Raw genomic sequence first — 56,249 nt, forward strand, 5'->3', positions numbered from 1 at the left:
GGCGTCGACGGCGGCGCGCGAAGCACCCATGGCGGCGCCCAGCTTGTCGGCCAGCGGTTCCAGGATGTGGAAGTTCTCGGCCGAACCCATGCCACGGCCGCCCGACACGATGATTTTCGCGGCGGTCAGTTCAGGACGGTCGGACTTGGCCAGTTCGCGGCCCACGAAGGCCGATTTGCCGGCATCGGCAACGGCGACGACGGTTTCGGTGGCAGCCGAACCGCCGGTGGCGGCAGCGGCGTCGAAACCGGTCGTGCGCACGGTGATGACCTTGATCTTGTCGCCAGATTGCACGGTAGCAATCGCGTTACCGGCGTAGATCGGGCGCTCGAAGGTGTCAGGGGAATCGACCTTGGTGATTTCCGAGATTTGCGCCACGTCCAGCTTGGCGGCCACGCGCGGCAGGATGTTCTTGCCGTAGGCGGTGGCTGGCGCCAGGATGTGGCTGTAGTTGCCGGCGATGGCCAGCACTTGCTCGGCCACGTTTTCGGCCAGGCCGTCGGCAAAGTATGGCGCGTCGGCCACGATGACTTTCGTCACGCCGGCGATTTGCGCGGCGGCAGCGGCGGCAGCCGATGCGTTCGAACCTGCGACCAGCACGTGCACGTCGCCGCCGCACTGGGCAGCCGCGGTCACGGTGTGGTGGGTGCTGCCCTTTAAGGTAGCGTTGTCGTGTTCAGCAATAACTAATGCGACCATGATATGTCCTGTAATTGTTCTGGATAGACGGCAAAGCCGCTTAGATGACTTTGGCTTCGGTACGCAGCTTGGCGACCAGGGTAGCGACGTCCGGGACCTTGATGCCGGCCGAACGCTTGGCTGGCTCGACGACTTTCAAGGTCTTCAGGCGTGGCGCAACGTCGACGCCCAGGTCTTCCGGCTTGACGGTCTCGAGCGGCTTTTTCTTTGCCTTCATGATGTTCGGCAGGGTCACATAGCGTGGCTCGTTCAAACGCAGGTCGGTGGTGATGATCGCTGGCAAGGTCAATGCCAGGGTTTCCAGGCCGCCGTCGACTTCGCGGGTGACGGTGACTTTGCCGTCTTCCAGCACGACTTTCGAAGCGAACGTGGCTTGCGGCCAACCCAGCAGGGCTGCCAGCATCTGACCGGTCTGGTTGCTGTCGTCATCGATCGCCTGCTTGCCCAGGATGATCAGTTGCGGCTGTTCTTTCTCGGCCAGGGATTTCACCAGCTTGGCCACGGCCAGCGGTTCCAGTTCGGTCGTCGTTTCCACCAGGATGCCGCGGTCGGCGCCGATGGCCATGGCCGTGCGCAGGGTTTCCTGGCACTGCGTCACGCCGCAGGAGATGGCGACCACTTCAGTGACCTTGCCGGCTTCTTTCAGGCGCATCGCTTCTTCCAGCGCGATCTCATCGAAAGGGTTCATCGACATTTTGACGTTGGCGGTATCGACGCCAGTGCCGTCACTCTTGACGCGGACTTTGACGTTATAGTCGACCACGCGTTTGACGGGTACCAAGACTTTCATAGCTATGCCTTTGGGAAATTATAAAAATGACGGATCAAGTGCTGATTGTGCGTTCGATTATAAGAGAAATTTGAATCTTGAACCGAATTTAAGCACGATCGTGCGATTTTTTGTTAGAGCAATCCATCTAAACTGTCCAGCTTCGGGGATTTCAGGGGTATCCGCCGCTACGCTGCAGGGCAGCAAAAGGGCTGGCTCGGGAAGGAAAACCAGGCCGCGCCACGGCGGCCCCGGCTGGCAGAATTATTTGCGTTGCATCAGGAAGACGAATTCGGTACCCGTCTGCACATGCGACAGCAGGGCATTGCCCGTTTGCTTGGCGAAAGCCTGGAAGTCGCGCACGGAACCGGGATCGGTTGCCATGATGCGCAGCACTTCCCCGCTATGCAGCTCTGACAAAGCCTTTTTCGCCTTCAGAATCGGCAACGGGCAATTCAAGCCCCGCGCGTCGAGTTCTTTGTGAAATTCCATAATCTCGGTATCAAGTAGTGTGTCGCTCATCATCAATATCCCACCATTGTTTTGTTGTACTGATTTTCGACATACTACTCTAAATCAGGGGCATTGACGCGCTGCACCAAAATAGTTCATCGGCTGTTGTGGTGTCACAACGAGATTCCACACGGCAAAACGGCCCGCAAACACCGTCTGCGGGCCGTTTTCAAGGGGCTGTGGGACGAAAACCCCGCATGCCTGCTAGCTTACGCTTTATTTCACGCGCTCGCCGACCCAGGCCGTCACGCCGGCAAGGGCGTTCGCCAGACCGCTCGGATCGGTACCGCCAGCCTGCGCCATATCGGGGCGTCCGCCGCCTTTTCCGCCCACTTGCTGTGCAACGAAGTTCACCAGCTCGCCCGCTTTGACCTTGGAAGTCGCGTCCGCCGTCACGCCGGCGATCAGGCTGACCTTGCCGTCCGCCACGCTGGCCAGCACGATGGCGGCCGTTTTCAGCTTGTCCTTCAGCTTGTCCATGGTTTCGCGCAAACGGGCTACGTCGGCGCCGTCCAGCACGGCCGCCAGCACCTTGATGCCGTTGACGTCGACGGCTTGCGTGACCAGTTCATCGCCCTGGCCCGAGGCCAGTTTCGATTTCAGCGCGGCCAGCTCCTTCTCCAGCGCCTTCACGTGGTCCTGCACCTGGCCGATGCGGGCAGTCAGTTCTTCCGGCTGCGCCTTCAGGGCGTTGGCCGCTTCGACCAGGCGGCGGTTGATGGTTTGCACCAGCGCCAGCGCGCCCTCGCCCGTCACGGCTTCCACGCGGCGGATACCGGCGGCAACACCGCTTTCGCCGATGATCTTGAACAGGCCGATGTCGCCCGTGCGCTGCACGTGGACGCCGCCGCACAGCTCTTTCGAGCTGCCGATGTCGAGCACGCGCACTTCATCGCCGTATTTCTCGCCGAACAGGGCCATCGCGCCATGCTTGACGGCATCGTCAAACGACATCAAGTGCGCCTGCGTGGCGCGGTTTTCCAGGATCTCTTTATTGACGATGGTTTCCACGGCGGCGATCTGCTCGGCCGTCATCGGCGCATTGTGGCTGAAGTCGAAGCGGGTTTTGTCCGGATCGACCAGCGAACCCTTTTGCGCCACGTGGCCGCCCAGCACTTCGCGCAAGGCCTTGTGCATCAAGTGCGTGGCCGAGTGGTTGCGGATCGTGCGCGCGCGCTTGGCCGTATCGACTTGCGCCGAGACGGCATCGCCCACCTTCAGCACGCCGGACTCGAGCACGCCATGGTGGCCGAACACGTCCGCCTGGATTTTCAGCGTGTCGCTGACGGCAAAGCTGCCCGCGCCCGAGGCGATCACGCCCTGGTCGCCCACCTGGCCGCCCGATTCCGCGTAGAACGGCGTCGTGTCGAGCACGACGATGCCTTCCTGGCCCGCTTTCAGTTCAGCTACCTGCGTGCCGGCCGCGTACAGCGCGACGACCTTGCCGCTGAACGTCAATTGATCGTAGCCGACGAAGGTGTTTTTCTCGCCCGTGTACTCGACCTTGCTGTCCTTGTGCGTCTTGCCGCCCTTGCGCGACAGTTCCTGGCTTTCTTTCAGGGCCGCGTCATAGCCGGCCTGGTCGAACGTGATATTGCGTTCGCGGCAGATGTCGGCCGTCAGGTCCGGCGGGAAGCCGTAGGTTTCATACAAGGTAAAAGCGGTGGCGCCGTCGATGCCCGTGGCATCCTTGGCCAGCTGCGCTTCCAGCACTTTCATGCCCGTTTCCAGGGTTTCGCCGAAACGCTCTTCCTCGGCCTTCAGCATGTTGGCGACGTTGTCTTTCGCTTCTTCCAGCTCCGGATAGGCGCCGCCCATCTCGATGGCGAGATCCGCCACCAGCTTGTAGAAGAACGGTTTCGTCTGGCCCAGCTTGTGGCCATGGCGCAAGGCACGGCGGATGATGCGGCGCAGAACATACGCGCGGCCTTCACTGCCCGGGATGATGCCGTCGACGATCATGAAGGCGGCGGCGCGGATGTGGTCGGCGATCACGCGCAGCGACTTGTTTTCCAGGTCCGTGGCGCCCGTTTCGCGCGCGGCGGCGCGGATCAGATGCTGGAACAGGTCGATTTCATAGTTCGAATGCACGTGCTGCAGCACGGCGGCCAGGCGCTCCATGCCCATGCCCGTGTCGACGCACGGCTTCGGCAGCTTGTGCATGACACCCGCTTCGTCGCGGTTGAACTGCATGAACACGAGGTTCCAGATTTCAATGAAGCGGTCGCCGTCTTCGTCAGGCGAGCCCGGTGGGCCGCCAGGAATGTCGGCGCCATGGTCGTAGAAGATTTCCGTGCAAGGACCGCATGGGCCCGTGTCCGCCATCTGCCAGAAATTGTCCGATGCGTAGCGCGAGCCCTTGTTGTCGCCGATGCGGATGATGCGCTCGGTCGGCACGCCAATTTCTTTCGCCCAGATATCGTAGGCTTCGTCATCTTCGATGTAGACGGTGACGGTCAGCTTGTCAGCCGGCAAGCCATAGACTTTGGTCAGCAGTTCCCACGCGTATTGAATCGCGTCGCGCTTGAAATAGTCGCCGAAGCTGAAGTTGCCCAGCATTTCAAAGAAAGTATGGTGGCGCGCCGTGTAGCCGACGTTTTCCAGATCGTTGTGCTTGCCGCCGGCGCGCACGCAGCGCTGCACCGAGGTGGCGCGCGTGTAGGGACGGCTGTCCGTGCCCGTAAACACATCCTTGAATTGCACCATGCCGCTGTTCGTCAACAGCAAGGTCGGATCGTTGCCTGGCACCAGGGAGCTGGAACGGACGATGGAATGGCCCTTGGACTCGAAAAATTTGAGGAACTTGTCGCGGATTTCAGTTGATTTCATGTTTTTTTGGCAAAGAGTGGCGGCAGCTTTAAAGGGAAGATTATACGTGATATGGGGTGCGGCAATGACGGCTGGCCAGGGCATTGTTGCGCCCGTGCCAACATCGACGGCCTGCCCGCTCAGGCCGGGTCGTGGTGGCTGGCGCAGGCGTGCGGTGCAGCCGTGGCCTTGGCCGCAGCAACAGATACCTTGGCGCCGGCGGCGGCATTGCAGTCGGCGCAGCGGCCGTACAGGGTCAGTTCGTGGCGCTCGACAACAAAGCCTTGCGGCGCCATGCGCTTCAAGTCGCCCGGGCAATCATGGACGTCGAACACGCGCTGGCACGTGGTGCACTGGAAATGGTGGTGGTGGTGATTGGCCGCCGTGTTCGACTCGTAGCGCGGGTTTTCGCCCGGCAAGGTCACCACGTGCACCTTTTCTTCCAGCACCAGGGACTTCAAGTTGCGGTAAACGGTGGCGATGCCCAGCTGCGTCACTTGCAAGCTGGCCTGTTCGAGGATTTCCTGCGCCGACAAGGGGCGCTGGGCCGACTCGATGGCGGCTTGAATAGCGGTTTTTTGACGTGTTGTGCGTTCCATAGCCGACAGAATACACCATCCACCTGTATCTACTGTCCGGAAAAACTGTCACACGGTAATGATAATGGGTTATCATTATCAACTTAGGGCAGGCTATTTCCTTTTCACGCGCTGCCCCAACCCTGCCAATACCGATAGCCGATAAGGAACTTTTACCCATGTCCGTCCGTCCTCACCAACCCACTCCCCTCGCGCTGGCCATCATGCTGGCCTTTGCCGCTCCCGCCAGCGCACTGGCGCAGCAGGCGACAACCTTGCCCGCCGTCACCGTCTCGGCCAGCGCCCTGGCCCTGGGCAGCGACGACATGAGCACGCCCGTTACCGTACTCGAAGGCGACGCACTGGTGCGCGCCCGCGAAGCGACCCTCGGCGAAACCCTGGCCGGCCAGCCCGGCATCACGTCCAGCCATTTCGGCGCCGGCGCCAGCCGTCCCATCATCCGCGGCATGGATGGCCCGCGCGTCAAGGTGCTGTCCGATGGCGCCGAAGTGCAGGATGCGTCGACCATCAGCCCCGACCATGCTGTCGCGGCCGAGCCGATGCTGTCGGAACAGATTGAAGTCTTGCGCGGCCCATCCGCGCTGGCCTATGGCGGCGGCGCCGTCGGTGGCGTCGTCAATGTGATCGACAAGAAAATCCCCACGCGCGTGCCGGCGAAAGGCTTTGAAGGCAGCGCGGAAGCGCGCGCCAACTCGGCAGCGCGCGAAAAGGCCGGCGCCTTTGAAGTGACCGGCGGCTCCGGCAACATCGCCTTCCACGCGGAAGGCGTCAAGCGCGACGCAAAAGAATACAAGGTCGGCAGCGGCTGGGAAGGCGGCTCGAAAGTAGGCGGCAGCTACAACAAGACGGACACGGGCAGCGTGGGCGTGTCGTGGGTGGGCGAGCGGGGCTTCCTGGGCCTGGCCTTCACCAGCCAGAACGCGGAATATGGCTTGCCCGGCCACAACCACGAATTCGAAAGCTGCCACCCGCACGGCACGCACCTGCATTGCGGCGGCCACGAAGGCCACGACCACGGTGATGAAGAGGAACATGACCACGACCACGAAGATGGTGCCGTTCCCTACGTGAAACTGAAGAGCGAACGCTGGGACGTGCGCGGCGAATTGCGCGATCCCGTGCCCGGCTTCGCCAAGCTGCGCCTGCGCGCCTCGTTCACCGATTACAAGCACGATGAAATCGAAGGCACGGAAATCGCCACCACCTTCAAGAACAAGGGCCACGATGCGCGCCTGGAAATGGAACACCATCCCGTCTTCGGCTGGCGCGGCGTGGTCGGCCTGCAAACGTCGAAGCGCGATTTCTCCGCCCTGGGCGAGGAAGCGTACGTGGCGCCGACGGTAACGAAGAAACACGCGGCTTTCCTGGTCGAGGAATACAAGCTCGACCAATGGCGCTTCGAGGCGGGCTTGCGCCACGAATGGCAAGACATCACGGTCGACAGCGCCACCCTGCAAGACCGCAGCGCCAAGGGCACGTCGGTCTCGCTGGGCGCCGTGTGGAAATTTGCGCCCCAGTATTCGCTCGGTTCGACCATTTCCCGCACGCACCGTTTGCCCAGCGCCGAGGAACTGTATGCGCACGGCGTGCACATGGCCACGGCCACGTATGAGCTGGGCAATGAAAACCTGGGCAAGGAAACGTCGAACAATATCGACTTGACCTTGCGCAAATATGCGGGTGCCACGACGTTCTCGGCCAGCGCCTACCGCAACAAGGTCGATAACTACATCTTCGGCTCCACCCTGGACAGCCACGAAGGCTTCCAGCTGATCCAGTACGCCCAGCGCGACGCCACGTTCACGGGCGTGGAAGGGCAGATCCGCCAGCAACTGAACCCCATGTTCGGCGCCAGCGTGTTTGGCGACTATGTACGGGCCAAGCTAGCCGACGGCGGTGGCAATTTGCCGCGCATTCCTGCCCAGCGCGTCGGCGTGAAGTTCGACGCCAACTGGCAGGCGTGGAGCGGCGTGGCCGAGTTCTACCGCGTGGGCAAGCAGGATAAAGTGGCAGCGTTCGAGACGGCAACGCCGGGCTACAACATGCTGAACCTGTCCGCCAACTACGACACGCGCATCGGCACCACGCCAGCCCAGTTTTACATCAAGGCCAATAATTTGACGAATGAACTGGCGTACAGCCATACCTCGTTCATCAAGAATGCGGCGCCGTTGATGGGGCGTAACTTGACGGTAGGAATGCGTGTAACGTTCTAAACGCTAAACCCAACGGCAAAGGCTGAGGTCGTACCCTGCAGGGTACGACCTCAGATGTTGCTTTGGGTTACGTTCAGACCGGCTTGATCAAATCTATCCTGTCCGTGCAAAACCCATCCACGCCCCAGGCCAGCAATTCGCTGGCCCGCTCCGGCCTGTTGACGGTGTAGCAGAACAGCCCGTATCCCGCTTCCTTGACCTCGCGCGCCAGTTCCGGCGTCAGCTGCCGGTGGTCGCAATGGATGGCCACGACGTCCAGTTCCTTTGCCTTTTTCTCCCAATCAGCAGGTATTTCTTCGACCAGCCAGCCGCGCGACAGTTCCGGGGCCGCCTGGCGCGCCGCCTGCAAGGCTTCGATGCTGAACGACGACAGCAGCGGCAGCAATTCGCCAGCCGCGATTTCCTCTGCAAAGTAGCCGCGCGTGGCGCACGCCACCATCGTCCCTGTCTGCGCGTCGAAACCGGGCGCCGGCTTGATTTCGATATTCATCCAGATGCGTTGCGCCTTGCAATACGCCACCACGGCGTCAAAGGTAGGTACGCCTTCGCCCGCGAATGCGGGGCCGAACCAGGCGCCCGCCTCCATCGTTCCCAGCTGCGCGGCCGTGTAATCGCTGACATGGCCGCTGCCGGCCACCGTGCGGCCCAGCTCGGGGTCGTGCACGACGACGGGCACGCCGTCGGACGCCAGCATGACGTCGAATTCCACGGCGCGGTAGCCGTAGGCCAGGCCGCAGCGCAGGGCGGCCACGGTGTTTTCAGGCGCCAGGGTGCCGCCGCCGCGGTGCGCGAGGGTGCGTGGGTAAGGCCACATGGTATTCCTTTATCATGAGGAGGTTGTCGGTCAAGACATCTTGCCATCATCGCGTGCAAGCGCCGCCATGTAAAGGACGCGATCAGGCGATTCGCGCCGTCCGCTCCCAGTTTCGTCGCATCGGCGTTGCGCCCGCATGCAGAGCCGCCCATAATTGCCGCATTGCCAACCCGAACGCCCACCCGAAAGCGGTCCCGCATGCACACTACCGACACCGCCCCCCGCAAGACGGGCTTTCCCTACCGGCGCCTGCTGGGCGACGCCCGTTATGCGCTGCTGCTCAATGTCCTGTGCGCCCTCTTCATCACCTTCGTGATGAGCGGCGGACAAAGCTTCTGGCTCAACCTGCTTGCATCCATGTGCATCGGCGGCATCGCCTTCCTGCTCATCGACGGCATCCGCCTGGCATGGTGGGGAGAGGGACGCCGCCCCCCAAGGCTGCCCTTCACTGCCCTCATCATCGTCAGTGCCGCCGTGGCGCAAGTCGGCGGCACCATGCTGTTCGGCTGGCTGGCCAATATCGACGTTCCCGCGCCCGTGTCCATGTCGCCACGCAATGTCGGCATGACGGTTTTCACCTTGGCGGCGGCGGGGGCGGCCATCCTGTTCTTTGGCAGCCGCGAAAAAATTGCGCGCCTGCAAATGGAAGCAGCCGAGGAAAAAGCCCGCGCCGAATCCGTGGCGCGCCAGGCCATGCAGGCCCAGCTGCAGTTGCTGCAGGCGCAAATCGAGCCGCACATGCTGTTCAATACCCTGGCCAACCTGCAGGGCCTGATCAGCTTTGACCCGGACCGTGCCCAGTTGCTGCTCGACCAGCTGATCCAGTACTTGCGCGCCACCCTCTCTTCCTCGCGCGCCGAATCCACCACCCTGGAACAGGAATTTTCCCTGATGCAAGCCTACCTGGGCCTGATGTCGATACGCATGGGCGCGCGCCTGCGCTTTACCCTGGACTTGCCCGCAGCCTTGTGCCAGATCAAGGTGCCGCCCATGCTGCTGCAGCCGCTGGTGGAAAACGCCATTCAGCACGGCCTGGAACCAAAGATCGAAGGCGGCCACATCCACGTGCAGGCATCCACGGACGGTGGCGTGCTGCTGCTCACCGTCAGCGACGATGGCCTGGGCCTCGACCATCCGGGCCAGACCAAAGGCACGCAGCTGGGCGTGGCGAATATCCGCGAGCGCCTGCGCGGCATGCATGGCGATGCCGCCAGCCTGTCATTGGACGCCAATCCGCCGGCGGGCGCCGTCGCCCGCCTTCAATTACCGATTCACTCCACCACCGCGAGCCCCACGCCATGACCAGCCCCACCCCGCGCGCCCTGATCGCCGAAGACGAACCCATACTCGCCGCCGCCCTCGCGCACGCCCTGCAGCGACTGTGGCCGGAACTCGACATTGTCGCCACCTGCCCCAACGGCGTGGAAGCCTTGCGGCAAGGCCTGGCGTTGCAGCCAGACATCCTCTTTCTCGACATCAAGATGCCAGGCAAGACGGGACTGGAAGCGGCCGAGGAGCTGGCGGAACAGTGGCCGGACGGCAGCGCGTTCCCCCACATCGTGTTCGTTACCGCCTACGATGAATATGCGCTGGCCGCCTTCGAGCACGCGGCCGCCGATTACGTCTTGAAACCCGTCAACGATGCGCGCCTGGGCAAGACGGTGGAACGCTTGCAGCAGCGCTTGCGCGACAGCGCCGGCACCAGCGGGACAGCAACGCCAGCAGCGGCAACCGTCACAGCAGCCCCCAGCGACGACAACCTGGCTCGCCTGCTGGCCCAGCTGCAAGCCATGCTGCCGCCCGCGCCGCGCCTGCAAATGATACGGGCGGCCGTGGGCAACAGCGTGCGCATGATCGCCTTGGCCGACGTCGTGTATTTCGAAGCGCTGGACAAATACATCAACGTCGTGTGCCAGGACAGCGAAGCGCTGATACGCACGAGCCTGAAGGAACTCTTGCCCCAGCTGGACCCGCAACAATTCTGGCAAATCCACCGGGGCACCATCGTCAACGCCAGCGCCATCGCCACGGCCGTGCGCGACGAGGCGGGCAAGCTGTCGCTGACCCTGCGCCAGCACCCGGCGCAACTGCGCGTCAGCCCTTTATATGCTCATCTATTTCGCCAGATGTAAGATGCGCAAGAGCCAAGGCCTAGTGCATCTGGTGCTTCAGGTCCGACAACTCATCGTGGACCTTGAGCACGACGCTCTTCATTTCAGGCGTCACGCTGCTCGCCGCACCGCACGCCCGCTTGGCGCGGTCGCCCAGCGATTCCATCTGGTCGACGGCTTGCCGGATGCGCGCATCGTCTTGCGTGTCGATGGCTTGCCGCACGGCGCTCTTTTGCTGCTCCAGCTGGTTGATGCAATCCTTCAAGTCCATCGGCATGCCCTGCTGCTTGCCGCACAGCTGGGCCGCCTGGCCGATCGCGTGTTCGATGGCGCCAAAGCGCCGTGCCACTTCCTTAACCTGCATCATGATGTGTCCTCCCACAGTGTCTGTAGTTGGATCGTCAAGCCGGCACAGGGTTCCCCGCCAGCGGCCATCGCGTCGAAATGGTATGAGGCGTCAAAGATCGAGGAGATCGGCGCGAACGAGGCCAAGGGCAGCCGCACCGACAAGATCACCAGCGCGCTGGGCACCGTGTGCGTGACCACGCGCGCCGGCGAGAACGGGGAAACGATGATCGCAAACTGTCCAAAATAACTGGGCTCAGCCCACCGCTTCGCGCGCGCCCAGCGGCTGCAGATGGCGCAGGCGCAAGGCGATCAGCACGCCGCCACCGAGGCACAGGCCCAGCATGATGACCACGCCCGTCCAGCCGTCGAAGCCCCACATCATGCCCGAGGCGGAACCGATCAGGCTCGAACCCAGGTAATAGAACAGCAGGTAGAAGGCCGAAGCCAGCGCCTGCGGCGCGCGGGCGCGGCGGCTGACCCAGCTGCTGGCGATCGAGTGCGAGGCGAAGAAGCCGAAGGTGGCCAGCGCCATGCCGATGACGATCAGCGGCAGCGAATCGAACAGGGTCAATAAAATGCCGGACAGCATCAGCGACAGCATGATCCACAGCACGCCCCGGCGCCCCAGGCGGTCCACCAGGCGGCCCGCCCAGACGGAGCTGAAGATGCCGATCAGGTACAAAAAGGCCAGCAAGCCGACCGTGCTCTGGCGCAAGCCGAATGGCGCAGCCAGCAGGCGGTAGCCGATGTAGTTATACAGGCTGACGAAACAGCCCATCAGCACGAACGCGAGGCAGAACAGCCACGGCAAGCCCCGGTCGGAAAAATGCTGGCGGATGGCGTGCGGCAAGGCGTTCCAACCCTTTGTACTGGGTACGAAATTTTTCGACGCGGGCAGGCTGCGCCAGAACTCCGCCGCCGCCAGCACGCCGGCCACGCCCAGCACGCCCAAGGCCCAGCGCCACGACAGGAAATCGCTGAGCATGGACGCGACCAGCCGTCCCGACATGCCGCCAAACGCGCTGCCGGCAATATACAGTCCCATCGACAGGCCCAGGGACGGGCCCTCGATTTCCTCGCCCAGGTAAGCCATGGCTACGGCCGGCATGCCGCCCAGGGCAATGCCGAGCGCCGCGCGAATCGCCAGCAACTGCGCATAATCCTGGGCGAACGCGGACAATATGGTCAGTATCGCGGCGGAAAACATCGACGCCACCATCAAGGGCTTGCGGCCGACCCGGTCCGACACGGCGCTGAGCAGTACCAGCGAGATGGCCAGCAAGCCGCTCGACACGGAGAGCGACCAGCTGCTTTGCGCCGGCGTCAGATGGAACTGGTGCGACAGCAGCGGAAACAGTGGCTGGATGCAGTACAGCAAGCTGAAGGTGGAAAAGCCGCCGAAGAACAGGGCGCGGTTGCTGCGCTTGAATTCCGCCGTACCTTTGGCGATGGCCGTGCGGGGCGCGGGAGCGGCGGGGGCAACAGGAGACAGCGCCGGGGTGGCGGCAGAGGCGTAAGCAAGCGATGAATCAGACATGGCCATGTTTCAAAGAGGAGCGAGTCTTCATCTTAGGATTGCCAACTCATATCGTCCAATATATATTCAAGGCCCAACTCATACTTTAAAACGATTACTGGACAAATATGGAACTGCGCCACCTCCGTTACTTTGTCGCCGTCGCCGAGGAGCTGCACTTCACGCGCGCGGCCGAGCGCCTGCACATCGGCCAGCCACCGCTGAGCCAGCAAATCCAGGCGCTGGAAGCGGAATTGGGCGCGCAGTTGTTCGAGCGCAACAAGCGCTCCGTGCGGCTGACGGAAGCGGGCCGCCTCTTTCTCGACGATGCGCGGCGCATCCTGGCCCTGTCGGAACAGGCGGCCGTCACGGCGCGCCGGGCCCAGCGGGGTGAAGCGGGCGAATTGCGCATCGGCTTTACCTTTTCCACGCCGTTCACGCCCTACTTCGCCACCGTCATCAACCGCTACCGCCAGCAATTTCCGCACGTCACCTTGACCCTGCATGAAATGGCGACATTGCATCAACTGGTAGCGATCTCGGGCAGGACAATGGACCTGGGTTTCGTGCGTCCGCCGGAAACGACGTATCCATCCGATATCAAGCTGACGCAACTGCGCCAGGACCCGCTGTTCCTCGTGCTGCCCGTCGCCCACGCGCTGGCGGCCAAGGACGCGATCGCCATTGCCGACATGGCGGGCGAAGGCTTTGTCATGTACCCCAAGGATGCGGGCACGGGGATTTATCCGCAGATCTTTCGCCTGTGCAAGGCGGCCGGCTTCGTGCCCCAGGTGGCGCAGGAAGCGGGCGAAGCATCGACCATCATCGGCCTGGTGGCCGCCGGCTGCGGCATTTCCGTGCTGCCCGCATCGTTCGACCGCATCCGCATGGATGGCGTGTGCTACCGCCCGATCGCCGACCCGCAGGCGACGACCAGTCTGTTATTGGCGCAAAGGGAGGAAGAGACGTCGCCGCTGGTGGCGGCGTTTGTGGAACTGGCCGAGGAAGCGGCCATGGAAGAGAAAGAATAGGCCGATGAGGCCGGCGCAGGCCGGCGCAGGTCGGCTTAGCCCAAAGGGCGTAAGCCGACAATTGCTCGCATCACGAATAATCGGCGTCCAGCTCCGAACCCGCATAATTTTCCAAGTCCTCGAACAGGCTCTTCATGCTGGCCCGCGTGAGGATTTTCTGCACCACGGTGCAGCTGCGGCGGTACGAATCGATGCGGTCGAGCAACACGGGATGATGCTGCACGGGCACCTTGGCCACCAGGGCGGCCCAGCCTTCCTCGAAGTCGGGCTTGTTCTTGCGCACGGAACGCACGAAGCGTTCAAACTCCTTTTGCCCCGTGCGCGCCACGATGCGCCCGCCGCCTTCGATGGCGAAGATGATGGCCAGGGCGATGACGCCCTCGGCATTCAGGTCGCTGTCGCTGACGGGGCCGTTGTCGTGGTGGCGGCGCAGCCAGCCGGCCAGGCGCACGACGGCTTGCACTTCCTTGCGCTGTTGCAATTGCAGCGCATACTTTTCATAGCCGGCCCAGTTCTGGTTCGGGTCGGCCTGGCAAATATCGATGAACAGCTCGCGCAGGCGGCGCTGCAAATACACGGGGTCCTGGTCGTATTCGCCGACGAGGGCGTCTTCGGGCAGCTGCGACAGGTCCTTGATCAGGCGGAATCCCACCTGGAACGCGTGCTCGGCGCCGTGCTCGACGAGGAAGTCGAGCGCGGCCTGGTCGCCTTCATGCGTGACGGCCTGCTCCAGGCCCAAGGACACGCCGCCCACCGTCAGGTACAGCGCTTTCTGGATGCCGTCGGCCGTGCGTTCATTCGTGAACTTCTCGGCCACCATGGCCGTGATGCCCGTCAATTCGTCGGCCAGGTTCAGCGCCGCGTCTTCGCGCGGGTCGCCCGGCAACAGCTTGATGGCGCGCACGAGGCGCGGGAGATTCTCTACAACAATTGCTGGCAGCATTAGACGTTCCCTGCTTTCATTACGAGAAAATGCCCGTGCCCAGGCTGCGGCGCGTGCTGGAACGCGGCGCGCTGCGCGTGCTCGGCACTTGCTTGCGCAGACGGTACAGCAATTCCTTGGTGCTCCGCTGCAACATGGTCGGCTCTTCGTCCGGATCGTCCGAGTATTCCGCGTCGGCCAGGTCGGCGCTGTGGCGGAAGTCGGGGAACAGTTCGAACAACGAGCGGTCCCAGCCGTCTTCATTCGCTTGCGCCAGCTCGATGGCCAGCGGCACGACGTCGTTATCGGACGACGTCACGCCCGTCACGTACGGTCCCTTGATGACGATTTCGCCCGCCACTTCGAGGATTTCCTTCGGCGCCATCGAGAACAGGATGGCGAACGCCGTGGCGCCCCAGTCGGTGGCGGACGCTTCGAGCAGCAGCTCGCGGCGGCGCTCGGCGTCGTCGGTGGAAAACACCACGCCGTGGATGTGCGCGAACAGGGCTTCGGCGATGCGTTCCGGATCATCCTCGATCTGGTCGTCGCTCCAGGTGGCGGCGATGAAGGCCAGACTGTCGGCCCACGCTTTCGGCGGCACCAGCAAGGTTGCCAGCGACATCTTGCCGCCGTCAAAGCCGGCCAGATGCAAGGCCGTCACTTGCGGCGGGATCGCGCTCAGCACTTCCACCACGGCCAGGTCGCCATACTGGTCGGCCGCGTCGGCAAACGCCTGCTCGGCGTGGCCCAGCGAACCGGACAGCACCAATTCCGTGACCTGTTTCGTCAGCGCGGGCAGGTTACTTTTTTGTTCATTATCGGCCATGGTCATCTCCATCCTGGTCAAACATCTGGGCGAAATCGTCGGTGGCTTCGTCTTCGTCGTGATCGTCGTCGCCGTCGTCATTGGCGGCCAGCTGGTCGAGCGACTGGTCGTCGTCGTCCCACAGGCGCGGGTTCTTGTGCAGGAAAGCCGTGATGATGGCCTGGCGCGCCAGGTCGGGGAAGCTCTCTTCGATGGCGGCGTACATCTTCGCCGCTTCCGGCGCGGCGCACGCGGCCATGGAAAACACGCGGGCCGGGTCGCCGAACTCGTAGTCTTCGCTTTCGGCCAGCAAACCTTTCGGGTCGCTGAAAGTGATGTGATCGACCAGCGCAAACGCCAGCATGTTCACGTCTTCGATGCCGCCGCCGCTGGCGTATTCGCCGACCAATGCATCGACCATGCTTTTGTAGTTCTTGCGGTTCGGCGGATCGCCGAGGATGCCTTCGATCTGGCCTTCCAGCTCGCGCGACTGATACGCGAATTCAGGGTGTACTCTTCTCATGCTGTGCTTTCCAATGTAATGCGCGGCGCTGATAAAAGCGCCGTTGTTGTTGTTTTCAAGTAATTCGGGCCGGCTGAAGCGGGCCGCGCGGCTTAGTCGGCAGGTAATACTGTGCCATGTAAACGAAACACGCCGCACCACAGCGCATACGCTTCCGCTTCCGGGTCGATGATGATGCGGTGATTCACGCTCTGGTCGTATTCGGCGCGCTTGGCCGGGTCGGCCAGGATTTCATAGGCCTTGGTGACGCTCTTGAAGCGCGCCTCGGCACCGGGGGCCTGGTTGCGGTCGGGGTGGAAGCGCATGGCCAGCGAACGGTAAACCTTCTTGATTTCATCGTCGCTGGCATTGGGCGCGACACCGAGGACGTTATATAAATTTTCCATAAAAGGCTCCGGGGTCACGTTTTTCTACTAATTAAAGGCGAATTATCCTATAGAACGGCGTCGGCGTCGCTTGCATGCTGGGATATGGGGCCAAATACGTGCTTATAAAGCGCTTGCGGTACGGTAAAATGCTCTTTACTGTCACTCTTCCGCATTGATCAATGAGCAACGATAAACCGAATACCGCCGCGCCAGCGCTGGCGCCCAATTTCTTGCGTAACATCATCGAAGCCGACCTGGCTGCCGGCGCCCACGTGCGTCCCGGCCTGCCCCAGGTGATCACGCGTTTCCCGCCGGAGCCGAACGGCTACCTGCACGTGGGCCACGCCAAGTCGATCTGCGTCAACTTCGGCCTGGCACGCGATTACGCCGGCCAGTGCAACCTGCGCTTCGACGACACCAATCCGGCCAAGGAAGAGCAGGAATACGTCGACACCATCATGGACAGCGTGAAATGGCTGGGCTTTGACTGGGAACCGAAGCATGCCGATGGCCAGAGCCACCTGCACTACGCGAGCGACTATTTCGACCAGCTGTACGCGATGGCCGAATATCTGATCACGGCCGGCTTTGCCTACGTCGACAGCCAGAGCGCCGAAGACATGGCCGCCAACCGCGGCAATTTCGGCCAGGCCGGCAAGAATTCGCCGTTCCGCGACCGTCCACGCGACGAATCGCTGGCCCTGTTCCGCGCCATGAAGGCGGGCCAGTTCAAGGATGGCGAACACATCCTGCGCGCGAAGATGAGCGAAGATGCCATGAGTTCGCCGAACATGAACTTGCGCGACCCGGCCATCTACCGCATCCGCCACGCGCATCACCACCGCACGGGCGACGCCTGGTGCATCTATCCGATGTACGACTACACGCACCCGATTTCGGACGCGCTGGAAAACATCACGCATTCCATCTGCACGCTGGAATTCCAGGATCACCGCCCGTTCTACGACTGGCTGCTGGAAACGCTGTCGGCCGGCGGCTTCTTCGCCAAGCCCGTGCCGCACCAGTACGAATTCTCGCGCCTGAACCTGACCTACATCGTGACCAGCAAGCGCAAGCTGCGCCAGCTGGTGGAAGAAAAAATCGTCGACGGCTGGGACGACCCGCGCATGCCGACCCTGGTGGGCATGCGCCGCCGCGGCTACACGCCGGAAGCCATTCAGCTGATGTGCGAACGCACGGGCGTGACGAAATCGGACGGCTGGATCGACTACAGCGTGCTCGAAGGCTGTTTGCGCGAAGACCTGGACCCGAAAGCGCCCCGTACGGTGGCCGTGCTGCGTCCATTGAAACTGATCATCGACAATTTCCCCGAAGGCGAAAGCGTGGAATGCACGGCGCCCGTGCACCCGCACTTTCCCGAGCGCGGCTTGCGCACCTTCCCCATCTCGCGCGAGCTGTGGATCGAGGAAGACGACTTCATGGAAGTGCCGAACAAGGGCTATTTCCGTCTGTATCCGCCGATCGACGACAAGCCGGGCAGCCGCGTGCGCCTGCGCTACGGCTACGTGATCGAATGCACGGGCTACGACAAGGATGACAACGGCAAGGTCATCGCCGTGCATTGCACCTACTTCCCGGACAGCAAGTCGGGCACGGACGGCAGCGCCAATTACAAGGTCAAGGGCAATATGCACTGGGTCAGCGCGCCGACGGCGATTCCCGCGGAAGTGCGCCTGTACGACCGCCTGTTTACGGACCCGCAGCCGGACGCGGGCGGCAAGGACTTCAAGCTGGCCTTGAATCCGCTGGCCAAGGAAGTGGTGCAAGCGTGGCTGGAACCGGGTGCGGAACTGGCCCAGCCGGAAGAGCGCTTCCAGTTCGAGCGCCACGGTTATTTTGCGGCCGACCGTGTCGACAGCCAGCCGGGCAAGCCCGTCTTCAACCGCATCGTCACCCTGAAAGACAGCTGGCAGCCCGCCAAATAAGGGCTGACGGCACACGAAAAAAACCGCTTCGGCGGTTTTTTTCGTTTCAACGAGAAATATTGCTTGTTGACTATAATAACGATAATTTTGTATATTAGGCAGCTATTGAGCAATTTACAATTTTAATAGTGCTTGTACAACGCAGCCTAGCCTCCGTCGCCCAGGCGGCACCCGATTCCTCTTCCTGATGCGGATGGCGATGTCTTCTACTGCCGGCGAACACCCCTTATCTGCTGAAAAAAGGCCGCAGTGGCTGCTCGGCTTCGTGATGTCGACGATGGTGGGCCTGCTGTTCTATATGGCCGCCTCGCTGTCGATCGAAAACGATGCCAGCGAGCTATTCAACAATCTGGCCCGCAATACCCAGAAAAACATCGAATCGCGCGTCAAGTCGTATGCCAACCTGCTGCGCGGCACGGCCAGCCTGTTCCATGCCAACGAACACGTGAGCCGCGAGCAATTCCACCGCTACGTGGCGAACATCGCGCTGCAACAGAACTATCCGGGCGTGATGAACCTCAATTACAGCCAGGAACTGGGCGAGACGCAGCGCGCCGCTTTCGAAGCGGCCATGCAGCGCGACTATCCGCCCGGGCGCGACGGCTATCCGGCGTTTGCCATCCATCCGCCCGCCCCGCGCGCGCACTATTCCGTGCTGATGTATATCGAACCGATTGCCAGCGCCCCTGAAAAATATGGCTATGACATCGCCTCGCGCCCCCTGATCGCCGAAATGCTGGCGCAGTCGCGCGATTCCGGCAACATCAGCAATTCCGGCGTGCCCGTGCCGATGCAAGGCCGTCCCCAATTGACGGGCATGGCCATGCGCCTGCCCGTGTACCGTTCCGGCATGCCGGTCGATACGGTGGAGCAGCGGCGCGAGGCGTACCAGGGTTCCGTCGGCATCGGCTACGACCTGGTGACGATGATGCGCAGCGCGCTGGCCGACATGCCGGTGCGCAACGTCCGCCTGACCCTGTTCGATATCGGCCCACAGGCGCGCGCACCGCTAGACTTACCGCACGACATGCGCCCCATCTTCGACAGCACGACGGCTGGCATGCATGCGCCATGGTGGTTGCCCGGCAATTCCGGCCGCTACCTGAGCAGCACGATGCTGATCGAACACAATAGCCGCGTGTGGCAAGCGCTGTTCAGCGTGCGCAAGAGCGACCTGTATACGCGCTTCGACGTCTTTTTGCCATGGCTGGCCCTGCTGATAGGCTTTGCCAGTACCATGCTGCTATACATGCTGTTCCACACCCTGGCGTCGTCGCGTCGGCGCGCCATCCAGATGGCGAACGGCATGACGGAAGAATTGCGCGCCAGCCAGATCCGTCTGCAGCTGTCGCACCAGAAACTGCGCCGCCTGGCGGCCCATGCCGACCAGATCAAGGAAGAAGAGCGCAAGCGCATCGCGCGCGAAATCCACGACGACCTGGGGCAGAACCTGCTGGTGCTGCGCATCGACGCCGACATGCTGGCCTCGCGCACGCATCGCCGCCACCCGCGCCTGAACGCCCGCGCCCGCTCGACCCTGGAGCAGATCGACGCCACCATCAAGAGCGTGCGGCAGATCATCAACGATTTGCGCCCTACCGTGCTGGACCTGGGCGTGAATGCGGCCGTCGAATGGCAGGTGGCGCAGTTTCGCCAGCGCACGGGCATCGCTTGCGAAGTGAGCGAAAGCCATGACGACATTTGCCTCAGCGACCAGTGCGCGACGGCCCTGTTCCGCATCCTGCAAGAGTCGCTCAGCAACATTTCCCAGCATGCCCATGCCAGCCGCGTGCAAGTCAAGCTGGAAAAGTGCCGCGATACGGTGTCGATGAGCATCAGCGACAACGGCGTGGGCGCCGCCATCGACGGGCGCAACAAGCTGGGCTCGTTTGGCCTGGTGGGCATCGAGGAGCGCATAAAATTGCTAGGCGGCACTTTTTACATCGAAAGCAGCCCCGGCGCCGGCATGAGCGTGCACGTCAGCGTACCGCTGGGCGCGGACGCCACCGCGTTTCCCTACCAGGAAGAAAGCCGGGCCAGCAGTTGACGGGCGCGCGTCCGCATGGAGCAAGCTCAGCTTGCATATTTCGTAATTAGATGCAATATTGATGTAGAACAATTCCGCGCCCGCCCGCCATGGGCCAGGCATTCCTCGACCATTTGCCAGGAGTACATCCCACCGCTTTCCCTTGTTTCACCGTATTTCCCACAACGCTCTTTACAAAAGGACATTCATGGATACGAACGACAGTTTCAAGGCAATTACCGATTTGAATTTGGACGCGATCAAGGTCAAGCTGATGCACCGGGAGTCAGGCGAAGGATGGAGCCTGGAAAAGGCAAATGCGGTGGAATTCGAATACCGCCGCTTCCTGATCCTGATGAAACAGTTTCCGGAAGAAGAAACCGCGCCGCTGATGGACGTCGATACCTTCTGGCACTACCACATTCTCGACACCCTGAAATATGCGGCCGACTGCGAACAGGTGTTCGGTTACTTCCTCCATCACTTCCCCTACATCGGCTTGCGCGGCGAAGACGACGAAGCGGCGCACCATCGCGTGGGCGAGCGCATGAAGCAGCTGTATGAGCAAACGTTCGGGGAGGATTATATCCGCGCGGAGACGGCGTATTCGGGGCGCGCCGTACAGGCGGCGTATTCGGGACGGGCAGTGCAGGCGGCGTATTCAGGACGGGCTGTCCAAACAGCATTTTCCAGTGCGGCGGTACAGGCAACGGCATACTCGGGCCGTGCCGTGCAAACGGCGTTTTCCAGTGCGGCCGTGCAGGCGACGGCATATTCGGGCCGCGCGACCGGGGCTGCCAGCACCGCATTTTCCAGCGCGCCTGCCTCACTTACCGCAGCGGTGGTCAAATCGTCTTCGACTGGCCTGGAAATGGGGCGTTTCTATGTCGATCGTCCGGTATTGAACCGCGACCCGCAATAGAAAAGCGGAAAACAGATGTGGCTGCCGCACGCGGCAAGCCTGACTTACCCAGACGGCACCTCTCAGTTTGCCGTCTGTCAGGCGCTCTTAGGCAGCCATCAACTCGCGCAGTTCACGAATGCTGAAATCGCTGATTTCATGCATGCGGATGAGGATCGTGGCGCCGATCGGCAAGGTGTTGTGACGAATCTTGCTGATGACAGGTGGCGCCACTTCCAGAGCTCGCGACAAGGCGGCATCGTTTTTCAGTTGCAGCTTGTCGATGATCGCATCGAGGACGCGATTCGGGTTGTAGGTAGGCAAAGAGGTAATTTGTTTGAGAGACATGATCAAAAATCCGTACTTGTTGTATTAGAGCAAGAAAAAACAGAATGTCTCTTCTGCACTAATTCAGGGTAAACACACTAAAAAGCGCCATCACTTATGCGGCTTTTACGCCACAAACAATATAATACACGCTATTGTTGATTTTTGCGTAACTTAGCGCAAAATTGTGATAATTGAAGAGAATTGACGCACTTGGAATGTGCTAGAGGATAACTCAAATCGGAAAAATTTGCTGCACGTCATCAATTTTTACGATGAGCAACACCGCTATGCATGAGCCAGGCTATGGTCATGAGGGTGCCCAGGCGGGCCATTTCTGCAGATAAATGCCAGCCTTGCGCGGCCACGCCGGCCGGGGTGGCAAGCGGGCAAGTGCATGGGGAATCGTCCGCGCGGCACCAGGCCAGTTGCCGGCGAATTTCATCGGGCGGTGGTGGGGGTTGCAGCGCATGTTCGCGCCGGCGCATATAAGCGCGCACTTGCTCCTTGCTGGGGTGACTCGTTGCTCGCATGGCTCGCTCCTACTGACGGGAAACAACGTCACGCTGGTTGTAGATGCAGAGCCCGCCACAAGAGCCCAGACGCGTGACGACATTGCTCACCATATCGCCAGCGCGCCATGGCGCGTTTGCGGTGCATCAAATGGCACGGCCCCGGTGTTGCGCCGGAACCCGTACTGCCCCACGGCCTGCTTCCGTCTTATTTCTTTTGCTGGCGCACGCGCTGCTGCTGTTTTTCCTGCGTTTGCTGGCGGTTCTGCTTGCGCTCGAACAGGGTCACCGCATCTTTCTTGGCTTGCTCGACGGTACGCATTTCTTCATGCGCATCGTGCGGGACGAAAAATTCGGCGTCCTGCGCCGCCACGACCAGCTTGATGGCAGCCTCGTCGTCGAGGTCGTACAGTTCCGTCAGGACGGTGGTGACCTCGTCCAGGTATGCTTCGTAAGTGAGGGTGCTCATGCTGTCTTCCTTAAGTGAGTGGCGCAGCGCGGGAACGGCGCGCTGCGCGCCGGCCCAGCAAAGTGCGCAGATAACCGGCCATTTTACCCGATGCCGGCGCCATCGGCGGACAGCGGCCGCAAGGCATCGGCCACGCGCGCGTAGCGCAGGCGCACGCCCAGCTCGCGCTTGATGCGCGTATTGTGCAATCGGCGCGATTCGGACATGAACGACAGCAGCATCGGCGTGACCACCTGCCGCAGCTCGGCACGGGGCAGGCGCGGCGGGCGCGGCAGGCCGAAGGTGTCGGCCACGGCATCGAAATACTCGGCCATTTTGAGTTCGCTGTCATCGCTGGCGTGATACACGCGTCCCGGTTTGCCGCGCCACAGGGCCCGCTCGATGATGCGCGCCAGGTCGTCGGCATGGATATGGTTGGTGTACACATCGTCATCCGCGGCCAGGGCCGGCGTGCCTTCGCGCAAGCGCTTCAAGGGCAGGCGGTCGTCGGCATAGATACCGGGCACGCGCAGGATGGCCACCTTGGCGCCGCGGCGCACGCCCCAGCCGCGCAAGACCTGTTCGGCGTCCACCCTCCGCTTCGCGCGCGCATTGGCCGGCGCCGTCGTGCGCGTTTCATCGACCCAGGCGCCAGCGCAATCGCCATACACGCCGCTGGTGCTCACATACACCATGCGTGCATGCTCGGGTAAAATGGCGGCCAGATTGCGCGTGCGCCGGTCCAGCAAGCCCGACGACAAGGGCGGCGCCAGGTGCACGATCATCGTCGCCAGCCCCGCCAGCCGTTTCAGGCTGGCGCGGTCGTCGAGGTTGGCCACGATGGGCACGGCGCCGGCTTCCCGCAACTGCGCGCGGCGCGCCGGCTGGCTGGTGACGGCAAAGACGCGAAAGCGCGCGCGCAGCAGGGGCAGCAAGCGCATGCCGACGTCGCCACAGCCCAGGATCAGCAGGCGCGGCAAGCCTGACGGCTTGCGCAAAGAGTGCATTAACATATTTTTCATCTCAAGGATTGTATGACTTTTCAAATTACTGTTCAGCCCAGCGGCCACCAATTCAGCTGTGAAGCGGACGAAACCGTCCTGTCGGCGGCGATACGCGCCGGCGTCGGCCTGCCATACAGCTGCAAGAGCGGCGCCTGCAGCTCCTGCAAGGGCAAGATTGTGTCCGGCAATGTACAGCATAAGCCATACCAGACCCGCTCCCTGACGGAAGATGAAGCGGCAGCCGGCTACTCGCTGCTGTGCTGCGCCGTGCCCCAGGGCGACCTCGTGGTGCAGGCGCGCGAAGTGGCGGGCAGCAGCGACTACCCGATCAAGAAAATGCCGTCGCGCGTGACCACCATCGAAAAAGTCGCGCCCGACGTCGTCGTACTGACCCTGCAATTGCCGGCCAGCGAGCGCCTCAACTACCGCGCCGGACAGTATATCGAAATCATGCTGCGCGACAACAAGCGCCGCAGCTACAGCATGGCCAGCGCGCCCGTCGAAGGCGGTCCCGTCAGCTTGCACATCCGCCACATGCCGGGTGGCCTGTTCACCGACCAGGTGTTCGGCACCATGAAAGAGCGCGACATCCTGCGCTTCGAAGGCCCGATGGGCACCTTCTTCCTGCGCGAAGATTCCGACAAGCCCGTCGTGCTGCTGGCCTCGGGCACGGGCTTTGCCCCGTTGAAAGCCATCGTCGAGCACATGATCAACGAGCAATCCCCGCGCCCGATCACCCTGTACTGGGGCGCGCGCCGTCCGCACGACCTGTACATGGATGCGCTGTGCCGCCAGTGGGCCGCCGACTTGCCGCAGTTCACCTATGTGCCTGTCGTGTCGGATGCCTTGCCGGAAGACGGCTGGAGCGGCCGCACGGGCTTCGTGCACCAGGCCGTCATCGCCGACTTGCCCGACCTGTCCGCGTATCAGGTGTATGCCTGCGGCGCGCCGATCGTCGTCGAGTCGGCCAACCGCGATTTCGTGCAGCTGTGCCAGCTGCCAGCCGACGAGTTCTACGCGGACGCCTTCACCACGGAAGCCGACCTGGCCAAGTAAGCATCCAGACAGCGGGGTGCTGCTGACGCGGCATCCGCTGCCGTCACCCGCCCCACCCCGCTGTTTCCTGGAAATTTCATGTCTCTCGCCATCCTGCGCCACCGCAACTTCGCCTTTTATCTTTCCGCCCGCGTGCTGGGCACGGTGGCCGTGCAGATGCAAAGCGTGGCCATCGGCTGGCAGGTGTACCAGATCACGGGCAGCCTGTTCGACCTGGGCTTGATCGGCCTGGCGCAATTCGCGCCCTTCCTCGTCTTGATTTTGCCGGCAGGCCATGTGGCCGACCGCTACAACCGCCGCAACATCATCGCCTGGTGCCTGGCGGCGCAGCTCGCTTGCGCGCTGGCCCTGCTGGCGTTCACCCTGAGCGGACTCTCCATCGTCTGGCCCGTGTTTGCCGTGCTGGTGCTGTTCGGCAGCGCACGCGCCTTCATGATGCCGGCTACGCAAGCCGTGCTCGTCAACATGGTGCCCACGCAACACTTCAGCCGTGCCGTCGCGCTCAGCTCGTCGAGCTCGCACGTGGCCATCATCCTGGGGCCTACCCTGGGCGGCTTGCTGTATTACTTCGGCCCCAAGGTCGTGTATTTGATCTCCTCCGCGCTGCTGGTCGTGTCCGTCCTGCTGATGTGCGCCACCACGCCGGCGCCGCAGGTGGTCAGGCGCGAACCCGTCAGCTGGCATACCCTGCTCGAAGGCTTGCGCTTCGTCTGGTCGAAACCCATCGTGCTGGGCGCCATTTCGCTCGACCTGTTTGCCGTGCTGTTCGGCGGCGCCACGGCGCTGCTGCCGGCGCTCGCGCACGACGTGCTGCATATCGGCCCCAGCGGCCTGGGCCTGCTGCGCACGGCGCCCGGCGCTGGCGCGGCCCTGTGCTCGATCGCGCTGGCCATCTTCCCCATCACGCGCCGCGTGGGACCGTGGATGTTCGGCGGCGTGGCCGTCTTCGGCCTGGGTACCCTGGTGCTCGGCAGCACAAGCTATTTCCCGCTGGCGCTGGCGGCGCTGTTCCTGATGGGCGCCGGCGACATGGTCAGCGTCTACATCCGCCACCTGCTGGTGCAGTTCGAGACGCCCGACGAAATCCGCGGCCGGGTCAGCGCCGTGAATGCCGTCTTCATCGGCGCCTCGAACGAGCTGGGCGAATTCGAGTCGGGCTTGACGGCCGGCTGGTTCGGCCTCGTGCGCGCCGTGCTCTTCGGCGGCGCCGCCACCCTGGCCGTGACGGGCATCTGGGCCGTGCTGTTCCCCGTGCTGTCGCGCATGGACCGCTTCCCCCACCACGAGAAGGAAGCGGCCGCCAGGATGGCTACCACGGCAGGCGCATAAGGCCTAAGATGCGCTATCGCCACTGACGAACCCGCACCATGAAAATCACGCTTCCGTTCCGCAGCTTCATCCGCAGCCGCCCCCACCTGAGCATGGCCACGGTCATCGGCGTGGCGGCCGGCCTGCTGCTGCCCGCAGCGTGGCAACAGATGACGCGTTTGCTGACGGCGTGGAACGTGGCCGTCTGGTTCTACCTGGCGTCGATGGCCTGGATGATGATGCGCGCCAACCATCACAAGGTCAAAGCCATGGCCGCGCGCCAGGACGAACGGGCGGCAACAGTCTTGTCGGCCCTGTCCGTCGCTTCCGTGATGAGCCTGGTGGCCATCGTCTCGCAGCTGTCTTCGATGAAAGACCTGGCGCCGGACGAGCGCGCGCTGCACTACAGCTTGACGATCGTCACCCTGGTCGGTTCCTGGTTCCTCGTCGGCACCCTGTTCTGCTTCCACTACGCCCACCTGTATTACCAGGCCGACCCCGCGCTGCGCCCCCTGAAGTTTCCCGACGACGAGCAAAACCCCGATTACTGGGATTTTCTGTATTTCGCCTTCACCATCGCCGTGGCCGTGCAAACGTCGGACGTTTCCGTGCAGACGCGGCTGATGCGGCAGATCGTGCTGGGACAATCCGTGCTGAGCTTTTTCTTCAACCTGGTCGTGCTGGGGCTGTCGATCAATATCGCGGCAGGCCTCATCAATGGATAAGGCTGACGGCGAACCGAAAAAATTCCACAAGGAAACTTGACCTGGCTGAAGGGTTAAGCTCATCTTAATCGTGCGCACCCTCTTGAAATACTGGAAAGAGGAGTAAGATAAGTTCCATGCACAGAGGTCATGTGCATGGGGCAGCAACCAGGCCGCAACACGCCTGAGATGGGTTTTTTTTGAATTGACAGGAGTAAGCATATGCAAATCAATATTCATACCGACAGCACCATCGCCAACACCGCTGGACTGAACGAACATGTGCAATCCGTACTTGAAAGCGCACTGAACCGCTTCCGCGACAATCTGACCCGCATCGAAGTCCACATCAGCGATACGAATGGCCCGAAAGGCGGCGCCGACGATATCCGCTGCGTCATGGAAGCACGCGTTGCTGGCTATCAACCGATTGCCGTGACCGAACAGAACGCCACCGTGCATCAATCCGTTGCCGGCGCCACCGACAAACTGAAACGCGCCATCGATAGCGCCCTGGGCCGCCTGCAAGACAGCAAGCGCCACGCCACCGGCAAGAATGCCGTGATCGATACGGCCGAAGCGGAAGAAACCGCCGAGTAACTCGCCACCCGCAGGATTTCCAGAGACTGAGGCAGCCGTTCAAGGCTGCCTTTGCACATCTGGACCCGTCTTCCTGCGCGACAATATCAATAATAAAAAAGCAAGCATTCCGGCGTATTAACACGCTAATGAAATAATTGTCGTATTTCTCACAGTAAGTGACATCAAGCAAGCCTTTGCCGTTACAGCCAAGGCCGCTTTACGCTATCATGAAGCTACCGGCCCCCTGCTCGCGCGCGCCGGCTTTTTGAAAGTGTGATTGTGGAACAGATCGGCAACTTCGGCGCTTCAGGCTGCAACATCGGCGATTTACAGTTATTTCGCGATGGGGCGGATAGCCAGACGGCCGCCATGCTGGCGCCCTGCCCCGTCATGCGCCTCGAAGCGGGCGAAGCCATTGCCGACACACAAGGCACCTGCCTGTACATCGTCCTGCGCGGTTCGCTGGCCGTGGCCGCCGACATCCACACGGGCATGGATGACGGCACCGTCAGCAAGGTCTTGCCCGGCGAAAGCGTGGGCGAACAATCGGTGCTCGATGAAGCGAGCAATCTGGCCGCCATTTCCGCCCTGGAAGAAACCGACTTGCTGGTGATCGACGCGGCCGTCGTCTGGGAATTGATCGAGCAATCGAACGGCCTGGCGCGCAACCTGCTGCGGCTGCTGTCCTTCCGCATCCGCGCCGCCAATGCCCTGCTGCGCCGCCGCCAGAAACTGGGCGAATTCTACCGCCAGCTGTCGATGGTCGACAGCCTGACGGGCTTGTACAACCGCGCCTGGCTGACGGATTTACTGCCGAACATGATCGTCACGGCCCACGCCAGTGGCTCGCCGCTGTCGCTGGTGATGATAGATCTCGACCATTTCAAGCGTTTCAACGACACGCACGGCCACCAGGCGGGCGACCAGGCGCTGCGCATCGCCGCGCAAGTGCTGGGCGCGGCCCTGCGGCCGACGGATTTTGCCGTACGCTATGGTGGCGAGGAAATGATGGTGATCTTGCCCGATACCAACGAACACGTGGCTCTGCGGGTGGCCGAACGCCTGTGCGAACGGATGCAGCAAGCCGTCATCTTCGCCGACATGCGCAGCGCGCTGCCGCACATCACGGGCTCCTTCGGCGTGTCCAGCCTGGCGGCCGAACAGGACGACCATGCGCTGATCGCCTCAGCGGACGCGGCCCTTTACAGGGCCAAGGCCAACGGGCGCAACCGGGTCATGCTGTAGCTCAGGCAGCCTTGCCGTCGGCAGGCTTGGTCGCATCCGGCTTGGCGGCCTCATCCTTCTTGCCGCTGTGCGCGGCGATGAAATCCGCGTAGCCCTTCTGCACCAGTTCATACGTCTTGTCGATATTGCCGGCGATATCGCCACCCAGCACTTTCAAGCCTTCCAGGATATCGCGTGCTTCCTTGAAGCCTTTTTCCATGCCGCCGCTGATGGTATCCATGAACTTGCTCAGGGCCGTATCGTCGTCCATGTCCGGATTCTGTTTCTTGAAGGCGTCAAAAAAACCCGTCGACAGCGAGACGATGCGGCTCGCCGTCGCTTCGGCGCTATTGTCCTGCGAGGCCGCGTTCTGGATCGCATCCTCGCCGTACTGGCCCTTCAGCGCTTCATTGATATTCGTGATGGCCGTCTTGTACAGCAGCGCCAGCGGCTCGTTCTCGGAACCGATGGACACGTTCAGCGAAGCCTGCATGATGGACGCGTTCAGTTGCAGCTTCGTGCGGTCGTTCACGCTCATTTCAGCGTTGACGCCATCCTTTTGTTGGACTTTATCGTCCTTGCCGGCAACGCCCGTACTGACGGAAGTCACGGAAGGGGTGGAATTGCCGCCTGCGGCGATGGGAATTGACACGATAGACCTCCTTGAACGGGCAATGTATGCCACCATGCGGGAAACGCGATGATGACCATCCTCTCGTGTAGTATCGGCAGGTTTTCAGAAAACTGTAGCAGCGGCGCGTTTACGGCCCGGATAACCAATCAAGCAACCAAGTAATGACCATCAATGACTAACCAGACCTTTCTTTGGCACGACTACGAAACCTTTGGCGCCCAGCCGCGCCGCGACCGCCCGGCCCAGTTCGCCGCCATCCGCACGGATGCCGAGCTCAACGAGATCGGCGAGCCGATCATGCTGTATTGCCAGCCTGCCAATGATTTCCTGCCCGACCCGCAATCGTGCCTGATCACGGGCATCACGCCACAGCAGTGTCTGCAGCTGGGCGTGCCCGAACACCAGTTCGCCGCCACCATCGAAGCGGCCTTTTCGGAGCCGGGCACCATCGGCGTGGGCTACAACACCATCCGTTTCGACGATGAAGTCACGCGTTTCCTGTTCTGGCGCAACCTGATCGACCCGTACGCGCGCGAATGGAAAAACCATTGCGGCCGCTGGGACATCCTCGACGTGATGCGCATGACGCATGCGCTGCGCCCGGAAGGCATCGAATGGCCGAAACGCGACGATGGCCAGACCAGTTTCAAGCTGGAACACTTGAGCAAGGCCAACGGCCTGGCCCACGAAGCGGCGCACGATGCGTTGTCCGACGTGCGCGCCACCATCGCCCTGGCGCGCCTGATCAAGCAGAAACAGCCGAAACTGTTCGAATTCTGCCTGGCGCTGCACAAGAAGGACCGGGTCGCCAGCGAAATGGGCATGCACCTGGCCGCCGGCGAGCGCCAGCCTTTCCTGCACGTGTCGGGCATGTTCCCTGCCGAGCGGGGCTGCGTGGGCGTCGTCTGGCCACTGGCCACGCACCCGAGCAACAAGAACGAGATCCTCGTCTGGGATTGCGCCTACGACCCGCGCGAACTGTTCCAGCTGGACGCCGACACCATCCGCACGCGGCTGTTCACGCGCAAGGAAGCCATGCCCGAAGGCATGACGCGCCTGCCCGTGAAAAGCGTGCACCTGAATAAGTCGCCCATGCTGGTCGGCAACCTGAAAACCCTGTCGCCGGCCATGGCCGCGCAATGGGGCATCGACGTGGACGCGGCGAAGGTCAACGCGCAATTCGCCGCCACAGCGCCGAACATGGACGCGATCTGGGCCGAAGTGTTCCAGCGCCCTGGCGCGAATGCGGCGCTGGACGTGGATGAGGATTTGTATAACGGTTTTGTCAGCAACGACGACCGCCGCCTGCTCGAATCCTTGCGCCGCGAAACGCCGGCCAAGCTGGCCACGGCCCGCCCCTCGTTTGCCGACGAGCGCCTGCAGGAGCTGCTGTTCCGCTACCGCGCGCGCAATTTCCCGCAAACCCTGAGCGAAGCGGAAAGCCTGCGCTGGGAACAGCACCGCGCCGCCCGCCTGTTCGACGGCGACGGCGGCGCCCGCACGATCGAGATGCTGTTTACGGAGATCGACGTGCTGTCGGAATCGGTCGATGAGCGGGGAGAGGAAATTCTGGGAGAGTTGTACGATTACGCGGAGATGGTGGCGCCCATGCGCGACTGAAAGAGGGCGCGAGTCGGGTAGGTCGGATTAGCGGGCCGAAGGCCCGCGCAATCCGACAACATTGTTGACGTTACCGGTGTTGTCGGGTTACGGCCGCTGGCCTAACCCGACCTACATTTTTATGGATGATGTTTATACCGAACGATGCGCATTGATCGCATCGCGCGTTTCAATGGCCACGCGGCGCGCTGCGTCGGCCCAGTCTTCGCCGTCCTGCGGCTTGGCGTAGATGATGGCGCGCGACGAGCTGATCATCATGCCCATGCCCTTGGCCGTCTGGCCCGCGCCGACGGTGGCGGCGATGTCGCCGCCCTGGGCGCCGATGCCGGGCACCAGCAGCGGCATGTCGCCGACGATGGCGCGCACCTGCGCCAGTTCTTCAGGGAAGGTGGCGCCGACGACGAGCGCGCACTGGCCGTTCTTGTTCCATTTTTCGGCCACCAGACGCGCCACGCGCTGGTACAGCGGTTCGCCGTCCGTATTCAGGAATTGCAGGTCCGAGCCGCCCGGGTTCGAGGTGCGGCACAGGATGATCACGCCGCGGTCTTTCCACGCCAGGTAGGGATCGAGCGAATCCTCACCCATGTAGGGGTTCACGGTGACGGCGTCGGCGCCGTAGCGCTCGAACGCTTCGCGCGCGTATTGCGTGGCTGTCGCGCCGATGTCGCCCCGTTTCGCGTCGAGGATCAGCGGGATGTGCGGGTAATTCTCACGCACGTAGCGGCAGATGTCTTCCAGCTGCTTTTCCGCGCCCAGCGCGGCAAAATACGCGATCTGCGGCTTGAAGGCGCAGGCCAGGTCGGCCGTCGCGTCGATGATGCGCGTGCAAAAGGTGGTGATTCCATCAGGCAAGTCGCGCAGTTCGGCCGGCAGTTTCGCCAGGTCCGGGTCCAGGCCCACGCACAGCAGGGAATTATTGGCCGTCCACGCGGCGGATAATTTATTGATGAAATTCACGGCACACCTTCTCTATATTCAGTTGCAAACCCCGTATTGTAACGCGGCATGGACGTGGGAAGGCAGCCAGGGGCCGCGGCCGGCGCTTATTAAACCGACATTGCGGGCCGTTTCAGGTATATTTGCCTCACCTCCTTTACTCCGCACGGAACCCATCATGCAAATCATCAATCAATTCACCAAATGGCTGCGCCTGGCCCTGAGCGTCACCGTCCTGGCCGGCATCCTGACGGGCTGCGGCTACAACGAATTCCAGAGCAAGGACGAAGCCACCAAGGCCGCCTGGGGCGAAGTGGTCAACCAGTACCAGCGGCGCGCCGACCTGATTCCCAACCTGGTCAACACCGTCAAGGGCTATGCCACGCACGAACGCGAAACCCTGGAAGCGGTGACCAAGGCGCGCGCCGCCGCCACCAGTTTCCAGATCACGCCCGAAGTGCTGAACGATCCGGCCGCGTTCGAGAAATTCCAGCAAGTACAAGGCCAGCTGTCGTCGGCCCTGTCGCGCCTGATGGTGGTGTCCGAGAAATACCCTGACCTGAAGGCTGACACGAGCTTCCGCGATTTGCAGTCGCAACTCGAAGGCACGGAAAACCGCATCACCGTGGCGCGCCAGCGTTACATCACCGCCGTGCAGGATTACAACGTGCATGCGCGCAGCTTCCCGAACAACCTGACGGCCATGGTCTTCGGCTACAAGGTCAAGCCATCGTTCACGGTGGAAAACGAAAAAGCCATCTCGACCGCGCCGACCGTCAACTTTGGCAAATAAGATGACAGCCTGGTCTTATCTGGCGGCGCTGGCGACGGCGCTGCTGCTGTGGACGATGCCGCCAGCCGGCGCGCAGGGCTTGCAGCCCGTGCCGCCGCTGGCGGCGCGCGTGACGGACAACGCCGGCATGCTGGACGCCAAGCAGAAAGCGGCGCTGGAAGGCGTGCTGGCCGATTACGAAGCCAAGACGGGCAGCCAGATCGCCGTGCTGCTGGTCAAGAGCACGGAACCGGAAGCCATCGAGCAATACAGCATCCGCGTGACGGATGCCTGGAAGCTGGGCCGCAAGGGCGTCGATGACGGCGTGCTGCTGATGGTGGCGAAGGACAATCCATCGTCGCTGCGCCGCCTGCGCATCGAGGCGGGCCGCGGCGTGCAGGGCGTGCTGACGGATGCGCAATCGAAACGCATTCTGCAGGACGTGATCGCCCCGCATTTCAAGCAAAACGACTATTACGGCGGCCTGGTCGCCGGCGTGGGGTCGATTGCCACCCTGCTGAACCAGGAGCAGTTCCCCGCTGCGGCCCGGCAGAAAGCGCCGGCCACGGTGGACGCGGGCGGCATGACCTTCTGGCTGCCGCTGCTGTTCTTCGGCTTCCTCGTCATGCTGACCCTGTTCCGTTCGCGCGGCGGACCTAACCGCCTGCAGCGCGGCAGCAACTGGTCCAGCGGCGCCACCGGCGTCGTGCTGGGCAGCATTCTCAGCCAGGCGCTGAACAACCGGGGCGGCGGTGGCGGCTTCGGCGGCGGTGGTGGTTTTGGTGGTGGCGGTGGTTTCGGTGGCGGCGGCGGAGGATTTGACGGCGGCGGCGCCTCGGGAGATTGGTAATGACGAAACAACTGACATTCGGACAGCGCTGCAGACGCGCCTTGAAACATTTGCGGGGCACGCCCGCGACGGCGCGCCAGGCGTTTCCGGAGCGCACCTTGAAAGCCATCGAGACGGCCATCGCCGACGGTGAAACGATGCACCGGGCGGAAGTGCGCCTGATCGTCGAAGCGGCCCTGACGCCAGGCATGGCCTACCAGGGCGTGAGCAACCGCGAGCGGGCGCGCGAACTGTTCGCCCAGTATGGCGTGTGGGATACGGAAGACAACGTTGGCGTGCTGATCTATATCAATCTGGCCGAACACCAGGTCGATATCGTTGCCGACCGAAACGTGGGCCGCCGCATCACGCCGGAACAGTGGCAAGCCGTGTGCCGCACCATGACCAAGGGTTTCAAGGACGGCAATTACCACGACAGCACGCTTGATGCCTTGCAGCAGTTGAATACCTTGCTGCAAAGCCACTTCCCCGCTGACGGTACGCGCGGCAACCAGTTGCCCAACGAACCTATCCTCCTCTGATTCCTGCCCAGGGATTAAAATCTGCCCATTGCCGCGCAAGCCCGTGGCCTGGGCAGCACCCCTATTACTCGCCGAGGAGCACACATGAAACTGATCAATAAAACCGCCATCGTCACGGGCGCCACGCAAGGCATCGGCCTGGCTTGCGCCACCCGCCTGATCGCCGAAGGGGCGCAAGTGATGCTGGTCGACATCAAGGAAGAAGGCGCGCAGGCGGCCGCGGCCCTCGGTCCGCAGGCGCGCTTCTTTTGCGCCGACGTCAGCCAGAAGGCGGACGTCGATGCCATGCTGAAGGAAACGTTGGCCCGGTTCGGCCACATCGATATCCTCGTCAACAATGCGGGCGTCACGCACGCGGCCGATTTCCTCGACGTGTGCGAAGACGATTTCGACCGGGTCATGCGCATCAACCTGAAATCGATGTTCCTGTGCGGCCAGGCCGTGGCGCGCGAGATGGTCAAACGCAACAGCGGCTGCATCATCAATATGTCCAGCGTGAATGCGGAACTGGCGATCCCGAACCAGGTGCCATACGTGGTGTCGAAAGGCGCCATCAACCAGCTGACCAAGGTCATGGCCCTGAACCTGGCCCCGCACGGCGTACGCGTGAACGGCATCGGACCGGGCACCATCCTGACGGAACTGGCCAAGCAAGCGGTGCTGTCGAGCCCGGAGGCGCGCCACACGATATTGTCGCGCACGCCGCTGGGCCGCTGCGGCGAACCGGAAGAAGTGGCCGGCATCGCCGCCTTCCTGGCCAGCGACGACGCCACCTACATGACGGGCCAGACCATCTATGTCGATGGCGGACGCATGGCGCTCAACTACACGGTGGCCGTGAAAGAGTGACGCAAGCGAGTTATATAAAAAAAGAATAATGCATATCTAAAAAGATCATTAGACACATATCGTGCGACGCAGCATAATGCACCTGTCTCCACTATTCTCCTCCAAGAAAATAGTTTTAAGCCCGCTTTCACCAGCGGGCTTTTTTTTTGCTATCAGTCCTGAAACATGGCCTTTCTTGCCATGAAGAACAATCTTCCCGGTCATTCTGCCTGCCGCAAAAAAATGTTGCGGCGTGTCATCAGCCCGTCATTTTCGCCACCTATACTTGCTTCATCTGCTGTACAGGCAACCGATATGCCTGACTACAGACAGGTGTGCCGCGATGGCACACCACTCCCCTTTCATGACCATGGCGGGCGCTGGCAAGGCGCGCGAGATGGTGAGTACCGAGCAACTCTCAACTCTTGACCCATTTCATTTGGGTTTTTGGCCCGCGCCCCCGCGGGCCTTTTTTTGCCCGCACAGCAAGCTCTTGCGCAAAAACACGGTGGTCCGCCACGCACATGATATTGTGACTGCCTTTCCAACCGTCCTCAGGCATCATGGCCGCACCCTTGCTCGAACTCTGTTTTTCCGACCGCTATGAACGCTTGCGCTACCGCACCGCGCTAGTGCTGTATGCCCTGGTGATCCTGATCGGCGACATCCCCGGCGTGCGCGCGGACGTGGGCCAATATGCGTCGGGCGGCGTGCTGCATTCCTTCGGCTATGGCGTGCTGGCACTGATCCTGTTCAGCGGCACGGCCGGCGGCATGGCGCGCCGGGCGCTGCTGTCGGTACTGATGGTGGCGGCCATGGGCGCGCTGGACGAATTCATCCAGAGTTTCCTGCCGTACCGCCGTGGCGCCGTCAGCGACTGGGTGGTCGATATCACGGCCGCCGTGGCTGTGGTGCTGCCACTGGCTTTCATCTGGCCCGGCATGGCCGCCGCCGCGCTGAAAAAACAGCAGGGCTGATCACGGCGCGGCGTCATCGCCGGCGCCGAGCGCCAGCGGCAACTGGCCCTGGCCCGCTGCCGCCCGGCCGGCGATGCGGCGCAGCACCGTGCGCATCTCGCGCCGGCTGGCCGCTCCCGCCGCACGCGTCGCATCGCGCTGCATCTCCATCAACTGTTCCGACCGTGACAGCCTCGTCAAGGCATGCAGGGCCTGGGTCAGCGCATAGCGGGCGCGCGCCCCGTTCGCTGCGCCCGGGGCGCCGTACACGGCAATCACCAGCTCATTGATCAGCTTGACGCTATGGGAATCGGCAGACATTTATTCTCCTGAGATAAGCAACGGGGAACAAGGCAATGGGGGAACAAGGGAATGCGCGAACGCCGTGCCCGCCCTGCGCAAGAATGTCTTTTATACCAAGCTCGACAATTGAAGCACTTGATGTACCTCAATGTGAAATAACAAGTACCGAACATCTCAGCCCTCCTGCTCTCTTACTAGCAGCAGTTGCGGCCATGCCTGGCATGCGCCATTGACGCTGACCTCCGCCCCCCCCCTGGAAACCGGGTTAACACTTTGTCAGACCAAGAGGAGAACAAGATGAGAGTAAAAAAAACCATGGCGCTGGCTGGCCTGCTGTGTACGCTGGCCGCCTGCAGTTCGGATCCGAACCGCACCAGCATGAGCAGCACGAACGGCCGCAGCGGTGAAAGCTACAGCAATACGGCCGGGACGGGCAGCACTGCGGCCGGCAGCAGCACCAGCAGTGGCACCGGTAGCACCAGCAGCACCATGAGCGACACCAGCACGGGTAGCAGCGGCACCGCAGGCACCGGCAGCGCCGACGCGCGCACCTCCACGGCCAACAATCCCATGAACATGGACGGCAGCCAGACCGGTGTGAGCATCGCCTCCGCCACAGTGCAATCGATCGAGCCGGTACCGCGCGGCATGGATCAGGGCAGCAGCGACATGCAATCGGGCAGTTCCGGCACGGCGGGCACCACCTCGGGCAACACGCAGTACCGGGTCACCCTGCGCCTGGACGACGGCAGCACGCGGGCCATCATGCAAAACTCCCAGCCCAGCTACCAGATCGGCGATAGGGTCAAGGTAGTCAACGGCTTGCTGCAGCGCTATTGACGTTATCCGGGATCAGCGCAGGGGATCAACGCGGCATGCACTGATTACGCCTGGTCACTGGCGTTCGGGGTACTGAACGCCAGTGGCCAGGTACATTCACTGCAGTCAGGTCTGCGAGGTATGCTGCGAGGTATGGCAAGACAGGCAAAGACAGGCATCTTGCTTGCCTGCCTTGTTTTGTCTTGCCTTTTCCTTACCTTGGCCTTGCCATCTCTCCTGCTAGCTAAGCCCTGCAGCTTGCTATGCCTTCTGCCTTGCCATGCCTTCACGTGCCATGATCTTAAGCAGTTCCTTGCCTCTTGCCTCTTGCCTCGCTTGCCGCCTGCCTCTTGCCGACTTCCTTGCAGAATCCACGCCGGGAGCGCCATTCCTGTGCTCCCGGCACAAGCACCTACTCCACCATGCCCATCTTGCGCTGGCTTGCCGCCAGCCCGGTGAGCAGTTCCGCCGCTTTTTTCCCGGCCAGGAAGGCGTGGTCGGAATTGTAGTATTCCCACTCGCTGTAACGTCCCGCCAGCACGATATCCTGCGTGGAAAGCCATGCCTTCACCAGCGCCACGTTGGCGGCCCGCGCGTGGTCGTACACCACATAGGCGTAGGGCATGTCCACCTGGTTGGCGGCCAGCAGGCGGTCATCGTCGCGCAGCAAGCCCACCGCGATGCAATCGGCCACGCAGCGGTCAATCAGGGCCTGTCCATCGAGCGGCAGCGGTTTCCAGGGCGAATAACTGATCTCGCACGTGAGGCCGAAACCGCCCGGCGCATTGCAATGGGGGCTGGCATTACCTTGCAGGAAGATACGGTGGAATATCGTCTCTTCCGGATAGTAAATCCAGTGTTTCTCGCTGATGTTTTCGCGCGCCACACCCAGGTTGACGCAGCGCACGGAAATATGCCGCAAGGCGCGCGCCGCCGCCTGTACCTGCGGCGGCGCCTGCTCGCCGATCAGGCGCACCAGCTGCGGCAGGGGCATGGTGCTGAGCAAGTGCTGGTAGCGGAAGCGGCGGCCATCACCCAGCACGACCACGTGCTGGCGCGGCAAGACCTGCACCACATCGGCATTAAGCTCCAGTTTGCCTTGCAGGTGCGGCAGGAAACCCGACATCAATGCCTGGAAGCCACCGCGCAAGGGATAGCCGAAGCGCGCATTCGGGCCCATCGGCTTGGCCACCGGTTCCAGCGCGCCCTCGATGATTTCTTCCAGGTTCGGCAAGGGCACCCGCCCGCCCAGCCACGACGTTTCCATCTCGGATAGGGGAACGGTCCACAATTTCTTGTTGTAGGGAATGGCGAAATGGCGGGCGATCCCGCTGCCCCACACTTGATGGATGAATTGCTCGAAATTGGGCGCGGTCTGGGCTTGGGCTTGGGCTTGGGCTTGGGCCGGCGCCGCCACGGCATCGTGCACCTGTTCCAGCCCCGTGCCGCCGTCGGCGCAGCAGTCTTCCACGGCGCAAGCCGCAGCCGCCGCATGGCCCGGGGCCGTCGGCGCGTTGCCGTAGCGCGCCTCGACGGCGCCGATGATGCATTCCTTGATGACGGCCGGCGGCAGGCCGTACAACGCTCCCTGGAAAGGATAGCGCGTATAGACCTGCTTGCTGTAGACCCAGGCTTCGCGGTTTTGCCAGTGCAGGTTGGCGCCCAGCAAGGTCCGGTACATATCGAGCACATAGTCATCGTTGGAAAACATGATGTGGCCAGCGTGATCGAAGGTAAAACCCCGGTCCTGGATGGAGCGGCACCAGCCGCCCACGGCGGCATTTTTATCCAGCAGCAAGGTATCGGCGCCCAGGTGATAGGCGGCGCTCAGGCCCGTCGGGCCGGCGCCGATGATGGCGCAGGCCACGGCTTGCGGCGCACCGGGGGGATGCAGGAGGTTGACGCCGGCGCCCGGTGTGGCGGCCTGTGCCCTGCCGGCGGCGGGCACCGCCTGGCGTGCGCCCTGTCCCGGCGGCGTCGTGTCGAGCAAGGTGCGCATCTGCTCCACCGTGGCATCCCAGGAGGTAGCCTCGGCGATGGCGCGCATGCTGGCGGCCATCGCCGCACGCTGTTCCGGCGTTGCGGCCAGCGCCGCCTCGCAAGCGGCAACAAAGGCTTCCGGCGTATCGGCAATGGCCACGATGTCGCCATACGGCACGGCCACATCGGTGATCGACGTGCTGACGATGGGCAGCTGCGCCGCCATGTATTCGAGCACTTTGGTCGGACTGATGAAACGGGTCGCTTCATTTCTGGCGAAGGGCAGCAGGCACACGTCCCAGCCGGCCAGGAAGTGCGGCAACGCCTGGTACGGCTGCTGGCCCAGGTAATGGATATTCTGCCGCTGCGGCAAGCTGGCCGGGTCGATCTTGAGGATGGGGCCGACCAGCACGATTTGCCACTCGGGATGGGCGTCGGCCAGCGCCGCCACCAGGGCAGGCTCGAAACGCTCGTCGATCACGCCGTAATAGCCGAGCCTGGGCCGGCCGATCTCCGCTTGCGCGGGATGGCCATTGTGGCGGTCCAGCGCCTGTTCGAAGTGCACGGTATCGACGCTGCTGGCGAAGCAATGGACGTTCGCGTGGCGCGTGCGCTTCGCCTCGAACAGGCTGGGGCCGCCGGCAAACACGAGGTCGGCGCGCGCCAGCAAGGCCGTTTCGCGCTGCAGCAGTTGCCGAGGCGCACTCTTGAATGCGGCCAGTTCATCCATGCAGTCATACACGACCAGATCCGCGTGCAAGGCCGGCAGCAGCGGCAGCGCCATCGGCGTATAGAACCACACGATGGGATCGTCGGCTGGCGTGATCTGGCTCAGCAAGGGTTGCAGCACGGCCAGCTGGTCGTCGTGAAAACCGGGCGCCTGCACGGCCGTGCGGGGCTGGCATACGGTCACGTTCGGCGCTGGCGTGGACAGTTCCAAGGTACCTGGCCCGTCGTGCCAGACAGGTTCCTCGACGAAGACCACGCGGTAGAACTGCGCCAGCCGCGACAGCAGCTGTTGCGGACGCTGATACACGAAATTCCAGCGTAAATGGGAAAAAACGATGATGGTTCGCATGCCAGTTCCTTTCTGCCCCGCCAGGGCAAACGTTGAACAAAGTTGTCCGGTCAGGCGCTGTGCCTGCCGTAGTGCCGCCGCGTAAGGGGGCACGAGGATGCGCCGCAGCCGCTCTCCCCCCTCGCCTTCCAGGCCGACATCCCACAGGCCGCTGCGGTGCCAGTGGCTGGCATCGTCCCAGTCGGGCCGGTCGATGATGGGATAGATGCAGACGCCGCGCAGCTCGGCGCCATGCTGGACGGCCAGCGCCGCCTCGACGGCCACGTCGCGTATCCAGGCGCCGCGCCCGCTGCCCACGTGGCTCGTTTCCGCCAGCAGCAGCGGCCGCTGATAGCGCGCCTGCACTTCCAGCAGCAGCTGGTGCAGGGGCATGCGGCGCGGTTCGCCCAGGTGCCACCACAGGCGCAAATTGCTGCCGCTTTCCCACTGGTTGCTGTGGTAATAGTTCAGGCCGATCAAGTCCAGGTAGCGCGGCGCGCCGCCCAGTTCCGGCGCTTGCCGGCCACACAGCATGTCCCACGCCTCGAACTGCGAGGCGCGCCAGGCGGCCGCCTGCGCAACCCAGTCCGTGCGTCCGGGCGGCGCGGTCACGTGGATCAGGGGATCGCATTGCAGGAAGCGCGCCTGCGGACTGACGGCGCGGATGGCGTCGCAGCCGGCCACGGTGGCGCGCACCAGCTGCCGCTTGCCTTCGTGGCCCGCATCGGGCCGGTACATGTTCAGGCACTGGAACATGTGCACCGACAAGCCCCAGCTGGTAAACGAGATTTCATTGACGGGCGAATACATGGGCGCGCGACCCGCATACGGCGCGAGAAACTGCGCTGCCGCCCGGCAATAACGGGCAAAGCGCGGCACGAAGTCCGGTGAAAACAGGTCGAGTTCGGGCGGCCAGCCGTAGTGGCAGAAGGTCCAGTTGATCTGCAGTCCCAGCTCCTGCGCCACGGCGGCGCGCTCCTCGATGAAGGAAAAATCGAACTGGCCATCGCGCTCGGCCAGGCGCCAGCCTATGCTTTCGCGCACGCTGCGGATGCCGAACTGGCGCAGCAGCAGATAGTCTTCGCGCACCCGATCCAGGTGGCCCGTGACGCGGTTCATGTCCAGCGCCTGGCCGCCATGGGTGACGTGGTCGGCGCCTTCGTAGCCCCCCTGCCAGTAAGTCAGGAACGGCGCTGCCGCGCCATCGGTATCGGCCATGCCTGCTCCTCTTGATGTGATGAACCAGATGAAACTTGCCGGGCCCGGCTCGCGGTCAATTGAGCCGGATATTGCGGGTGGCCGCGCTGAGCAGCTCCAGCGCGGCCTTCGGCGTTCGGTCCGCCGTCAGCAGACCATTGGTTTCCTGGAAGGTGTCGGCAAACTGCGTGTAGCAAAAACCGCTGAACATCTGCGCCGTATTGACGACGTTCATCAGGCGCCGGTAAATATCGAGAAAAGCCGCCTCGTTGCCCACGCGCGCATAGCCCCAGGTTTCCGCCGATTCGCTCTGCTCCCGGTCAAAGGCGATGCCGCCAAATTCCGTGAGTACGATGGGCTGGCCCCGGTGCGGAAAGCCGTCGAGCGTGAGAATGCGTCCGCCCGGGCGGCGCTGGTCGAACAAGGTGGTGCGGGCCGAATCGCTGATCGCATAGCGCGCCTGCAGTCGTTCCGGATCGCAGTCGTAATCGTGGATGCCGAGGATGTCCGTGGCCGACGCCTCCCAGCCGTCGTTGCCGATCACGGGTCGCGTGGGGTCGAGCGTGCGCGTCAGGTGGTACAGCGCTTCGACGGCGTTGCGGTGGGCCTGGATGGCCGTCAGGTTGGGCACGCCCCACGATTCGTTGAACGGCACCCAGACGAGAATGCAAGGATGGCTGTAGTCGCGTTCGATCACGTCCGTCCATTCGCGCACCATGCGCGTGATGGCCTTGCTGGAAAAGCGGTACGTCGATGGCATTTCTTCCCACACCAGCAAGCCCAGGCGGTCGGCCCAGTACAGGTAGCGCGGGTCCTCGATCTTCTGGTGCTTGCGCACGCCGTTGAAACCCATGGCCTTGGCCAGCTCCACGTCGTGCCGCAAGGCCGCATCGGAAGGCGCCGCCAGCAGGGTGTCGGGCCAGTAGCCCTGGTCGAGCACGAGGCGCAGCGGATACGGCCGGCCATTGAGCATGAAGCGGTCGCGGTTGATGGCCACCGAGCGCAGCGCCGTGTACGACTTGACGGTATCGAGCAGCGCGTCGCCATGCCACAAGGTCACTTCCGCATCGAGCAGAATTGGCCGTTCCGGACTCCACAGCAGTTCGTTGCGCGAATCGTCGATGCCGGGGTCGGACAGGGCGATCTTGCGGCTCGCTTCGTTTTCGATCAGCTTGTACTGGTCGTCGGCCAGCAGGTTGTCGCCATGCCAGATGCGCACGGCCACCGTGAGGTCGTCCTGCAAGTCGCCCGTGGCGAACACGTCGCAGCCGATCTCGTAGCCCTCGAACACGGGCGTCCAGCGCAGCTTGCCGACATAGGTGGCCGCCACGCGCTCGATCCACACGCTTTGCCAGATGCCCGTGGTGCGCGGATACCAGATGGAATGGGGCAGCAGCTGCCAGTCCTGCTTGCCGCGCGGCTTGGCCAGGTCGTGCGGATCGTCCTCGACGCGCACCGTCAGCACTTGCGGCCCGTCGGACAGCAGCGCATGGCTGATGTTGGCGACAAACGGCGTATGCCCGCCTTCGTGGTCGGCCACCACGTGTCCGTTCAGCCATACCTTCGCATGGTAGTCGACGGCGCCGAAATGCAGCAGCACGCACGGGCCGCCCGGCTGCAGCAAAAATTCGCGCTGGTACCAGCAGACGCGGTGAAAACCACGGTCGCCCACACCACTGGCCTGCGATTCCGGCGGAAACGGCACGATGATGTCGTGCGTCCAGTCGATGCCGCCATCGGGCAGCCGGTAGCGCCGCTCATTGTCGAAGGTGAAACGCCAGGCGCCGTTCAACGATTGCCAGTTTTCGCGCACCATCTGCGGGCGGGGATACGCGAAGCCGCCCGCGTCAGGCAGGGCGGTCCCGGCCTGGCCATCATCGGTATCGGATGGGGAAATATGGTCATTGAGCATGCCTGTTGGAGGCATGCGGCACTGAGCAAGTTCCAAAGAAAGAGGCTTGCTTTGTCACGCATGAGCAAGATCAAACCACGCTCAATTCAAGGGAACCACCATGCGTGCGCTGTGTCCATCGGCGTTAAAGCGCTGCACCACGGTGCGCCCCGTACTGGCCGCGCACTGCTTGCGGCACAGGGCCACACAGGCGCCGCCAAAACCGGCGCCCGTCAGGCGCGCGCCATACACGGCGGACTGCGCCGACAGCAGCGCCGCCAGCGTATCGAGCACCGGCAGCGACACCTCGTAGTCGTCGCGCAGGCTGGCGTGCGACTGCGCCATCAGTTGGCCGAAAAGCACGGGACCATGCTGGCCGCACGCTTGCAGCACGCGCAAGTTTTCGCTGACCACGTGGCGCGCGCGGCGGCGGTACGGCTCGGGCAAGCCTTCCACCACGGACGGCTCGCGCACGTCGCGCAGCGCCGCCACGCCCAGCAGGCGCGCCGCCTGTTCGCACTCGGCGCGCCGCACGTTGTACGCGCTGCCGGCCAGGGTGCGCGGCACGCCGCTGTCGATGACCAGCACCTCGCTGTCGTGGGGCAGCGCCAGCAGTTCATGGCGCAGGGTGCGCGCATCGAGCAGCAGCATGTGGCGCTCGTCGGCCAGGCTCGACGCCATCTGGTCCATCACGCCGCAATTGACTTGCGCGTAGCGGATTTCCGCCTGCTGCCCCATCAGGGCCAGCGACACGTCGTCAATCTGCAACCCCAGCAACTGGCGCAGCGCGCGCAGCATGGCGATCTCCAGCGCCGCGCTGCTCGACAGGCCGGCGCCCGGCGGCACGTCCGAATCGATATGGCCGCGCACGGCCGGCACGACGACGCCGCGCTCCTCAAGCAGGCGGATGCAGCCTTCCAGGTAGCGGCCGAAACCGGGCGGCGCGGCGCACTGGCGCTCGAAACGCACGAGTTCGTCAAGGGTCGCGGAATAGAACTGATGGTGGCCGTCGGCGGCCAGCGCCAGCATCACGCGCGTGCGCTGCGGCGTGGCGCACGGCAGCATGTAGCCATCGTTGTAGTCCGTGTGCTCGCCCAGCAGGTTGACCCTCCCGGGCGCCGAGGCCGCCACCACGGGGACGGTGCCGAAATACGCGTCGGGGGTGATCATGGCAACTCCAGGGTCAGCGGACGCAGCCGTCCCTCCACGGAAGTGACCGGCCAGTCCGGGTCGCAAGTCAGGTTGTGCAGGCGCCCGCCGCTGAGCAGGAAAGTGTCTTCCACCATGCTGCCGGGCAAACTGGGATGGAAAGCCAGGGCCATGCCGTCCTTCAGGGCAATTTCCGTGTGCGCGCCGGCGGCCACCTCAGGCGCGCGGTAGCCGGCGATGCCGCCCTGCCGGAATTCCTGCACCGTATCGGGCTGGCCCGCATACGCATAGGCGCTGTCGAGCGCGTGATACACCATGCTCAGCGCATGCCCCGCCACGCAGGCGTCGAGCGCCACCGCTTCCAGCGCCAGGATGGCCGCGTCCGCTTCACCGATGCCGTCGCGCGCGGGGCGGAAGCGGCGCTGGCGGCTCAGGCTGGCACACAGGCCGTAAGCTTGCGCGCACAACGCCAGCACGGCACGCTCGCCCAGCGGCGACGCGGCCGGTGGCGCGCGCCGGTAGCGCTCGAAGCGCTCGGCGCCCGCCGCCAGCACGTACACGGCGTGCAGGCCGCGCGACCACAAGGCACGGGCGCAGGCGCCAGCCAGGTCCTGCTCGCTCCAGTCGGGACGCGCGGCGCGCAGCGCTTCGCTGGCGGCTGCGGCGGCCAGCCGCCCCACTTCGCGGTAGCGCGCCTGTTCCGGCGCCAGCAGGGGCAGGCGCTCCTCGCGCAGGGCAACGGGCAAGCAGCGTTCTTGCAGGCCGGGCCGGTCGCACAGCACGGGCCGCCCACCCGCCGCATGCTGCACGAAATGCTCGCGCAATTCGGCCAGCCGCGGCTGCATCCACGGCGTCACCTGCCAAGTCCAACTGCCGCGCACTTCTTCCTGACGCAGCCGCTGCGCCTCGGCCACATCCGTCAGGATGTAGGCCGCGTCGCGCGTGACGAGCACTTCGGCACAGCCGTACTCGGCCGTCTGGCAGGGGCTGCCCGCCCCGCCTGCCGTGGCCCAGGCGAACCAGTCCACGCCCCGCAAGCGCACCGCGCCGGCCCGCTCCTGTTCCAGCCAGCCGCGCATCTGCGCCAGCTTATGTGCAATTTCCAGTTCGACATTCCAGTTCATGCGATTTCCTCTGCCCTCTCCCATGCCACGGCGACCTGCTGCAGCTGCCGCGCCGACTCTTCGGGCAAGGCATCCATGGCGTACATGCCGGCGGCCAGCTCGGTGCCGGCCAGGTATTTGAGCCGTTCGCGCGTGCGGTACGGCGGATAAAACTGTGCGTGCAGCTGGGTTTCCGGATGCGCGCGGCCGTCTGGCGGCGCCTGGTACCAGGCCATCAGGTAAGGCATGGCGCGCTGCCACAGGCCGTCGTATTTCAGCAGGACTGTTTTCAGGGCGCGCGCCAGGTCCTCGCGCTGCTCCACCGACAAGGCCGCAAAGCTGTCCGTCTGCCGCCGCGGCATCACCCACGCTTCATACGGGTAGCGGGCGCAGGCGGGAACAAAAGCGATGGCTTCCGGCCCCAGGTACAGCAGACGCGCGCCGCCATCGGCTTCGCGCCGCGCCATGTCCACCAGCAGGGCCTGGCCATGGCCGGCAAGATAGGCGCGTTCCTGCTCCAGCATGCGCGCCGGCACGGGCGGAATAAACGGATAGGCGTAGATCTGCCCGTGCGGATGGTGCAGGGTCACGCCCACTTCCGCGCCACGGTTTTCGAACGGCAGCACGTAGGCGATGCCGGGCCGCTTGGCAAGTTCTTGCGTGCGCCCGGCCCACGCTTGCAGCAGCAAGACGATGTGACTGACGGGCAAGGTGCCCAGCGAGGCGCCGGCATCCTGGGCGAACACCACCACTTCGCACTGGCCGCTGGCGGGCGCCGTGGCGACCGTCAGGTCGGGCGGGTCGTGGGCACTCAGCGCCAGGGTGGGAAAGCGGTTGTCAAAGACGGCGATATCGTAGTCGCCGGCAGGCAACTCCGTCGGATGCGCGGGATCGCGCGTGGGCGCCAGCGGGTTGTACTCCGCCGGAGGGAGAAAGGTGCGGCCCTGGCGATAGGCCGCGTACGCGACCCACTCGCCGCGCAAAGGATGCCAGCGCAGGTGCGGATTGGCTTCCTGCGGCAAGGGGAAAGGGCTCGGTGCAACGCCAGCGACAACGATGGGACGCCTACTGTAAAGGGTCAGCTGGCGCCCGTCGGGTTTGACGAGTTGCTCGCAATACATGATGTTTCACAATCTTAAGGCACGAATTCTTAAGACTGGGGCTGGCAAGGAAAGTTCCAGAGTTTGCGGCGACTCCGCCAGTTCAAGCATTACCGATCCCGACCGGCACGAGTTTTTTACCGATCAGTACGCAAATTCCCGATTCGCATTATCATGTGCACAGCCTGTCACCCCAGCCGCTTTCAAGGCCGACCCTATTGTCGTCAGGGGATAGACAAATCGTCCATTGTGATTTTCCACCACGTCCCGATATCGCTACCATGATTCCATTTTCCATACTCGACCTGGCCCCCATCGCCGAAGGCAGCGACGCCAGCCAGTCGTTCAAGAACACGCTCGACCTGGCGCAGCACGGCGAACGCTGGGGCTACAACCGCTACTGGCTGGCCGAACACCACGGCATGCCCGGCATCGCCAGCGCCGCCACGGCCGTCGTCATCGCCCATGTGGCGGCCGGCACGACAACCATCCGCGTGGGCGCGGGCGGCGTGATGCTGCCGAACCACTCGCCGCTCGTCATCGCGGAACAGTTCGGCACCCTGGAAGCGCTGCATCCGGGCCGCATCGACCTGGGCCTGGGCCGCGCGCCCGGCTCCGACCAGACGACGGCGCGCGCCCTGCGCCGCGACCTGCAGTCCGATGCGGAACAATTCCCGCAGGACGTGCTGGAATTGATCGACTATATGTCCGACGAGCCGCGCCAGCGCGTGCTGGCCGTGCCCGGCAAGGGCGCGAAAGTGCCCGTGTGGATACTCGGCTCGAGCCTGTTCGGCGCCCAGCTGGCCGCCCACCTGGGCTTGCCGTATGCATTCGCCTCGCACTTCGCGCCGCAAATGATGCTGCAAGCCGTGGCCTATTACCGCGAACATTTCAAGCCGTCAAAACAATTGGCGAAACCGTACGTGATGCTGGGCTTTAACGTCTTTGCCGCCGATACGGATGCCGAGGCGCACTTGCGCGCCACGTCGATGCAGCAAGCGTTCGTCAACCTGCGCACGGGCCGCCCGTCGCGTCTGCAACCGCCCGTGCCCGGCTACCTGGAGCAATTGGGTCCGCAGGAACGCGCCATGCTCGACTCCGTCCTGTCCTGCACGGCCATCGGCGCGCCGGACACCGTCAAGGCGAAAATGGCCGCCTTCATTGCCGAAACGGGTGCCGACGAACTGATGATCACTTCGCAGATCTTCGAGCACCAGCACCGGCTGCGCTCGTATGAAATCACGGCGCAGGTGCATGCGGAGCTTGCGCAGCAGTAAACTTTCCTCCCTCGGTATATCCCCATATACCCTTTTCCCGGCCGTCGGCAACGATCGCCGGGATTTTTTTTGCCTGTCCGGCAAGAAATGCGCAGCCCCGCTATCATGCTTATCCAAAAGCATCACTAAGAAAGTTGTATCGCATGAAATCCGCATCATCGAATGTCGATGCCAGCGCCCTGCTGACGTCGACCCGCATCCTGCTGTTCGCCCTGTCCGCCGGCGTGCTCGTCGCCAGCCTCTACTATGTGCAGCCGCTCACCTCCATGCTGGCCGCCTCGTTTGGCGTCAGCGTGCCGCAAGCGGGCTACCTGGTCACGGCCACGCAGATCGGCTATGTGCTGGGCATCGTCTTCCTGGTGCCCCTCAGTGACGTGCTGAACCGCCGCAAGCTGCTGACGTGGATGCTGATCGCCAAGATAGCCGCCCTGCTGCTGGCCGCCACCAGCCAGAACATTATCGTCTTTGCCATCGCCAGCGTGCTGATGGGCATCACGTCCAGTGCCTTGATGGTGGTCACGGCCATGGTGGCCTCGTATGCGCCCGACCACAGCCGGGGCCGCATGGTGGGCACCGTCATGACGGGCTTGTTGCTGGGCATCTTGCTGGCGCGTACCGTCTCCGGCACGGTGTCGCAGATCAGCGGCGGCTGGCGCACCGTCTACGTGCTGGCCGCCATCGTCGTGGCCGCCCTGCTCGTCATGCTGCGCCGCATCCTGCCGAACGAGGCGCCACGGGGCAAGCTGCAATACGGCAAGCTGATGGCCTCCTTGGCCGACATCATCCGCCAGGAACCGTTGCTGCGCCAGCGCGCCCTGTTCTCGGGCCTGGGCCTGGGCACTTTCAGCGTGTTCTGGACGGGCCTGACCTTTTTGCTCAGCGGCGAACCCTATCACTATTCGGAAATGCAGATCGGCCTGTTCGGCCTGGCGGGCGCGACGGGCGCGTTTGCCGCCAACACGGCCGGCCGCATGGCCGACCGCGGCTATGCGCGCCAGGCCACCTGGCTGCTGGCCGTCGCCTCGATCGCGGGCTGGGCCTTGATCGGCTTTGGCGCCCACTCGCTGGTGCTATTGCTGATCGGTATCGTGCTGCTGGACATGGGCGTGATGGGCCTGCAAGTGACGCACCAGTCCATCATCTATAAACTGGCGCCGCATGCGCGCGCAAGGGTGACCACCGTGTTCATCGCGGGCGGCTTCATCGGCGCATCGGCCGGCTCGGCCCTGGCCAGCGCCAGCTTTGCCGCCGGCGGCTGGCCCGCCCTGTGCATGGTGGGCGGCGCCATGCCGCTCTTGATGCTGCTGGTGTGGAGCAAGTACCGGCACACGCAGCGCAGGCTGGAACGGACGGCTTGATCCGGCACTGCGGGGCTGCGGCGCCAACAATGTTGTCGGGTTACGCGCTGGCGCGCTAACCCGACCTACGCACTTGCGCCAAGCGAACAAGCGTAGGTCGGATTAGCGGGGCCGCCGAGGTGCGGCGAGGCCGCGCGTAATCCGACAACGTTGTTTGCACAGACCACGTCTTATTTCGCGGCCGGCCCGCGCGCCTTGCCGAACGCATCGCCCGCCTTCCAGACCGGCATCTTCGCCGCGTTGGCGACGGCTTGCCCCAGGTTCAAGGTGAATTGCGCCTGCTGCGTCATGCCCGACAAATCCCAGCCGGCATCGTACTCATCGGTCACTTGATGGTAGCGGGGGCCATAGGCGGCCGCCTTGGCTTTCGACTTTTCCACGTCCTTGATGTACTCGCGTCCGCCATTGATGGAAAACGCGGGTACGCCCGCCTTGGCGAAGCTGAAATGGTCGCTGCGGAAGTAGCCGCCGGCCAGGTCGGGACGCGCTTGCGCGATGTGCATGCCCATGGATTTCGCCACTGTGGCGGCCATGGCCCCCAGCTCCGTGCGCTCGCTGCCTTGCGCGCCGATGTCGTGCGTAGCTCCAACAAAGTTCAGGCTGTCCAGATTCAGCGCGGCCGCCGTCTTGTTCAACGGCCACAGCGGATTGGCCGCATACGCTGCGCTGCCCAGCAAGCCTTGTTCCTCGGCCGCCACCCACAGGAATATCTGCGTGCGCTTCGCAGGCTTTTTCACGGCTTCCTGCGCCATGGCCAGCAAGCCGGCCGTGCCCGAGGCATTGTCAACGGCGCCGTTGTAGATGGTATCGCCAGTATCTCCCTGCTTGCCCAGGTGATCCCAGTGGCCGCTGTAGATGACGGCTTCATCCTTCAATGCCGGGTCGGTGCCCGGCACCATGCCGGCGATGTTGAATTGCTCCACCTTGCGCACGATGGACTTCATCTCGCCCGACAACTTGGCGTTCAATGCGACGGCCTTGAAGTCCCTGCTTTCCGCCTGGGCGCGCAAGGCGTCCAGGTCCTGGCCGCCGGCCGCAAACAAGCGGCGCGCCGCGTCTTCCGCGATCCAGCCCTGCAAGGGCGTGCCGGCCGTGCGGTCCGCCAGTTGAAAACGTTCGCTGCCGCTCCAGCTGTTCCGCACCACGCTCCAGTCGTACGAGGCCGACGGTTTCGTGTGGATCAGCAAGACGCCAGCCGCGCCCTGGCGCCTGGCTTCCTCGAATTTGTAGGTCCAGCGGCCGTAATACGTGAGCGCCTTGCCGGCGAAACGGTTCGGATCAAGCGCGGTCGGCTGCGGGTCGTTGACCATCATGACAACGATCTTGTTTTTGACATCGGCGCCCTTGAAATCGTTCCAACCCTCTTCCGGCGCCGTGATGCCGTAGCCGACGAACACCAGCGGTGCGTCGAACGTGTGCGCGGCAACGGAGTCGCCCGTGGCCCAGACCCAGTCCGGACCGAAGGCCAGCGACACGGCCTTGCCGTCCGCCACCGCCTGCAGGCTGCTATCTTGTGGCAAGGATTTCACGCCGGCGATTTGCACGCTCTGGCGGTAACTGTTGCCGCGCACGGGTTGCAGTCCGGCCATCTGCGCCTGGGTTTCCAAATAAGCCACCGTCAGGTCGGCGCCGCGCTGGCCCGTGCCGCGGCCTTCCAATAAGTCGTTGGACAGGAAGGCCAGATGTGCGCGCAAGGGCGCTTCCTGCACCACGGGCAATCCGGTGGCGGCCTGGGCGGAAAACGCCAGCGCGGTCAAGGCGAGGGAAGAAAACAGCTTCTGCATAAGATCCTTTGGGTAAGAGGAGGAAAGCGGTACGGCGGATAGCCGGGCCGAAGATTGTATGCGATGGGGCAGGCGCAGCAAAATGCGGACGAAAAAAATCCCCGCGGCAAGGGCGGGGATGTTTCAGGACGAACGCTCAGACCAGCAGGGCGGCCGCCAGGGATTCGATCTCTTCCGCCGATTCCTCAAGTATCGTGTGCAGGGTGCTGCCGCCGATGCCGAAGTCGATCTTCGCAGCGGCCAGGCGCCGCTCGGCGCTTTCCGGCGGGTGCAGGGGCGAGCCGACGGGCGACAGATCGTTGGCCAGCACCAGGGTCGCGCCCAAGGTGCGGGGCGGGAACGTGCTGCCGCCGTGCCACATGCCTTCCACGGCTTGCAAGACCAGGTCCGGTACTTGCAGCTGGCGCAGCACGCCGCGGCCGATCAGCTTTTCGCCGTATTCGATCCAGTCTTCCGTATTGTCGTCCAGCAAACCCGGATATTCCTCGGCGCGCGACAGCAGATAAAAACCGCCCACTTCGTGCACGATGGCGGCGAACATGGCCGTTTCCACGTCCACGTGCGTGACTTTCCTGGCGATCACCTGGCTCAGCGCGGCCACATGGGCCGTGTGTTCCCACAGCCGGGCCGCCTTGGCGCGCAATTGCGGGTCCGTGATCTGGCTGCCCAGCTGGCGCACGATGACGGACGCCACCATCGATTTCAGGGTGGCAAAGCCCAGGCGCGAAACGGCCGCGCGCACATTGGCGATTTCATTGCCGGAACGGTTGTAGGCGGCCGAGTTGGCCAATGCCACGACCCGGGCCGACAGCAGCGGCTCGGCCATGACCATGCGGGCGGCCGCTTCGATATGGCAATCGGGGTCGTCCAGCGCTTCCTGCAGCTTCAAGGTGGCCTTGACGTTGGCGGGGAACGTCAGCTCGCCCTTGCTCGCTTGCAGCGCGATAATCTTGAATACTTCCAGTCTGTCCATGGGTCAATCTCCGGTACGGGCCTGTGCAGGCTCTGCTATGTGGATGGGCCGGGAATGCGCTCCCCGGCCCGGCTCCCGTTTCCGGCAATATTACAGCAAGTTTATACGCAAACCTATTACTTTCCGGAAACTTTCCCTGCCACGCCTTCGACAAAATAATCCATCTTCGTCAGCGCCGCATCGTCCAGCACGCCTTTGTCCAGGCGCACCTTGCCATCGTTGTCCTTGATCGGCGCGCTGAAGGGATTGAGCTTGCCAGCTACCAACTCTTTCTCACGCGCCAATACGAACTGTTTCACGTCGGCCGGCACGGCGGCATTGATGCCTTCCAGCTTGACCATGCCATCCTTGATGCCGCCCCAGGTGCTGCTGGACTTCCACGTGCCGTCCAGCACGGCCTGCGCCTGCTTCGTATAGTAGTCGCCCCAGTGGTGGGTGACGGCAGCCAGCTGCGCCTTCGGCCCGTATTTTTTCATGTCCGAGTGGTAGGCGATCGCATACTTGCCCTTCTCTTCGGCCGCCTGCACCACGGCCGTCGAGTCCGTGTGGTGGGTGACCACGTCGGCGCCCTGGCCGATCAGGGTGATGGCCGCGTCGCGTTCCTTGCCCGGGTCGAACCAGCTATTGACCCACACCACTTTCACTTCCGCCTTCGGGTCGACGCTGCGCATGCCGCGCGTGAAAGCGTTAACTCCCTGCAACACTTCCGGGATGGGAAACGCCGCCACGTAGCCGGCCACATGGGACTTGCTCATCTTGCCGGCCAACACGCCGGCCAGGTAGCGGCCCTCGTAGAAACGGGCATTCGTGTTGGCCACGTTGACGGCCGTCTTGTAGCCCGTCAAATGAATGAACTTCACATTAGGAAATTGTTTCGCCACTTTCAAGGTGGGATTCATGTAGCCGAACGAGGTCGTGATGACCAGCTTGCTCCCCGTCTGCGCCAGGTCGCGGATCACCCGTTCCGCATCGGCGCTCTCCGGCACGTTTTCCACGTACTTGGTGGTGATCTTGCCGCCCAGCGCCTTTTCCATTTCCTTGCGCGCCTGATCGTGCTGGGTGGTCCAGCCCGCGTCGCCGATGGGGCTGATATACACGAAGCCGACATTCAGCGGAGCGGCAGCGGGCGCGGCGGCCATGGCGGGCATGGAAGACATCAGCGCAGCACTGCAAACGGCGGCGCATAACAGTTTCTTGGACATGGTTTTCCTTGTGGTCAGTGATTAATTTCCGGGATTGAAATTTTTCCCCAGTGAAGCGGGCATGTTGAGCTTGATGTAATTGGCATTGCTGGAAATGAGCACGAGCACGACGATGGCCGCCACATACGGCAGCATCGACAGCAGCTGCGAGGCGATGGGCACACCCAGCGCCTGCGCGTGGAACGTCAATATCGTGATGCCGCCGAACAAATAGGCGCCGCCCACCACGCGCGCGGGACGCCAGGTGGCAAACGTGGTCAGCGCCAGCGCGATCCAGCCCCGCCCCGCCACCATGCCCTCGACCCACAGCGGCGTGTAGACGAGCGACAGGAAGGCGCCGGCCAGACCGCAGCAGGCGCCGCCGAACAGCACGGCCGCCAGGCGGATGCGGCGCACGGGGTAGCCGAGCGCATGCGCGGACGCGGGCGACTCGCCCACGGCGCGCAGCACGAGGCCCGCCCGCGTGCGGTACAAAAACCAGGCGATGGCCAGGCACAGCAGCAAGGACAGATACACCATCGGATGCTGGCGGAACAGGGCCGGGCCCAGCACGGGAATGTCTTCCAATACAGGGATGCCGAAGCGGCCGTTCTGCAAGCTGTTGCCCACGTACTTCAAGCCGATATACGTGGACGCGCCGGCGCCGAACAGCGACAAGGCCAGCCCCGTCGCATACTGGTTCGTGCCCAGCCACACGGTCAGCCAGGCAAAGAAACCGGACAGCAGCATGCTGGCCCCTGCTCCCGCGAGAAAGCCCAGGGTGGGACTGCCCGTGTTGACAGCCACGGCAAAGCCCGTGATGGCGGAGACCAGCATCATGCCTTCCGCGCCCAGGTTCACCACGCCCGCTTTTTCGTTCACCAATAAACCGAGCGCGGCCAGCATCAGCGGCGTGCCCGCATTGATGCTGGCGGCGATCAATGGCGCGATGGTCAGCAGCAGGTTATCCATGTTTTCTCCAGCGCAGTTTGTATTGGATCAGCACGTCGCAAGCGAGCAAGGCGAACAGCAAGATGCCCTGGAACACGCCCGTGATCGCGCTGGGCAAACCGAGGCGCGACTGCGCCAGTTCGCCACCGATATAAAACAGGGCCATGACGAAGCTGGAAAAAATCACACCCACGGGATGCAAGCGCCCGACGAAGGCGACGATGATGGCGGCAAAGCCGTAGCCGGGCGAGACCGTGGGCGTCAACTGCCCCATCGGGCCCAGCACTTCGCAGGCGCCCGCCAGGCCGGACAGGGCGCCGCAAATCAGCAAGGATGACCACAAGGTCTTGCGCGAGGAAAAGCCCGCATAGCGCGCGGCGGCGGGCGCCATGCCGCCTACGCGCAGGCGAAAGCCGGCAATGCTTCTGGACAGGTACAGCCAGCCGCCCAAGGAGGCCAGCAAGGCGAAGACGATACCCACGTGCAAGCGCGTGTCGCTGATCACCATCGGCAACAGCAAGCCGTCCGACAGCAGTTTCGACTGGGGGAAGTTGAATCCTTCCGGGTCGCGCAGCACGCCATACACGAGATAGCTGAGCAGCAATTGCGCGATGTAGACGAGCATCAGCGAGACGAGGATTTCGCTGGCGTTGTAGCGGTCGCGCAGCCACGCCACCAGGCCCGCCCACGCCATGCCGCCCGCCATGCCGGCCAGCAGAGACACGCCGATGATGGCCGCGCCACCGACGCCATCGTCGAGGTACAGGGCGGCCGCGCCGCCGCAGATGGCGCCCAGGGTCAACTGCCCTTCCGCGCCGATGTTATAGATGTTGGCGCGAAAGCAGATGGCCAGGCCGACGGCGATCAGCAGCAAAGGCGCGACTTTAATACCCAGCTCGGACCAGCCGTGTGCGTCGCGCAAGGGTTCGATAAAGAAGACGGCCAGTCCCGCCAGCGGATCGTGTCCCAGCGCAATAAACAGCAAAGCGCCGCACAGCACAGTGAGCAGCACGGCCAGCACGGGTGACAGCCACGACATCAGCCGCGATGGCGCGGGCCGGGCTTCCAGGCGCAAGGCAAATTTAGCCATGGGCTGCCTCCTGCGGCCACAGCCCGCTCATCCACTGACCCACCTGCGCCACGCTGGCCTCGCCCACGTCCAGCGATGGCGAAATCTTTCCCTTCGCCATCACCAGCAAGCGGTCGCTGATGTCGAACAATTCATCGAGTTCCTCCGATACAACCAGCAGCGCGCAACCGGCGTCGCGCAGCGCCAGCAATTCGGCGCGGATTTGCGCGGCCGCGCCCACGTCCACGCCCCAGGTCGGCTGCGCCACCACCAGCACCGTGGGTTCGCGCATGACTTCGCGTCCGACTATGTATTTCTGCAAGTTGCCGCCCGACAGGCTGCGCGCCAGCGCCTGCGGCCCGCCTGCCTTCACCTGGAAACGGGCGATGATGGCGGCCGCCCGCTGCGCGATGACGGTATGACGCACGAAGCCGTGGCGGATGGTGGCCGGGGTCTGCAAGCTCAATAAAACGTTGTCGGCCAGCGCCATGTCGGGCACGGCACCGCGTCCCAGCCTTTCCTCGGGCACGAAGCCGAAGCCCAGGGCCCGCCGGCGTCCCGGCGGCAAGCGTCCCGCCGGCGTGCCATTCAGCACGATGCTGTCGGCGGGGGCGCGCATGTCCTCGCCCGACAGGGCGGCCAGCAATTCCTGCTGGCCATTGCCGGACACGCCCGCGATGCCGACGATCTCGCCCGCGCGCACGTCGAAATGGATATTCGTCAACTCGGTGGCAAACGGGTGGCTCTTCGGCAAGTTCAGGCCCCTGACGCTCAGCATGGCCGCACCGGGCCTGCGCGCCACGCGCGTGACTGCCGGCGGTTCGGCGCCGATCATCATGCGCGACAGGCTGGCAGCCGACTCTTGCGACGGATCGCACACGCCCGCGTTCTTGCCGGCGCGCACCACCGTGCACGTATGGCACAGGGCGCGGATCTCGTCGAGCTTGTGGCTGATGTACAGGATGCTGCAGCCTTCGGCCGCCAGCTGGCGCAAGGTGCCAAACAGTTTTTCCACGGCGCCCGGCGTCAGCACGGACGTCGGCTCGTCAAGGATCAGCAGTTGCGGCTTGGCCAGCAAGGCACGCACGATTTCCACACGCTGGCATTCGCCGACGGACAAGGTGTGGACGTGGCGCTGCGGCTCCAGGTCCAGGCCGTACTGGCGCGCCGTGTCTTCGATGCGCTGCGCCAGTTCCGCCATGTTGGTGCCGGCTGGCAAACCGAGGGCGATGTTTTCCGTCACGGTCAAGGTGTCGAACAGGGAAAAGTGCTGGAACACCATGGCGATGCCGAGCGCGCGCGCAGCCGATGGGTTGGCGATCCCGACTTCGCGGCCATTCCACAGGATGCGGCCGCCATCAGGCTGCACGGCGCCGTAGATGATTTTCATCAGGGTCGATTTGCCGGCGCCGTTTTCGCCGAGCACGGCATGGATTTGCCCGGGCGCGACGGTGAGACAGATGCCGTCATTGGCCACCACGGCCGGATAGCGCTTGCTGATATCGAGGAGTTCCAGGCGTGCCGTCATTGTTTTTTTCGTGCCTCGCTGCGTGGTATGCGGGATGTCGATCGGTGAAAAAAATCAACACTCTGTCTCTATCGTATCGGCATCCGCGGCGCTTGGGGGGCGAGCGCGGCGGCGTGCATTTCTATTTCCGCAAAAAAACAACACCTGTATACAATTTTGAAAAAAATTATCAGCTTTACAGCGGCCGCCTTGCCCCGCAAGGGCGGGAAGGTGCGATGATTATATGCAAGAACTGATAGTAAGTATGCAGACAAGACATATCGCCCGACGCGGCGCTTCTCGCATCATCGATTGAACGGTGCGCAATTTTCCTCATCGCAACGCTTCGTGCG

The 56,249-nt window shown here is 63.3% G+C and carries 53 protein-coding genes (1 of these 53 cut by a window edge); 23 read left to right on the top strand and 30 right to left on the bottom strand.

Going from position 1 to position 56,249, the window contains the following annotated elements; genetic code table 11:
- From IGS55_RS06630 to IGS55_RS06650, 5 genes are all read right to left on the bottom strand, one after another.
- On the bottom strand, nt 1-699 hold the 5' portion of the coding sequence (locus IGS55_RS06630; RefSeq protein WP_230515578.1) for an electron transfer flavoprotein subunit alpha/FixB family protein. The gene continues 234 nt to the left of window position 1, outside the view; 699 of the gene's 933 nt are visible here — the first part of the coding sequence; the start codon lies at nt 697-699; its stop codon lies beyond the left edge, outside the window.
- Between the two features lie 40 nt (nt 700-739).
- On the bottom strand, nt 740-1,489 hold the full coding sequence (locus IGS55_RS06635) for an electron transfer flavoprotein subunit beta/FixA family protein (RefSeq protein ID WP_034759884.1): 750 nt from the start codon (nt 1,487-1,489) through the stop codon (nt 740-742).
- 243 nt (nt 1,490-1,732) lie between these two features.
- Nucleotides 1,733-1,960 carry a sulfurtransferase TusA family protein gene (locus IGS55_RS06640; RefSeq protein ID WP_230515579.1) on the bottom strand — a complete coding sequence of 76 codons (228 nt, stop codon included), beginning with the start codon at nt 1,958-1,960 and terminating at the stop codon, nt 1,733-1,735.
- A gap of 237 nt (nt 1,961-2,197) precedes the next feature.
- The gene (alaS, locus tag IGS55_RS06645; protein WP_230515580.1) at nt 2,198-4,810 is read right to left on the bottom strand and encodes an alanine--tRNA ligase; all 2,613 of its coding nucleotides are present in this window, start codon (nt 4,808-4,810) and stop codon (nt 2,198-2,200) included.
- A 119-nt stretch (nt 4,811-4,929) separates the two neighbouring features.
- Nucleotides 4,930-5,388: a Fur family transcriptional regulator gene (locus IGS55_RS06650; RefSeq protein WP_128140354.1), complete on the bottom strand. Its 459-nt coding sequence runs from the start codon at nt 5,386-5,388 to the stop codon at nt 4,930-4,932.
- 158 nt (nt 5,389-5,546) lie between these two features.
- Between IGS55_RS06650 and IGS55_RS06655 the strand changes: the two genes are divergently transcribed.
- Complete coding sequence (locus IGS55_RS06655) at nt 5,547-7,604, top strand: TonB-dependent receptor domain-containing protein (protein ID WP_230515581.1); 2,058 nt, start codon at nt 5,547-5,549, stop codon at nt 7,602-7,604.
- 73 nt (nt 7,605-7,677) lie between these two features.
- On the opposite strand, the gene ugpQ is transcribed toward IGS55_RS06655, so the two are convergent.
- On the bottom strand, nt 7,678-8,418 hold the full coding sequence (ugpQ, locus tag IGS55_RS06660) for a glycerophosphodiester phosphodiesterase (RefSeq protein WP_230515582.1): 741 nt from the start codon (nt 8,416-8,418) through the stop codon (nt 7,678-7,680).
- Between the two features lie 198 nt (nt 8,419-8,616).
- On the opposite strand from ugpQ, the gene IGS55_RS06665 reads away from it, so the two are divergent.
- Together IGS55_RS06665 and IGS55_RS06670 are read left to right on the top strand one after the other, a co-directional pair.
- Nucleotides 8,617-9,720 carry a sensor histidine kinase gene (locus IGS55_RS06665; RefSeq protein WP_230515583.1) on the top strand — a complete coding sequence of 368 codons (1,104 nt, stop codon included), beginning with the start codon at nt 8,617-8,619 and terminating at the stop codon, nt 9,718-9,720.
- Nucleotides 9,717-10,550 (top strand): LytR/AlgR family response regulator transcription factor, encoded by an 834-nt coding sequence (locus IGS55_RS06670; protein ID WP_230515584.1) that lies wholly within the window; start codon nt 9,717-9,719, stop codon nt 10,548-10,550. The genes IGS55_RS06665 and IGS55_RS06670 overlap by 4 nt, the downstream gene beginning before the upstream one ends.
- 19 nt (nt 10,551-10,569) lie before the next feature.
- Here the strand turns inward: IGS55_RS06670 and IGS55_RS06675 are convergent, their stop codons facing one another.
- Nucleotides 10,570-10,896, bottom strand: a complete 327-nt coding sequence (locus IGS55_RS06675; RefSeq protein WP_230515585.1) for a hypothetical protein — start codon at nt 10,894-10,896, stop codon at nt 10,570-10,572.
- 3 nt (nt 10,897-10,899) lie between these two features.
- On the opposite strand from IGS55_RS06675, the gene IGS55_RS06680 reads away from it, so the two are divergent.
- Nucleotides 10,900-11,124, top strand: a complete 225-nt coding sequence (locus tag IGS55_RS06680) for a hypothetical protein (RefSeq protein WP_230515586.1) — start codon at nt 10,900-10,902, stop codon at nt 11,122-11,124.
- A gap of 6 nt (nt 11,125-11,130) precedes the next feature.
- Here IGS55_RS06680 and IGS55_RS06685 read toward each other — a convergent pair whose 3' ends face one another.
- The gene (locus tag IGS55_RS06685; protein WP_230515587.1) at nt 11,131-12,414 is read right to left on the bottom strand and encodes an MFS transporter; all 1,284 of its coding nucleotides are present in this window, start codon (nt 12,412-12,414) and stop codon (nt 11,131-11,133) included.
- Between the two features lie 107 nt (nt 12,415-12,521).
- Here IGS55_RS06685 and IGS55_RS06690 point away from each other — a divergent pair, with 107 nt between their 5' ends.
- A complete protein-coding gene (locus tag IGS55_RS06690) occupies nt 12,522-13,424 on the top strand; it encodes a LysR substrate-binding domain-containing protein (protein ID WP_230515588.1) in 903 nt (300 codons plus the stop codon).
- Between the two features lie 70 nt (nt 13,425-13,494).
- On the opposite strand, the gene IGS55_RS06695 is transcribed toward IGS55_RS06690, so the two are convergent.
- From IGS55_RS06695 to IGS55_RS06710, 4 genes are all read right to left on the bottom strand, one after another.
- Nucleotides 13,495-14,367 (bottom strand): hypothetical protein, encoded by an 873-nt coding sequence (locus IGS55_RS06695; RefSeq protein WP_230515589.1) that lies wholly within the window; start codon nt 14,365-14,367, stop codon nt 13,495-13,497.
- Nucleotides 14,368-14,386: 19 nt separating this feature from the next.
- Nucleotides 14,387-15,172 (bottom strand): hypothetical protein, encoded by a 786-nt coding sequence (locus tag IGS55_RS06700; RefSeq protein ID WP_076567276.1) that lies wholly within the window; start codon nt 15,170-15,172, stop codon nt 14,387-14,389.
- The gene (locus IGS55_RS06705; RefSeq protein WP_034759931.1) at nt 15,162-15,674 is read right to left on the bottom strand and encodes a hypothetical protein; all 513 of its coding nucleotides are present in this window, start codon (nt 15,672-15,674) and stop codon (nt 15,162-15,164) included. Before IGS55_RS06705 ends, IGS55_RS06700 begins: the two co-directional genes overlap by 11 nt.
- Nucleotides 15,675-15,766: 92 nt before the next feature.
- Nucleotides 15,767-16,060 carry a DnaJ domain-containing protein gene (locus IGS55_RS06710; protein ID WP_010395442.1) on the bottom strand — a complete coding sequence of 98 codons (294 nt, stop codon included), beginning with the start codon at nt 16,058-16,060 and terminating at the stop codon, nt 15,767-15,769.
- Between the two features lie 161 nt (nt 16,061-16,221).
- Here IGS55_RS06710 and IGS55_RS06715 point away from each other — a divergent pair, with 161 nt between their 5' ends.
- The 3 genes from IGS55_RS06715 to IGS55_RS06725 all read left to right on the top strand — a co-directional run bounded on the left by IGS55_RS06715 (nt 16,222) and on the right by IGS55_RS06725 (nt 20,936).
- Nucleotides 16,222-17,988, top strand: coding sequence for a glutamine--tRNA ligase/YqeY domain fusion protein (locus tag IGS55_RS06715; RefSeq protein WP_230515590.1), 1,767 nt, complete (start codon nt 16,222-16,224; stop codon nt 17,986-17,988).
- Between the two features lie 199 nt (nt 17,989-18,187).
- The gene (locus IGS55_RS06720; RefSeq protein ID WP_230515591.1) at nt 18,188-20,035 is read left to right on the top strand and encodes a CHASE domain-containing protein; all 1,848 of its coding nucleotides are present in this window, start codon (nt 18,188-18,190) and stop codon (nt 20,033-20,035) included.
- 187 nt (nt 20,036-20,222) lie between these two features.
- Nucleotides 20,223-20,936: a glycine-rich domain-containing protein gene (locus IGS55_RS06725; protein WP_230515592.1), complete on the top strand. Its 714-nt coding sequence runs from the start codon at nt 20,223-20,225 to the stop codon at nt 20,934-20,936.
- A gap of 87 nt (nt 20,937-21,023) precedes the next feature.
- On the opposite strand, the gene IGS55_RS06730 is transcribed toward IGS55_RS06725, so the two are convergent.
- The 4 genes from IGS55_RS06730 to IGS55_RS06745 all read right to left on the bottom strand — a co-directional run bounded on the left by IGS55_RS06730 (nt 21,024) and on the right by IGS55_RS06745 (nt 23,224).
- Complete coding sequence (locus IGS55_RS06730; protein WP_029496207.1) at nt 21,024-21,263, bottom strand: hypothetical protein; 240 nt, start codon at nt 21,261-21,263, stop codon at nt 21,024-21,026.
- A gap of 242 nt (nt 21,264-21,505) precedes the next feature.
- Nucleotides 21,506-21,775 (bottom strand): hypothetical protein, encoded by a 270-nt coding sequence (locus IGS55_RS06735; RefSeq protein WP_230515593.1) that lies wholly within the window; start codon nt 21,773-21,775, stop codon nt 21,506-21,508.
- Nucleotides 21,776-21,962: 187 nt separating this feature from the next.
- Entirely contained in the window at nt 21,963-22,223 is a 261-nt protein-coding gene (locus tag IGS55_RS06740) for a hypothetical protein (RefSeq protein WP_128140363.1), read from the bottom strand.
- A gap of 83 nt (nt 22,224-22,306) precedes the next feature.
- The gene (locus IGS55_RS06745) at nt 22,307-23,224 is read right to left on the bottom strand and encodes an SDR family oxidoreductase (RefSeq protein ID WP_230515594.1); all 918 of its coding nucleotides are present in this window, start codon (nt 23,222-23,224) and stop codon (nt 22,307-22,309) included.
- A gap of 12 nt (nt 23,225-23,236) precedes the next feature.
- Here IGS55_RS06745 and IGS55_RS06750 point away from each other — a divergent pair, with 12 nt between their 5' ends.
- The 5 genes from IGS55_RS06750 (at nt 23,237) to IGS55_RS06770 (ending at nt 28,101) form a co-directional block, all read left to right on the top strand.
- On the top strand, nt 23,237-24,262 hold the full coding sequence (locus IGS55_RS06750; protein WP_230515595.1) for a CDP-6-deoxy-delta-3,4-glucoseen reductase: 1,026 nt from the start codon (nt 23,237-23,239) through the stop codon (nt 24,260-24,262).
- 78 nt (nt 24,263-24,340) lie between these two features.
- Complete coding sequence (locus tag IGS55_RS06755) at nt 24,341-25,591, top strand: MFS transporter (protein ID WP_230515596.1); 1,251 nt, start codon at nt 24,341-24,343, stop codon at nt 25,589-25,591.
- A gap of 38 nt (nt 25,592-25,629) precedes the next feature.
- On the top strand, nt 25,630-26,295 hold the full coding sequence (locus tag IGS55_RS06760; RefSeq protein WP_230515597.1) for a DUF1345 domain-containing protein: 666 nt from the start codon (nt 25,630-25,632) through the stop codon (nt 26,293-26,295).
- A gap of 201 nt (nt 26,296-26,496) precedes the next feature.
- On the top strand, nt 26,497-26,874 hold the full coding sequence (locus tag IGS55_RS06765) for an HPF/RaiA family ribosome-associated protein (RefSeq protein ID WP_034781728.1): 378 nt from the start codon (nt 26,497-26,499) through the stop codon (nt 26,872-26,874).
- 261 nt (nt 26,875-27,135) lie between these two features.
- Entirely contained in the window at nt 27,136-28,101 is a 966-nt protein-coding gene (locus IGS55_RS06770; protein WP_230515598.1) for a GGDEF domain-containing protein, read from the top strand.
- Between the two features lies 1 nt (nt 28,102).
- On the opposite strand, the gene IGS55_RS06775 is transcribed toward IGS55_RS06770, so the two are convergent.
- Nucleotides 28,103-28,732 carry a DUF5610 domain-containing protein gene (locus IGS55_RS06775; protein ID WP_230515599.1) on the bottom strand — a complete coding sequence of 210 codons (630 nt, stop codon included), beginning with the start codon at nt 28,730-28,732 and terminating at the stop codon, nt 28,103-28,105.
- Nucleotides 28,733-28,885: 153 nt separating this feature from the next.
- On the opposite strand from IGS55_RS06775, the gene sbcB reads away from it, so the two are divergent.
- Nucleotides 28,886-30,334, top strand: a complete 1,449-nt coding sequence (gene sbcB, locus IGS55_RS06780) for an exodeoxyribonuclease I (protein ID WP_230515600.1) — start codon at nt 28,886-28,888, stop codon at nt 30,332-30,334.
- A gap of 132 nt (nt 30,335-30,466) precedes the next feature.
- Here sbcB and pyrF read toward each other — a convergent pair whose 3' ends face one another.
- The gene (gene pyrF / locus IGS55_RS06785; protein ID WP_230515601.1) at nt 30,467-31,291 is read right to left on the bottom strand and encodes an orotidine-5'-phosphate decarboxylase; all 825 of its coding nucleotides are present in this window, start codon (nt 31,289-31,291) and stop codon (nt 30,467-30,469) included.
- 157 nt (nt 31,292-31,448) lie between these two features.
- Here pyrF and IGS55_RS06790 point away from each other — a divergent pair, with 157 nt between their 5' ends.
- The 5 genes from IGS55_RS06790 to IGS55_RS06810 all read left to right on the top strand — a co-directional run bounded on the left by IGS55_RS06790 (nt 31,449) and on the right by IGS55_RS06810 (nt 35,218).
- Nucleotides 31,449-32,063, top strand: coding sequence for a LemA family protein (locus tag IGS55_RS06790; protein ID WP_128140371.1), 615 nt, complete (start codon nt 31,449-31,451; stop codon nt 32,061-32,063).
- A 1-nt stretch (nt 32,064) separates the two neighbouring features.
- The gene (locus tag IGS55_RS06795; RefSeq protein ID WP_230515602.1) at nt 32,065-32,892 is read left to right on the top strand and encodes a TPM domain-containing protein; all 828 of its coding nucleotides are present in this window, start codon (nt 32,065-32,067) and stop codon (nt 32,890-32,892) included.
- Nucleotides 32,892-33,413 (top strand): TPM domain-containing protein, encoded by a 522-nt coding sequence (locus IGS55_RS06800; protein WP_230515603.1) that lies wholly within the window; start codon nt 32,892-32,894, stop codon nt 33,411-33,413. Before IGS55_RS06795 ends, IGS55_RS06800 begins: the two co-directional genes overlap by 1 nt.
- A gap of 84 nt (nt 33,414-33,497) precedes the next feature.
- Nucleotides 33,498-34,262, top strand: coding sequence for an SDR family NAD(P)-dependent oxidoreductase (locus IGS55_RS06805; protein WP_230515604.1), 765 nt, complete (start codon nt 33,498-33,500; stop codon nt 34,260-34,262).
- 542 nt (nt 34,263-34,804) lie between these two features.
- A complete protein-coding gene (locus tag IGS55_RS06810) occupies nt 34,805-35,218 on the top strand; it encodes a VanZ family protein (RefSeq protein WP_230515605.1) in 414 nt (137 codons plus the stop codon).
- Here IGS55_RS06810 and IGS55_RS06815 read toward each other — a convergent pair whose 3' ends face one another.
- Entirely contained in the window at nt 35,219-35,518 is a 300-nt protein-coding gene (locus IGS55_RS06815; RefSeq protein WP_230515606.1) for a hypothetical protein, read from the bottom strand.
- A 279-nt stretch (nt 35,519-35,797) separates the two neighbouring features.
- Here IGS55_RS06815 and IGS55_RS06820 point away from each other — a divergent pair, with 279 nt between their 5' ends.
- The gene (locus IGS55_RS06820) at nt 35,798-36,340 is read left to right on the top strand and encodes a hypothetical protein (protein WP_230515607.1); all 543 of its coding nucleotides are present in this window, start codon (nt 35,798-35,800) and stop codon (nt 36,338-36,340) included.
- 391 nt (nt 36,341-36,731) lie between these two features.
- On the opposite strand, the gene IGS55_RS06825 is transcribed toward IGS55_RS06820, so the two are convergent.
- The 5 genes from IGS55_RS06825 to galT all read right to left on the bottom strand — a co-directional run bounded on the left by IGS55_RS06825 (nt 36,732) and on the right by galT (nt 45,817).
- On the bottom strand, nt 36,732-40,574 hold the full coding sequence (locus tag IGS55_RS06825) for an NAD(P)-binding protein (protein ID WP_230515608.1): 3,843 nt from the start codon (nt 40,572-40,574) through the stop codon (nt 36,732-36,734).
- Between the two features lie 55 nt (nt 40,575-40,629).
- Nucleotides 40,630-42,369, bottom strand: coding sequence for a glycoside hydrolase family 2 TIM barrel-domain containing protein (locus IGS55_RS06830; RefSeq protein WP_230515767.1), 1,740 nt, complete (start codon nt 42,367-42,369; stop codon nt 40,630-40,632).
- A gap of 177 nt (nt 42,370-42,546) precedes the next feature.
- Nucleotides 42,547-43,614, bottom strand: a complete 1,068-nt coding sequence (gene galK, locus IGS55_RS06835) for a galactokinase (RefSeq protein WP_230515609.1) — start codon at nt 43,612-43,614, stop codon at nt 42,547-42,549.
- A complete protein-coding gene (locus IGS55_RS06840; RefSeq protein WP_230515610.1) occupies nt 43,611-44,717 on the bottom strand; it encodes a peptidase M24 in 1,107 nt (368 codons plus the stop codon). Before IGS55_RS06840 ends, galK begins: the two co-directional genes overlap by 4 nt.
- Entirely contained in the window at nt 44,714-45,817 is a 1,104-nt protein-coding gene (gene galT / locus IGS55_RS06845; RefSeq protein ID WP_230515611.1) for a galactose-1-phosphate uridylyltransferase, read from the bottom strand. The genes IGS55_RS06840 and galT overlap by 4 nt, the downstream gene beginning before the upstream one ends.
- Nucleotides 45,818-46,077: 260 nt before the next feature.
- Between galT and IGS55_RS06850 the strand changes: the two genes are divergently transcribed.
- Together IGS55_RS06850 and IGS55_RS06855 are read left to right on the top strand one after the other, a co-directional pair.
- Nucleotides 46,078-47,073: an LLM class flavin-dependent oxidoreductase gene (locus IGS55_RS06850; protein WP_230515612.1), complete on the top strand. Its 996-nt coding sequence runs from the start codon at nt 46,078-46,080 to the stop codon at nt 47,071-47,073.
- A gap of 143 nt (nt 47,074-47,216) precedes the next feature.
- On the top strand, nt 47,217-48,431 hold the full coding sequence (locus IGS55_RS06855; protein WP_230515613.1) for an MFS transporter: 1,215 nt from the start codon (nt 47,217-47,219) through the stop codon (nt 48,429-48,431).
- A gap of 170 nt (nt 48,432-48,601) precedes the next feature.
- On the opposite strand, the gene IGS55_RS06860 is transcribed toward IGS55_RS06855, so the two are convergent.
- The 6 genes from IGS55_RS06860 to IGS55_RS06885 all read right to left on the bottom strand — a co-directional run bounded on the left by IGS55_RS06860 (nt 48,602) and on the right by IGS55_RS06885 (nt 55,917).
- Entirely contained in the window at nt 48,602-50,215 is a 1,614-nt protein-coding gene (locus IGS55_RS06860; RefSeq protein WP_230515614.1) for a M28 family peptidase, read from the bottom strand.
- Between the two features lie 136 nt (nt 50,216-50,351).
- Nucleotides 50,352-51,188 (bottom strand): HDOD domain-containing protein, encoded by an 837-nt coding sequence (locus IGS55_RS06865; protein ID WP_230515615.1) that lies wholly within the window; start codon nt 51,186-51,188, stop codon nt 50,352-50,354.
- Between the two features lie 116 nt (nt 51,189-51,304).
- Nucleotides 51,305-52,390, bottom strand: a complete 1,086-nt coding sequence (locus IGS55_RS06870) for a BMP family ABC transporter substrate-binding protein (RefSeq protein ID WP_230515616.1) — start codon at nt 52,388-52,390, stop codon at nt 51,305-51,307.
- 21 nt (nt 52,391-52,411) lie between these two features.
- Nucleotides 52,412-53,341: an ABC transporter permease gene (locus tag IGS55_RS06875; RefSeq protein ID WP_230515617.1), complete on the bottom strand. Its 930-nt coding sequence runs from the start codon at nt 53,339-53,341 to the stop codon at nt 52,412-52,414.
- Nucleotides 53,334-54,410 (bottom strand): ABC transporter permease, encoded by a 1,077-nt coding sequence (locus tag IGS55_RS06880; RefSeq protein ID WP_230515618.1) that lies wholly within the window; start codon nt 54,408-54,410, stop codon nt 53,334-53,336. Before IGS55_RS06880 ends, IGS55_RS06875 begins: the two co-directional genes overlap by 8 nt.
- Complete coding sequence (locus IGS55_RS06885) at nt 54,403-55,917, bottom strand: ABC transporter ATP-binding protein (protein ID WP_230515619.1); 1,515 nt, start codon at nt 55,915-55,917, stop codon at nt 54,403-54,405. Before IGS55_RS06885 ends, IGS55_RS06880 begins: the two co-directional genes overlap by 8 nt.
- Nucleotides 55,918-55,961: 44 nt before the next feature.
- Here IGS55_RS06885 and IGS55_RS06890 point away from each other — a divergent pair, with 44 nt between their 5' ends.
- The gene (locus IGS55_RS06890) at nt 55,962-56,153 is read left to right on the top strand and encodes a hypothetical protein (RefSeq protein ID WP_230515620.1); all 192 of its coding nucleotides are present in this window, start codon (nt 55,962-55,964) and stop codon (nt 56,151-56,153) included.
- Nucleotides 56,154-56,249: the final 96 nt, after the last annotated feature.

Source organism: Janthinobacterium sp. EB271-G4-3-2 (genome assembly GCF_020858035.1).
Classification (GTDB): Bacteria; Pseudomonadota; Gammaproteobacteria; order Burkholderiales; family Burkholderiaceae_D; genus Janthinobacterium; species Janthinobacterium aestuarii.

Excerpts from the sequence above, each read along its gene's own strand:
- IGS55_RS06840 (WP_230515610.1), bottom strand. The coding sequence starts at position 44,717 with ATGAACTGGAATGTCGAACTGGAAATTGCACATAAGCTGGCGCAGATG.
- IGS55_RS06795 (WP_230515602.1), top strand. The coding sequence starts at position 32,065 with ATGACAGCCTGGTCTTATCTGGCGGCGCTGGCGACGGCGCTGCTGCTG.
- IGS55_RS06635 (WP_034759884.1), bottom strand. The coding sequence starts at position 1,489 with ATGAAAGTCTTGGTACCCGTCAAACGCGTGGTCGACTATAACGTCAAA.
- IGS55_RS06755 (WP_230515596.1), top strand. The coding sequence starts at position 24,341 with ATGTCTCTCGCCATCCTGCGCCACCGCAACTTCGCCTTTTATCTTTCC.
- IGS55_RS06800 (WP_230515603.1), top strand. The coding sequence starts at position 32,892 with ATGACGAAACAACTGACATTCGGACAGCGCTGCAGACGCGCCTTGAAA.
- IGS55_RS06760 (WP_230515597.1), top strand. The coding sequence starts at position 25,630 with ATGAAAATCACGCTTCCGTTCCGCAGCTTCATCCGCAGCCGCCCCCAC.
- IGS55_RS06815 (WP_230515606.1), bottom strand. The coding sequence starts at position 35,518 with ATGTCTGCCGATTCCCATAGCGTCAAGCTGATCAATGAGCTGGTGATT.
- sbcB (WP_230515600.1), top strand. The coding sequence starts at position 28,886 with ATGACTAACCAGACCTTTCTTTGGCACGACTACGAAACCTTTGGCGCC.
- IGS55_RS06730 (WP_029496207.1), bottom strand. The coding sequence starts at position 21,263 with ATGTCTCTCAAACAAATTACCTCTTTGCCTACCTACAACCCGAATCGC.
- IGS55_RS06805 (WP_230515604.1), top strand. The coding sequence starts at position 33,498 with ATGAAACTGATCAATAAAACCGCCATCGTCACGGGCGCCACGCAAGGC.
- IGS55_RS06725 (WP_230515592.1), top strand. The coding sequence starts at position 20,223 with ATGGATACGAACGACAGTTTCAAGGCAATTACCGATTTGAATTTGGAC.
- IGS55_RS06765 (WP_034781728.1), top strand. The coding sequence starts at position 26,497 with ATGCAAATCAATATTCATACCGACAGCACCATCGCCAACACCGCTGGA.
- IGS55_RS06790 (WP_128140371.1), top strand. The coding sequence starts at position 31,449 with ATGCAAATCATCAATCAATTCACCAAATGGCTGCGCCTGGCCCTGAGC.
- IGS55_RS06865 (WP_230515615.1), bottom strand. The coding sequence starts at position 51,188 with ATGGACAGACTGGAAGTATTCAAGATTATCGCGCTGCAAGCGAGCAAG.
- IGS55_RS06665 (WP_230515583.1), top strand. The coding sequence starts at position 8,617 with ATGCACACTACCGACACCGCCCCCCGCAAGACGGGCTTTCCCTACCGG.
- galK (WP_230515609.1), bottom strand. The coding sequence starts at position 43,614 with ATGATCACCCCCGACGCGTATTTCGGCACCGTCCCCGTGGTGGCGGCC.
- IGS55_RS06710 (WP_010395442.1), bottom strand. The coding sequence starts at position 16,060 with ATGGAAAATTTATATAACGTCCTCGGTGTCGCGCCCAATGCCAGCGAC.
- IGS55_RS06880 (WP_230515618.1), bottom strand. The coding sequence starts at position 54,410 with ATGGCTAAATTTGCCTTGCGCCTGGAAGCCCGGCCCGCGCCATCGCGG.
- ugpQ (WP_230515582.1), bottom strand. The coding sequence starts at position 8,418 with ATGTGGCCTTACCCACGCACCCTCGCGCACCGCGGCGGCGGCACCCTG.
- IGS55_RS06670 (WP_230515584.1), top strand. The coding sequence starts at position 9,717 with ATGACCAGCCCCACCCCGCGCGCCCTGATCGCCGAAGACGAACCCATA.
- IGS55_RS06705 (WP_034759931.1), bottom strand. The coding sequence starts at position 15,674 with ATGAGAAGAGTACACCCTGAATTCGCGTATCAGTCGCGCGAGCTGGAA.
- IGS55_RS06740 (WP_128140363.1), bottom strand. The coding sequence starts at position 22,223 with ATGAGCACCCTCACTTACGAAGCATACCTGGACGAGGTCACCACCGTC.
- IGS55_RS06810 (WP_230515605.1), top strand. The coding sequence starts at position 34,805 with ATGGCCGCACCCTTGCTCGAACTCTGTTTTTCCGACCGCTATGAACGC.
- IGS55_RS06825 (WP_230515608.1), bottom strand. The coding sequence starts at position 40,574 with ATGGCCGATACCGATGGCGCGGCAGCGCCGTTCCTGACTTACTGGCAG.
- IGS55_RS06850 (WP_230515612.1), top strand. The coding sequence starts at position 46,078 with ATGATTCCATTTTCCATACTCGACCTGGCCCCCATCGCCGAAGGCAGC.
- IGS55_RS06820 (WP_230515607.1), top strand. The coding sequence starts at position 35,798 with ATGAGAGTAAAAAAAACCATGGCGCTGGCTGGCCTGCTGTGTACGCTG.
- IGS55_RS06870 (WP_230515616.1), bottom strand. The coding sequence starts at position 52,390 with ATGTCCAAGAAACTGTTATGCGCCGCCGTTTGCAGTGCTGCGCTGATG.
- IGS55_RS06685 (WP_230515587.1), bottom strand. The coding sequence starts at position 12,414 with ATGTCTGATTCATCGCTTGCTTACGCCTCTGCCGCCACCCCGGCGCTG.
- IGS55_RS06700 (WP_076567276.1), bottom strand. The coding sequence starts at position 15,172 with ATGGCCGATAATGAACAAAAAAGTAACCTGCCCGCGCTGACGAAACAG.
- IGS55_RS06860 (WP_230515614.1), bottom strand. The coding sequence starts at position 50,215 with ATGCAGAAGCTGTTTTCTTCCCTCGCCTTGACCGCGCTGGCGTTTTCC.
- IGS55_RS06885 (WP_230515619.1), bottom strand. The coding sequence starts at position 55,917 with ATGACGGCACGCCTGGAACTCCTCGATATCAGCAAGCGCTATCCGGCC.
- IGS55_RS06720 (WP_230515591.1), top strand. The coding sequence starts at position 18,188 with ATGTCTTCTACTGCCGGCGAACACCCCTTATCTGCTGAAAAAAGGCCG.
- IGS55_RS06690 (WP_230515588.1), top strand. The coding sequence starts at position 12,522 with ATGGAACTGCGCCACCTCCGTTACTTTGTCGCCGTCGCCGAGGAGCTG.
- alaS (WP_230515580.1), bottom strand. The coding sequence starts at position 4,810 with ATGAAATCAACTGAAATCCGCGACAAGTTCCTCAAATTTTTCGAGTCC.
- IGS55_RS06695 (WP_230515589.1), bottom strand. The coding sequence starts at position 14,367 with ATGCTGCCAGCAATTGTTGTAGAGAATCTCCCGCGCCTCGTGCGCGCC.
- galT (WP_230515611.1), bottom strand. The coding sequence starts at position 45,817 with ATGTATTGCGAGCAACTCGTCAAACCCGACGGGCGCCAGCTGACCCTT.
- IGS55_RS06855 (WP_230515613.1), top strand. The coding sequence starts at position 47,217 with ATGAAATCCGCATCATCGAATGTCGATGCCAGCGCCCTGCTGACGTCG.
- IGS55_RS06735 (WP_230515593.1), bottom strand. The coding sequence starts at position 21,775 with ATGCGAGCAACGAGTCACCCCAGCAAGGAGCAAGTGCGCGCTTATATG.
- IGS55_RS06640 (WP_230515579.1), bottom strand. The coding sequence starts at position 1,960 with ATGGAATTTCACAAAGAACTCGACGCGCGGGGCTTGAATTGCCCGTTG.
- IGS55_RS06875 (WP_230515617.1), bottom strand. The coding sequence starts at position 53,341 with ATGGATAACCTGCTGCTGACCATCGCGCCATTGATCGCCGCCAGCATC.
- IGS55_RS06750 (WP_230515595.1), top strand. The coding sequence starts at position 23,237 with ATGACTTTTCAAATTACTGTTCAGCCCAGCGGCCACCAATTCAGCTGT.
- IGS55_RS06715 (WP_230515590.1), top strand. The coding sequence starts at position 16,222 with ATGAGCAACGATAAACCGAATACCGCCGCGCCAGCGCTGGCGCCCAAT.
- IGS55_RS06675 (WP_230515585.1), bottom strand. The coding sequence starts at position 10,896 with ATGATGCAGGTTAAGGAAGTGGCACGGCGCTTTGGCGCCATCGAACAC.
- IGS55_RS06745 (WP_230515594.1), bottom strand. The coding sequence starts at position 23,224 with ATGAAAAATATGTTAATGCACTCTTTGCGCAAGCCGTCAGGCTTGCCG.
- IGS55_RS06830 (WP_230515767.1), bottom strand. The coding sequence starts at position 42,369 with ATGGTGCGCGAAAACTGGCAATCGTTGAACGGCGCCTGGCGTTTCACC.
- IGS55_RS06650 (WP_128140354.1), bottom strand. The coding sequence starts at position 5,388 with ATGGAACGCACAACACGTCAAAAAACCGCTATTCAAGCCGCCATCGAG.
- IGS55_RS06655 (WP_230515581.1), top strand. The coding sequence starts at position 5,547 with ATGTCCGTCCGTCCTCACCAACCCACTCCCCTCGCGCTGGCCATCATG.